Here is a 55,916-nt window from a genome sequence, read left to right as displayed (position 1 = left end):
TGGTGTTCTTGCCGAACAGCGTGCCTTGCGGGCCGCGCAGCAGTTCCAGCTGCTGCACGTCGAGCGCGTCGAAGGCGGCCATGCCGGGGCGGGCCAGGTAGACGTTGTCAAGGTAGATGCCGACGCTGCCTTCCAGGCCGTCGCTGGCCGGGTTGTTGCCCAGGCCGCGCACGGCAAAGCTGATCTGGCGGGCATGCACATAGTTGATGGTGGTGCTGGGCAGCAGCTGCTGCAAGTCCTGTACGCGGTAGGTGCGGCTGCCGTCCAGCGCGTCCTCGCCCAGCACGGTCATCGGTGTGGGCACGTTCTGCGAGCTTTCAACGCGGCGGCGCGTCGTCACCAGCACGCTTTGCACCGCGCCCACAATGACCGGATCGGCGCCGCCGGTGGCTGCGGCTGTGGTGGCTGCGGCTGCGCCTGCGGTGGCGGCATCGTCTTCCGCGTGGGCCGGCGAGGCCAGCGCCAGCACGGCCAGCGCAATGGCGCTCAGTTGCGGAGCCGGCAGCGATGGACTGCGCCGGGCCTGGGTGTTTGCTGCGAATTGCTGTGACACGAATTTCCCCTTGTTTGATTTTTTCAGGCGAGCGCCTCCCTGCCTTGCGGGCATGCGGTACGGGCGCTGCGGATTGAATGAATTATTTGGCGGCGAGCGCTTTTTCCGAGCGCGGCGTGCCCTGCGGCACCCAGTCGTAGGGCACCGGCTGCGCACGGTAGACCCAGTTGGTCTTCACCTGCTTGCCGGCCCCGCCCACCGGCGAGTCAGCGAAGTAAGGGCTGACGTATTCCCAGACGATGTCGCCCTGCGGCGTAATCTGGAAGAAGCGGCCATTCATGCCCTCGTCCACCAGCGTATTCCCGTTCGGGAGGCGGCGCGCGCTGCTGATGAAGGCGCTGTAGAAGCTCCATTGCGCCTGGTTGGAATCGGCGGCCGTGTACTGCCACACGATCTGCCTGGAGATTGGATCAATCTCCAGCACCCGCGAGTGCGGGAATATGCCGGGGCTCACGCGCGGATAGCCCGCCTCGCCCTGGTTGTCGAATACGAGAATATTGCCTGCGCCCGGCAGCCCCTTGGCGATCAGGTGCGCATCATGCAGGCCGATGATCTGGTCCACCGGGCGCGGCACCTTGCTGCCCGAGATGGCCGGATAGTCCGGCCCCAGATTCCACACCACCTTGCCGGTTTTCCTGTCGATGATGGCGATGAAGTTCGCCTCGCGCGAATCGATGATGATGTTATCGGGATGGAAGCGCTGGTCGCCCTGGTCATGCCATTTGTTCGCGCCCAGCACCGCCATGTTATTGACGTGCAGGTAGTCCACCGGGCCGGCGCCGTAGCGCGGCTGCGCGGCGCGCACCAGCTTCAGCGCCTCCGGCGAAAAGCCGAATTCCTCCAGGTGCTCGGAGGCGACCCACTTCCAGGCGATGGCGCCGGACGGCGTCACCTCATAGATCACATCGTCCAGCACCTGCGCGGCTTGGAAGCCCGGCACGCTGTGCACCAGGTTGGCCAGCACCAGCGTATTGCCGTTGGCAAGGCGGCGCCAGTCGTGATGCTGCTTGGCCGCGCCGCCCGGCGCGCCGCTGCTCTCCACCGAGGCCGAGCCGTAAGCGTCCTGCGCGCCGGCGCCCCACTGCCACAGCACCTTGCCGTTCCAGTCCAGCTCACCGATGCTCTTGTTGCCCAGGCCATTGCCCGCGGCCTGCGCACCGGGCACGCTGCCCAGCTGCAGCAGGATGTTGCCCTGTTTGCCGCCCGTCAGCGCCGGGTCCAGCAGCACCGGCGGGAAGCCTTCGTGCGGCCACTGGCGCACCTCGTTGCCGTTCATGTCGATCAGGTGGGTCTTCTTGTCCTGGCCGCTGAACAGCACATAGCTGTTGTAGGCGCGGGCCGCATCGTAGCGCGTGACGCCAGTGGGGAAGACACTGGGGGCAGCGGCTGCGCTGATGGCGACAACGGCGGACATCGCGGCCATGGCCATGCAGGCGCCCTTCATTGCCGCCCTTGCCTTCGCCACCGTATTCTCCGCCCGCACCGCCGCCGCTGCCGCCATCACAACCTCCTTGTAAGTCTCGCAATGTTGAAATTCGAGACTGCATCATAGGGAGGCGTGCGGCGCTGCACCACGAATCATTTCGCATAATATTATTTGGCGCGCGGGCATTAGCTCATAGCCGGAAGCGCAGGTATCAGTGCGGCACGACGGCGAACCTGAGCATGTCGGGCGGGTAGTACTGCTGGAAGTAGCGCCACAGCGTGCCCTTGGCCGAATCGGCCAGCAGGCCGCGCAGGACTTGCTGGTCGGCGGCGGGCAGCGAGCGCCGCGACACGTAAGCCCCGCTCTCGGTCATCGGCAAGCCATCCATAGGCTGGTAGTGCAGCTGCGGCAGCAGGTCGCGCGCGGCCGGGTCCTCGCTCAGGGTGGACATGAAGATGGACGGCGCCATCACGCTGAAGTCCGCGCGGCCGGCCTTGAGCAGGCGGCCCACGGCGGCCAGGTCGTCGGCATAGTCGATGCGGCGCTCCTGCTCGAGCTGGCGCAGCAGCGCGTTGTACTCGTCGCCGAACACATAGGAGCGCACCGCCACGCCGCGCAGCTTTTTCTGCGCCAGCAGCGCACGCACGCTGCGCGCCGTGATCTTGCGCGCCTTCAGCGTGATCAGCTCCACCTTCCACTTCATCATCGGCACAAAGGTGGCGCGCAGGTCGCGCTCGGCGCTGCGCGAAGCGGGCACCATCACGTCGGCCTGGCCGGACTCCAGGAACTGGAAAGCCATGCGCGCGCGCGGCATGACGGGGAACTCGAAAGTGCAGCCGGCCTTGGCGCCCAGCTCGCGCAGCGTGTCCGGAATCACGCCGGAGACCCTGGCCCCCTGCACGATCACGCTCTGGCCCGTGGGGGACGCAGGCACCTTGATAATGCGCGAACAGCCTGCGGCGGCCGGCTGAGGCAGCAGCACTGCAGCCAGCACCGCGACTATGGGCAGGGATTTAAGCATGCGCCCCATTCTACCTGCGGACGGCAAAGTCGGCATTTTCAGATGCCAAAATGTCATGCCAACAAGGGGCTTGGCAAAACCGATTTGGGTTTGTATAATTGCGGGCTCTTGGCCTGGTAGCTCAGTTGGTAGAGCAGAGGATTGAAAATCCTTGTGTCGGTGGTTCGATTCCGCCCCGGGCCACCAAGAACATACCTCGCGAAACGCCGATCCATGCAGATCGGCGTTTTGCATTTAAAGGAATTGATTCCTCTTACGTCGTTGACATTTCGTGACGATGCATGAATACTGAAGGTGCTTACCAGTCTACCTGACAGTAATATTTCCCCTACCCGCCGCGACTGCCATAGTCCTAGCGCGGGCATATGAAAATGACCGCACGCAACGTGTCGGTTTTCGGCAGAGCGTGCTACCGATTCGCTCAGTCATTGCCAATTTCTGAACCATGTTTGGCATTCTTCCACGTTCTGCGTAGGTGTTCACCACCCGCGCCCAGACTGTTATCAATCTTTCGTTTTGGAGAATATTATGGGTATTTTTGACTTTGTTGGCGATGTACTTAGCGGCGCCATTGATCTTGTTGAAGGTGTTGCAGGGGGCACCGCCAATGCTATCGGCAATGTTGCAAGTGGAGCTCTGGATATCGCGGGCAATGCTGTTGACTATGCCGCAGAAAATCCCGGCAAAACACTACTCGCAGTAGCAAGTACTGTCACCACCGGAGGCATAGCGTTATCCGCCGCTCCGGCAATTGCCAGTACGTTCGGCGCAGCCGGGGTGCTTGGGGCAGCTAGCACGAACACAGCAATCAGCACTTTGTCTGGCGCCGCCCTCACCAACGCATCTCTGGCTGCGGTAGGGGGTGGCGCCTTGTCGGCAGGTGGCGCGGGAATGGCTGGTGGCACTGCGGTTATCGCTGGCGCCGGCGGGGCTGGAGGTGCGGGGGCTTCAGCAGCCATCATCAAGGCTGCTAGTTAAGCTACTTCGCCCACGGCTGACACTAACCTGGCACGCGGCTTGCGGGTAGGCAAGCCGCTTGTTTCGGCCACACCTCACTTGCCCGGCACATCCAGGTGGAAGATGGCGTAGACCTTGGCGCCCCTGGTTTCGGTCGCCTTGTCGATCTGGATCTGTGCACACTCCTCGGCCACCAGGCTGCGCCAGTTGGCGACGCCGGCGTTGGCGAAGACGGAATTGACCTTGCACGCCAGGCTCATGTCGAGCGCCAGGCGGGCGTTGCGCGGTTCCTGCTTGGCGTAGTTGACGCCGCGCAGTTCGATGCCATAGGCGCTCAGCCACGGCTCCCACAGACCCAGTTCCACACCCTGCACGATGCGGCCCAGCATGGTCTCCAGCGACAAGCCTTTCTTGATGACGGCACGCAGCAATTGCAGCGATGGCGCCGTGCGCATGTCGGTGCTTTGCTTGCCGGCGCCGCTTTCGCTGATGGCTTTCAATTCCTTCGAGAAGGCGGCGTCGCGCTCGGTGTAGTCGCGCATGCGGTTGTAGAACCCGGCGTCCAGAAAGGGATTTTCAGCCCGCCCGGCGGGCGCCTCGGCTGGCTGGTGAGCGGGAGGCAGTTTTTTCTTGGTCATGGAAGTGGCAATCGAATGTAAGGGCGCAGTGTAGCACCGTCCCGCCGACCGCCCATGCTGGCGCCGCCATGCTCCTGGCCGGAGCATGGCGAACGCGCCGCGCGCTTACCAGAAGATGACGCGCTGCTCCGGCGGCAAGTACATCTTGTCGCCTTCCTTAACGTCGAACACGCGGTAGAAGTCCGGGTGGTTCTTCACGCTGCCGTTCACGCGGAATTCCGGCGGCGAGTGCGGGTCGGACTTGACCTGGGCGATGGCGTTGGCTTCGCGCGACTTGCCGCGGCGGGCCTGGGCCATGCCCATGAACAGGCGCTGCTCCGCCGTGTAGCCGTCGATCACCGGCCCCGGCGCGCCTTTCATGTAGATGCGGTAGGCGCGCGTGGCCATGACCAGGCCGGCGTTGTCGGCGATGTTTTCACCCAGCGTCAGTTCGCCGTTCAGGTGGTAGCCGGGAACCGGGCTGTAGGCACCGTACTGCGCCACCAGCATCTTGCCGCGCGCGGCGAACTTCTCGCCGTCTTCCTTGGTCCACCAGTTGCGCAGGTTGCCGTCGCCGTCGAACTGCGAGCCCTTGTCGTCGAAGGCATGGCTGATTTCGTGGCCGATGGAGATGCCGACCGCGCCGTAGTTGACCGCCGGTTCGGCGTTCGGGTCGTACAGCGGGAATTGCAGGCGCGCGGCCGGGAACACCACTTCGTTCAGCGAGGCGTTGTAGTAGGCGTTCACGGTTTGCGGCGTCATGCCCCACACCTTGCGGTCCACCGGCTTGCCGAGGCGGTTCATATTGATCTCGTTGCCGAACACGCGCGCGCGCATCACATTGCCCACCAGATCGTCGCGCTTGATGGCCAGGCTGCCATAGTCGCGCCACTGGTCGGGGTAGCCGACCTTCACGCTGATCTTGGACAGCTTGATCTGCGCCTGCTGCTTGGTTTCCTTGCTCATCCAGTCCAGCGACTCGATGCCTTCGCGGAAGGCGGCGATGAAGTTCTGCGCCATGTCTTCCACCTGCTTCTTGCGCTCGGGCGGGAAGTATTCCTTGACGTAGGCCTTGCCCACCATTTCGCCCAGCGAGCGGTTCACTTCCGCGATGGCGCGGCTTTGCAGCGGGCGCTGTTCCTTGGTGCCGGCCAGGATGGCGCCCCGGAAGGCGAAGCTCTCGGCGGCGAATTCCTGCGACAGGTAAGGCGCGTAGGCGCTCAGCAAGTGGAAGGTGAAGTAGGCTTTCCATACCGGCAGCGGCGTGGCGGCGATCAGCTTGTCCAGCCCTTCCAGGTAGCTAGGCTGGCCGACGATGACGCTGTCCGCCTTGCCGGCCACGCCGGCGCCCTTCATGTAGGCGTCCCAGTCGAAGTTGGGCATCAGCGCCTTGAGCTGGGCCAGCGTCAGCTTGTTGTAGCCCTTGACCGGGTCGCGGCGCTCGACGGCGGTCCAGTGCGCGCCGGCGATGCCGGTTTCCAGTGCGATGATCTGCTCCGCTTCGGCCGCCGCGTCGGCGTGGCCGGCCAGCGCCAGCAGCTTTTGCACGTGCTGCTGGTATTTGCTGCGGATGTCGCTCAGGCGCGCATCCTTATCGGACAGGAAGTAGTCGCGGTTGGGCAGGCCCAGGCCGGACTGCGAAATGCCCAGCACGTAGCGGGTGGAATCCTTGGCGTCCTGGCGCACACCCATGTCGATGGGGGCGGTGGCGTCGATGCGGTTGAAGTGCGCGGCCAGCGCGGCAATGCCGTCCTTGCCGGACAGCGCGGCGACCTTGGCCAGTTCGCCTTGCAGCGGCTTCAGGCCCTGGGCGTTGCGCAGGCTTTCGTTCATGAAGCTGGCGTAGTAGTCGCCTATCTTCTGCTCGTCCGAACCGTTCTTGCGGGCCTTGTCCTGCTCCGCTTTTTCTATGATGGAGCGCACCTGCCTTTCAACCTTTTCCTGCGCCTCGTTGAACGCGCCCCAGGTGGCGCGGTCGGCGGGAATGGCCACGTCGTTCAGCCATTTGCCTTGCGAGGCGCGGTAGAAGTCGTCCTGCGTCCTCACGGCTTTGTCGGCCGCCGCCGTATCGATGCCCGCCAGCGGCGCCGCCGCGTATGCATGGGAACCGGCCAGTGCCCATAGCAGTGCGGCCAAGGTGGTGCGTTTCATGTGCTGCCTCCATCAAAATTCAACAGATGAGCAGTATGCCCCAGCGTTTGCGGCGCGGGGGCAGCGGATACAAACACGTAACATTAACGGCGTTGATATTTGAAATTCAATCAATCAATTTGAATGATTCATGCAGCAGGCCTATCTTGTACTCATGCGCTGCGCCTTCCGCAGCAAACCAACCGAAAGGACATACCATGAGCACCTACGCCGCAGACCAAGCCGCCACCCAGTTCGCCACCATCAATGGCGACAGCATCGCCTACCGCAAGATCGGCAGCGGCAGCCCGCTGCTGCTGGCCAACCGCATGCGCGGCACGCTGGACACCTGGGACCCGCTGTTCCTCGAAGGCCTGGCCGCCGCGCACACCGTCATCACCTTCGACTACCCCGGCGTGGGCTATTCCAGCGGCAAGCTGCCGGCGGACATGAGCGACGTGGCCGCCATCGTCGTCGCCCTGGCCGCCGAGCTGGGACTGGACAAGTTCGCCATGGGCGGCTGGAGCTGGGGCGGCTTTGTGGCGCAGACCATGGTGGTGGAGCATCCGGAGCTGGTGACGCACGCCGTCATCATCGGCGCCAACCCGGTGGGCGAGAACGCGCTGCCCATCCAGCAGGCCTTCCTGGACCGCGCGCTGAAGCCCGTGAACGACCTGGCGGACGAGGAAGTGCTGTTCTTCGAACCGAAATCGGCGCGCAGCATGGCGGCGGCGAAAGCGTCCCACGAGCGCATCCATGCGCGCGGCGGCGTGACGGAGAAGATTCCCGCCACGATGGACGAGTTCATGGCCTTCCTGGGCGCGGCCCGCACCGCCCACGCGGACGCCAAGGGCCGCCGCGCGCAGCTCACGCAAAGCACTACGCCCATGCTGATCCTGGGCGGCAGCAACGACATCAGCACGCCGTCCGGCAACTGGTATCCGCTGCTGGGGCAGATCCCGCGCGCCCAGTTCATCATGCTGGCCGAATCGGGCCACGGCCCGCAGCACCAGTATCCCGAACTGTCGGCGCAGTACATCAAGGACTTCCTGCGGCTGGCCGCCAAATAAGTTCAGCTCTCCTGCGCTCCGGTGGCCACGCTGGCCACCAGTTCGCGGAACCAGGCGTGGCCGGCGTCGTTCTCGTGGCGCGCGTGCCACGCCAGCGACAGGTCCACGTCCGGCAAGGCAAACGGCAGCGGGCTGATGGCCAGCTGCAGCCGCGCCGCATAGGCCTGCGCCGCCCTGAGCGGCAAGGTGGCCAGCGAGGGGAAAGCTCCCAGCACAAAGGGCAGCGTGGTGAAGCGCGACGTGGCCAGCACCACGCGGCGCGCCAGCCCCTGCCGCGCCAGCACCTCGTCCACAAAGCCGGAAAAGCCGCCGCTGAAGGATGTCAGCAGGTGGGGATAGGCCAGGTAGTCTTCCAGCGAAATCGGCAGCGCCGCCGGCACCAGGGCCGGATCGAAGATGCAGGCGAACTGCTCGCTATAGAGAGGCATGCTGCGCAGCCAGCTCGGCACCGCCCCAAAATCCGCCAGCGCCAGGTCGATCGCGCCGCTCTCCAGCAGCTGGGCGCTGTTGTTGCGGTCGGCCGGCTTGAGCGCCAGCCGCATGCCCTGCCCGGCCTGCTCCATGCGCGCCAGCAGGGCCGGCGCCAGCGTTACTTCCCCGATATCGAACATGCCCAGCGTGAAGCAGCGCGTGCTGCTGGCCGGATCGAAGCCGGCCGGCGCGAACAGGGCCAGGCTCAGGTTCTCCAGCGCCGGCTTGACCGCTTCGGCCAGCGCCAGCGCGCGCGCGGTGGGCGCCATGCCGGACGGCGTGCGCACGAACAGCTCGTCGCCGGTGAAGGCGCGCAGCCGCGACAGCGCTGCGCTCACGGCAGGCTGGCCCAAATAAAGCCGCTGCGCCGCCCTGGTAACGCTGCGTTCACGCAACAAAGCGGTGAACACCAGCAGCAGATTCAGGTCCAGGCGGCGGAAATCCGCTTCATTGATGTCGATCATGCAATCATTTTACTCCAGTGGCATGCTGTTTATTCATGAGCCGAAAAGGCATTCCACATCATGGGATCCCGCACAAAAAAACGCAGCACGGCAGATTTCATTTTTCGAAAATTTATTTCATATAGCAAAATAGAGTAAATAAGTAATTGAAAAATAAGGAATTAATTTTACTTATATGTCTTATATAAGACCCTGTTGCGCCGCAATAAAAAGGCCTACTATTAATGCAAGCGGTTTCACTTTCTTGCCTTACCACCTAGGAGATTCTCATGTCCCAGTACCAAGACGACATCAACGCCATCGGCGCCCTGAAAGAACAGCAAGGCAGCGCCTGGAATGCGATCAACCCGGAGTCGGCCGCCCGCATGCGCGCCCAGAACAAGTTCAAGACCGGCCTGGACATCGCCAAGTACACCGCCAAGATCATGCGCGCCGACATGGACGCTTATGACAAGGACCCGTCCAAGTACACGCAATCGCTGGGCTGCTGGCACGGTTTCATCGGCCAGCAGAAGATGATCTCCATCAAAAAGCACTTCAACAGCACCGACCGCCGCTACCTCTACCTGTCCGGCTGGATGGTGGCCGCGCTGCGCTCCGAGTTCGGCCCGCTGCCGGACCAGTCCATGCACGAAAAAACCGCCGTCTCGGCGCTGATCAAGGAGCTGTACACCTTCCTGCGCCAGGCCGACGCCCGTGAATTGGGCGGCCTGTTCCGCGAACTGGACGCCGCCGACGGCGCCGCCAAGGCCGCCATCCAGGCCAAGATCGACGGCCACATCACCCACGTCGTGCCCATCATCGCCGACATCGACGCCGGCTTCGGCAACGCCGAGGCCACCTATCTGCTGGCCAAGCAGTTCATCGAAGCGGGCGCCTGCTGCATCCAGATCGAGAACCAGGTGTCGGACGAGAAGCAGTGCGGCCACCAGGACGGCAAGGTCACCGTGCCGCATGAGGACTTCCTGGCCAAGATCCGCGCCATCCGCTACGCCTTCCTGGAACTGGGCGTGGACGACGGCATCATCGTGGCCCGCACCGACTCGCTGGGCGCCGGCCTGACCAAGCAGATCGCCGTGACCGCCAAGCCGGGCGACCTGGGCGACCAGTACAACGCCTTCCTCGACTGCGACGAAGTGTCGGCCGACGCGCTGGGCAATGGCGACGTGGTCATCAAGCGCGGCAACCAGTTGCTGCGTCCGAAGCGCCTGCCGAGCAATCTGTTCCAGTTCCGCGCCGGCACCGGCGAGGCGCGCTGCGTGCTCGACTGCGTGACCGCGCTGCAGAACGGCGCCGACCTGCTGTGGATCGAAACCGAAAAACCGCACATCGCCCAGATCGGCGGCATGGTCAGCGAAATCCGCAAGGTCATCCCGAACGCCAAGCTGGTGTACAACAACAGCCCGTCGTTCAACTGGACCCTGAACTTCCGCCAGCAGGTGTACGACGCGATGAAGGAAGCCGGCAAGGACGTGTCGTCCTACGAGCGCAGCAAGCTGATGAGCGTGGAATACGACCAGACCGAACTGGCCATCACGGCCGACGAGAAGATCCGCACCTTCCAGGCCGACGCGGCGCGCGAAGCGGGCATCTTCCACCACCTGATCACGCTGCCGACCTACCACACCGCCGCGCTGTCGACCGACAACCTGGCCAAGGACTACTTCGGCGAGCAAGGCATGCTGGGCTACGTGGCCGGCGTGCAGCGCAAGGAAATCCGCCAGGGCATCGCCTGCGTCAAGCACCAGAACATGTCCGGTTCGGACATCGGCGACGACCACAAGGACTACTTCAGCGGCGAAGCGGCCCTGAAAGCCGCCGGTAAAGACAACACCATGAACCAGTTCTAAACAGTTTTAAGCAGCAGCCCGTTTTACCCTCGCCCACAAGGCAACCGGTCGCAAGCCCCCGCGCTGTATCCAGCGCGGGGGCTTGTTTTTTTGGGCGTCCATTATTTGGGGCGGAACTGTTTGCGGTAGGCGGCGGGCGAGAGCGAGAACGCGGCGCTGAACTGCTGCCGCAGCGATACGGTGGAGCCGAAGCCGGCCAGCTCGGCCACGCGGTCCATGGCCAGCTCGCCGGTCTCGAGCAGGCGCTGGGCGGCGGCCAGGCGGTGGTTCAGCAGCCACTGCGCCACGGTGGCGCCGGTGCGGGCCTTGAAGCGGCGCGTGAAATTGCGCCGGCTCATGGCGGCGCGCCCGGCCAGCTGGTCCAGGCAGAGCGGCTGGTCCAGGTGCGCCTGCGCCCACGCCAGCACGGCGTCCAGCGGGTCGCCGCTGCCGCCCTTGGGCAGCGGCTGTTCTATGTACTGGGCCTGGCCGCCGTCGCGGTGCGGCGCCACCACCATGCGCCGCGCCACGCGGTTGGCCACTTCCGCGCCGTGGTCGCAGCGCAGCAGGTGCAAACAGCAGTCGATGGCGGCGGCGGTGCCGGCCGAGGTGAGGATGTCGCCCTCGTCCACGTACAGCACTTTCTGGTCCAGCTTGACCTTGGGGTATTTGCGCGCAAAGTCCTCGCTCCAGACCCAGTGCGTGGAGGCGCTGCGGCCGTCCAGCAGGCCGGCTTCGGCCAGCACGAAGGCGCCCAGGCACAGGCCCACCACCCGCGCGCCCCGCGCGTGCGCGGCGCGCAGGGCTTGCAGCAGCGCTGGCGAGGGCGCTTGTTCGGGATCGCTCCAGGCGGGCACGATGACGGTGTCCGCCCGCTCCAGCGCGTCCAGGCCGTGCGGCACGGCGATGCTGAAGCCGGACATGGTGGCAACCAGCCCGGCCTGCTCGGCGCACACCAGCAGCGTGTAGCGCGGCCCGCCCAGGCGCGCCAGGTCGTCGCCGAACACCATGCAGGGCACGGACAAATGGAAGGGGCTGATGCCTTCGAAGGCGAGCACGACGATGGTGTGGGCTATGGCGTGAGGCATGGCCCAATCCTATCACATGTTGTCCTGCGGGCCGCTTTCGCGGACGGCGCGCTGGCCGGATACTGCTTCCTGTCGTCACTCAACATAAACCAGACAGGAGCACATCATGAACCATCCCACCATCCGCACCCTGGCCGGCGCCGCCGCGCCACAGAGCATCGCCGCAGGCAGCACCGCCCTGCTCGTGATCGATTTCCAGAACGAGTACTTCAGCGGCAAAATGCTAATACCGGACGGCATGAGCGCACTGCGCAACACGCAGCGCCTGATCGCGCATGCGGACCGGGCCGGCATGCCCGTGTTCCATATCCAGCACGTCATCCCGGCGGGCAGCCCCATCTTTGCGCAGGACGGCGACACGGTGCGCTTCCACAGCGAGCTGCAGCCCGGCGCCGGGCACGCGGTGGTGCAGAAGTCGCAGGTCAGCGCTTTCCAGGGCACGGACCTGGACCAGCGCCTGAAAGCGGCCGGCGTCAACACCCTGATCGTGACCGGCCTGATGACGCATATGTGCGTCACCGGCGCGGCGCGCGACGCGGTGCCGCTGGGCTATGGCGTGATCGTGCCGGAGGACGCCTGCGCCACGCGCAGCCTGGACACGCCGGGCGGCGAGCTGCCGCATGCGGCGCTGCACCGCGCGGCGCTGGCCGCCATTGCGGACGCCTTCGGCGCCGTCATGAGCACGAATCAGGTGCTGGAACTGCCGCTGGCATAAACAGGCTTGAGACCGCCTACCTGGCAATTGTCAACGCCACCGGCCCGGCGACAATGTCGTTGACCACCGCGTAGACCTGGTAGGCGGCCGGCGGCAGGGTTGCACGCAGCGCCGCCTCAAGCTGCACCTCGAACGCCAGCGGCACCACGTCGCCCGCCTTCAGCGCCGCGCTGCCGAAAACCGGCACCAGCACCTCGGTCTTACGCGGCTTGGGGTCGTCGATGGCGGCCACCAGCAAGGTGACGCGCAGCACCGCTTGCACCGCCCCTTTGCTGTCCGCCACGAGGTTGCCCGGCGCCAGCGCCACCTTGCCCGCGCCGCGCAGCAGGGAGCGCGGCGCGGCAAGTTCCAGCACCATGCCCGGGCCAGCCTGCGCATCCGCTTTCGCCTTCCACTCGGCCGGCGGCGCCGGTTTCTTTTCCAGGCCGGCCGCTTCGCCGTAAGGCCAGCGCAAGGATCTCAGCGCGGCGTCCGCCACGCCTTGGCCGCCTTGCAGCAGCTGGACCGTGGCAGTGTTGGACTTCCAGTCATGCATCAGCATGGTCACCGCGTAGCGCCCCGCCTGCCACGGAAGATTCACGATGCCGCGCACATCCAGCACTGTGGTGCTGGCGGAGGAACCGCGCGGCGCGTCCACGCTGGCGGCATCGCCCTCGGCGGACATGGGAATACCGTGCAGGCTTTGCTTCTTGGGACCGAAATACGCGTCCTGCACGCTGACCTTGCCGGTCAGCAGATCGGCCACCACCAGCGTGCTGTTGCGCTCGCCCACCACGCGCCACTGGCGTAGATTGCTGGCCACCACGGCCCACAGCAGCGGCAGGTTGTTCTGGCGCGCGGTATCGACCACGGCCGGCATGCCGAGCGCCGTGCCCTCGTAGCGCCCCAGCATGATCAGCTGATCCTGCAAGGCGCCCAGCCTGGCGCGGTCCAGGCGCGCGTAGTCGGCGTCCGGCAGATGCAGCAAGCTGGCCGCCATGTCCTTGTTTTGCTGCATAGTCGCTGCCCCTGAAGAAATTGATACGGCGGCGGCCAGGATCAGCGCCGCTACGCCACGGTTACGCAATCGCATACTGCTCCCGCCGCTCAAGGTTTGTGGAAATCTTCCGCCAGCACATAGGGCTGGCACTTGGGGCAGAATTTATGGATGCCCCATTTCATCGGCCCGGCATCGTACATCACGCACAGGTACTTGGTTTTCTTGCCTTCCTTGCCGTCATTCAGCTGGCAGTGATTGCCTTGCCCCCGGTCCTTCTGCTTGGGATGCTTGGGCAGGGAGTCCGGCTGCTTGCCGGGACGTGGCGTCTGGTTGAAAGAGTGGCCGAACTCATGGGTAATCGTATCGAAATAATCGTCGTTATCCGTGGGGTCGTACACCGCCAGCGTATGCCGGACGCTGAAGCTCTCGCCAAGAAAACCCTTGGCCGTGTTGCACCGTGCCACCACGTACACCGCGTCGTCGGGCGAGGGCGGCGGCACGATGGCAGGCAGCGTCACCTGGATGTGGCCGCGCTTTTTGCGTGGAATGGGCACCGTGGCCGCATTGGCGGCGAGCGGCTGCTGCGTCTTGTCGGAATCGCGGTACCAGTAGACCGAGACCGCCATGCTGCCGCCATTCTTCATTTCCGGCTCCACCACGTACAGGTTGCTGCCGACGTAAATATCGATCGCCTGGCCGCTCATGTCCGTCTCGATCGGCTCACTCTTGCCGGTGACGGGGTCCTTGGGGTCGCATTGGTAGGCGCAGACCATCAGATGCCGCTTGACCGGCTGGTCCGTCTGCGTCACCAGCAGGGCCGCCACGTCATCCTTGTTGTAGCTGCCGATATTGGCGACGCCGGCAGTCGAGCTGCTGCCCGGTTTGAGCATGTATTCCGGGTAATAGGTGCGGGCCGGCGCGCTGCCGGCGTCGAAATCAAAGGTATTGGCCAGTTCCAGCTCGGTGTACACCTCCTCGTAGGCCTTCTCGGTAGCGTCCGCCACGGGAGGAGTAAAGCCGGCGTCCTTGGTCAACTGGTACCAGACTTTGCGCCAGACGGTGATGCTGTCGTCCTTGGCCGTCACCGGTTTGCGCTTCGCCAGTTCCGCGTGGCCGTCCACGTACTTGGCCAGGTGCGGATCCTGGTCGATATAGGCCGCCGGGTGGAATTTGTCGCCGCCGAAGCGCGACAGTATCACCTCCACCTTGGCGTAGCCCGCGGCGTCGGTCTTGGCCGAAAGGTGCAGGTATTTCTTGTAGTCCTGCTTGTCCAGGTGCTTCAGGTCAGCGGATATTTTCTTCCAGTCCCAGCTCTTGGGCATGTCCACGTTCCAGTTGGCCTTCTTCCGGTTGTCCTTGTCCGGCGCCAGCATGAGGTGCAGATCCACGTCCGCCAGCGCCACGCTCAGCTTGGCGCCTATGGTGACTTTGCGGCCCTCCGTCCCCGCCAGCAGATTGATGTGGAAGCGTTTCTCGGTATCGTCCCAGGCGGCACCAGTGGCAGGCGCCTGGTAGTCCACCTTCACCTCGTCGATTTTCACCACCGTGAAGCCGGCCCAGTCGCCGTGGCGCTTGGGGGTCTTGGCCAGGCCGCCGTCGGCGCGGTCCATGCCCAGGTCCAGCTTTACGTCCAGCAAGGCGCTGGTGGCGCTGCCGCCCTCCACCCAGAACTCGTGCTCCTTGGCCTTTAAATCCGCCACCGTGATCTTGACGGGGTTTTTCGGATCGTCGTCCCATTCCTTGCCATGGATGGCCAGCGTACCGGTGGTGGCCGTTTGCGTCAGCACGATCTGGTAGTCGTCGGTGCCGTCCGGCCAGTGCTTCTTGGTGTATTTCTTAATGAGCAGCTTGGCGCGGGAAAAGTTGCCGTTGTCTTGCTCATGCAGCAGGCGGCCCATTTTCGTCACCTTGTCGGCGTCGGCCATGGCGGCCGGCTTGGGCAGCTTGAGTTTGTTGAGCGCGTCGGCGTCGTCCGGCTTGCCTTTCAGGTTCAGCAGCTTCGCGCGCTCATGCTGGTGCAGCACCATCTCCAGTTCCACCACGCCCATGCCCTCGACTGCCGCTTCGTCCACCCGCACGCCAGGCAAGGACGGGTCGGTCAGCTCCAGTTTGGCGCTGAACTTGCCTGCGGTCTTGCCGCGCAAATACAGCTTGAGTTTGGTGTCCGCCGCAAGCTGCTGCGCGGTCAGGTCGGCGGTCAGCTCCTGGGTGCAGGCGGCATCAAGGTAGACCTTCACATTGTCCGGCGTACAGCTGAATTTGCCGCCGCCGGGATAGGGATAGGTCTTGCTGCTTTCGGTGAAGGACAGCTCCACATAAGTCGGGTCCGGCAGCAGCTTGGGCTGGCTGGCGTCCTGCAGGTCGCCCAGGCCCCGGTCCAGCATCACCACCTTGTACTCCAGTTCCAGCTTGGGTTTGACGATGTTCTTCTTGTCGACCTTGAGCTCGACGGTCTTGCTGTCGCCCTGCGCCAGCGTGACCGTGCTGGTGGCGGCGGGCAGTATCACGTAATCCTTGTCGTCCGGCGCCAGGATGGCGGCCACGCTGACCGTGTAGGTGCCGGGCGATACCGCGCCGAAATCGGCGATGCCGGTCTTGGCCTTGCTGGCCTTTTGCCCCACTGCGTTGACGTTGGCGCAGATGGTCTTGGGGCCGTCCACGTCGCAGCTCACCTTCACCAGCAGCTTGGGCCGCTGGGCCTTGGGACAGGGCTGGACGGAGCCATCCACGGCGCCGTCGCCGCCCTTTTTCATGTCCTGGTCCAGGGTGGCAGCCTGGCTGCTGCTTTTTCCACTCATGCTGCGCGCTCCTGTTGCGGGGGGTGTACGGGCTCCTGGCCGGACAGCGACTGCGCCAGATGCGCCATCGCCGCCGCGTACAGCCGCCCGGTGCGCTCGGCTTCGCTGCCTATGCCCGCGTCGTTCAAAATGGCGGCGGCCCAGGGATGGAGGGGATCGTGGTCGAAGCCGCTGCCCAGCATGAACATCAGCTCCAGGAACACGAAGACGCCCGCCGGCGCGGCCAGGCCATATTGTTTGGCGCGGCGCCTGCCGGACCAGATCACGCGCCGCATCAGCGCGTCGCCCTGGTGGCGGTATTTTTCGGGATAGAAGTGCTGGAAGATGGCGGCCACGTCGCTGATCCAGGCCTCGCCGCTGCGGCGCGGCGCGTCTGCGAGGTCGAAGGCGCGCATGCGCAGCATGGCGCGCACCACGTGCTGGCCGTCGCTGCCTGCGGTGGCGGCGAGATAGTCCAGGGTGGCGGCGTACAGCTGTTGCAGCCGCATGGTGGGATCGGCGATGGCCTGCTCGTCCAGGTAGTCGGCCACCCAGGGCAGCTGGGGGTCGCTGGCGAAATCCACACCGAGGATGAAGCTCAACGCCACATAGATGCCGGCCTGGCGCTTGCTGGTGTAGCCCCTGGCGGCCGCCGCCTGCACGCCCTGCCGGGCCAGCAGCAGGATCTGGTCCGCGCCGCCGGCCTGCCGGCATTCGCGCGGATAGGAAGCCACCAGCCTGGCGGCAAGCTCGTGTTCAAAACGCTGGCGCAACAGCGGTCCGAACGCTTTCAGCTGGGTGTTTCGTATGACAAGCATGGGCCTCCCCGGCGACGCGCACTATCCTGAAAAATGCCATTCAGAATGTTGATGTTACTACAAGTGCGCATTGCCGGGGTGGGGCTTTACCACATCAGATCATCAGGAATCTTGAAGGCGGCGTAGGGATCGTCCTCGTCGACTTCGGCGCTGGCCTGTTTCACGCGCACCACGATGGATTCGTCGCGCTCGGCGATCTTGTCGGCGATCACGCGCGGCACCAGTTCCACGGCGCCGTTCAGGCACACGATCACCAGGCGGCCGGCAACCAGATGGGCCTGCACCTCGGGCGACACATAGATGCGCTCGATCTTGGTGCCGAAGGTGAAGTTGTAGGGCACGTCGCCCTTGCCCTTGTTCTGGCGGTTCTGCTGCACCATCTGCGCGATCTGCGCCTGGATGGCTTTCTGCGCGGCGGCCGCGTCGCGCTGGGCGTTCAGTTCGCGCGCGCGTTCGGCCTGCTTGCGCTGGATTTCCAGCGCAGCCAGGCGCGCCTCGTCCACGCTCTCGGTGCCGGTGCGGCGCTCTTCCTTCTTCTGTTTGCTCTTGTCCTGGTTGACGACCTTGACCTTCTTTTTGTCCACCAGGCCGGCTTTGAGCAGCTGATCTGCCAATGAAACCATAATCTAAACTCCGTGCGAAAGACGCTAGCATAGCAAACCTTGGCGCCGTCCTTGACTTCCGCCGGACCGGCACTAGGCTTAACAGATCGGCTCTCTGCGGCACGACCATCCGCGACTGCTGTCGGACTGCCGACCTATCAGGAGGTATGTCATGGGCATACAGGAAAACAAGCAGCTGGTCATGGAAGGCTATCGCCTGTTCCAGACCGGCGACATCCGCCAGCTGCTCGAGCGCTACCACGACGACGCCGAGTGGCTCGGTCCCGAATCCGAATTCGTTCCCTTCGCCGGCTGTTTCCACGGCAAGGCCGAAATCGCGCAGTTCTTCCACAAGCTGGATACGTCGGTGAAGGCGCTCAGCTTTGTACCGCAGCAGTTCATTGCCGAAGGGGATCAAGTAGTGGTGACGGGCACGGCCACCTGGATGGCCAGGAACACCGGCCGCAGCTACGACAGCCCCTGGGTCCACGTGTTCCACCTACGCGACGGCAAGGTGGCGCGCTTCCAGTCCTATTACGACACCGCCGGCGCCGAGCGCGCCCTGCACGTCGACCAGCCCGGCCAGACGGCCAGCGCGGCGCAGCTGCACCACTAGGCCTCAGCGCACCAGCAAATCTGGACATCGCTTACACAGCGGCGGGCAGGATTACCTGTGGCGACATCCCCAGTTTGGCGTGCCCAGCAGGTGAGCCGCCACCCGGCAGAAGGCAGCTGGCGGCAAACCATAGAATCCGCGCATGACCCATTCAAGTTCCAGTACCACAGTCAATGGCACAAAAAGGGATGGCGATTCCAGCATGACTTTGCGCGCGGCGGGGCTTTGTCTCGCCGCTTCTTTGTCATCCGGGTCGTCGCAGTAGAAGCGCGCGAGGATATTGGTATCGACCGCAATCATGGGTAGGGCTAGCTCTTGGCAAGCAACGATGCGGCGTCGAAATCTGAAAGTTTTCTTGCTTTGCCGCCAGAGGGAATTTTCACCATGCCGTAACCGGCGGCGGGGTCCGACTGTGTTACACGGCGGCGAACAAGCAGCCGTATCACACCACCCTCGTCGACAAACTCAAGCTGTGTCCCCGGCGTCAACTCGTAACGGGCACGGATTTCTGCCGGGATGACAATTTGTCCCTTCTCAGTAAGCGTAGCGACAGCCATGACGCACCTCCGTTCGATGTGTTTACCCAGTTTAGCACCAGCTTACCAGGTAAGGCACATCGAACAGAACTGCCTACATCAGTACTTGTAGGTCAGGCCCAGCACGAAGGTGCGGCCGGAGTGGACGTAGAGCAGCGTGTCGTTGCGCTGCAGGTCGCGGCCGTAGCGCAGCGCGGTGTCGGTCAGGTTCTGGCCTTCCAGGCTGACGCGCAGTTTCGGCGTGATGTTGTAGGACAGGCTGAAGTCGATATTGGTCGAACCGTCCACCACCGTGAAGTCATGCCCGGCCACATCGCCCAGCACGTTCAGCAGATAGGCCGAACGGTGCGCCGCCGAGACCCGCGCGCTGAACTTCGGATCTTCGTAGAACAGCGTGATGTTGTGCGCGTTCGGCGACAGGCCGGTGAAGTTGGCGGTCTTGCTCAGCAACTCGTTGGCCGGCGTGTTCGGGTTGTCCACCCGGGTCACGTAGGTGATCTTCGAATCGACGTGGGTGTAGTTGGCCAGCAGGCCGAAGTTGTTCCAGCCGGCTGGCAGGAAGCTGAACGGCGCCTGCAGGTTCACTTCGAAGCCGTTCAGCGGACCGCCCGGCGTGTTGACCTTGCGGCCCACCGTCACCACGGTGTCGGGCAGCGTCGGGCAGGCCGGCGTGCCGCCGGTGATGCTGCAGCCGCCGCCGATCAGCACCGAATCAGGCAGCCCCAGCGAGGAGAACACCGCGCGCTCGGAGACGCCCTGGATAAAGGTGTTGATCTCCTTGCGGAAGTAGCCCACCGACAGCAGCGCGTTCTTGGCGTAGTACCACTCGGCCTGCAGGTCATAGGTGCGGGCGCGGATCGGGTCCAGGTTGGGATTGCCGATGGTGACCGACTGGTTCTGCGTGGACAGCGTGGCCGACGGCGCCAGGTCGGTGTACTCCGGACGCGACAGCGTCTTGCCGGCCGAGAAGCGCAGCAGCACGTCCTGCGGCAGCGACGCGGTCACGTTCAGCGCCGGCAGCACGTCGCGGTATTTGTGCTCGACGGTGGCCGGCGTCATCACGCCGTTGGCGTTGATCATGGCGAACGAGGTGGCTTTGGTTTCCGCGCCGCGCACGCCCACATTGCCGCGCAGGCCGATCGGGCCGATGTCGTACTTGAAGTCGACCGAACCGAACAGCGCGTTGATGCCCTCTTCCACGCCACGGTCGGCCGCCGCCAGGTAGTTGTACTCGGAGCCCGGCACTTTCGAGCAGTGGCATTCGATATCGTAGATCGCGCGGAATTTGTCCAGGTCCACCGCCGTCCACGAGGTCGGCACGCCGCTGCCGCCCAGGCCGCGGCCGAAGCCGTCGATCTGGCGCGTGATGCTGGCCATGGTGGTGCCGGCCGGCAGCGTCAGTCCGTTGCCGCCCGAACCGATCTCGACGTTGGTCCAGGTGTTCTTGCGGTTCGACAGGCCGCCGCGCAGCGTGAGGTTGTCGTTCAGCTCGTAGCTGGCGTTGATGGCGTTGGTGCGCAGCTTGTTCTTGGTGTGCAGGTAGCGGCCCACGAACTGGCCGTGGAAGGTGCCGTCCGCTTCCTGCGGCGCGAAGCTGAACAGGCTGGGGTTGGCCACGTCCATGCCGAAGTTCAGCGTCGGCACGTTGCGGTTGTTGCGGAAGTCGAAGGAGAAGCCGTCCACATTGGGGCGGTCGAACTGCACCGTGGCGCGCATCGGTTCGTCCAGGTCGGAGTTCGAGATGCCGGTCAGGAAGTCCACTTTCAAGCGGTCGGTGATCTCGCGGCTGCCGGACAGCACGTTCTGGCGGAACAAGGTGGTGTATTTGTCCAGCAGGCCTTCGGTGCGGATGTCCACCGCGTTGAACTTGCCGTAGTCCCAGCTGCCGTTGGCGTCGAAGTGGGCGTCCAGGATGGAGGACTGCGGCTTGCCGTTGGACTGGCCCAGGGTGCGGCCGAAGGAGATGGCCGAGATGTAGTTGTCGTAGCGGTCGTTGACGAACTTGCCGCCCATGAAGTCCAGGTTCAGCTCGGTCTTGGTGTCCGGACGCCATTGCGCCGACGCGGTGATGCCGGTGCGCTCGTAGTTGGTGAGCGAACGGCGGTAGCGCGGAATGCGCGGCGCGAAGGCGCCCGAGCCGGCGGCCGGGCTGGCCACGGTGCCGCCGTAGTTGTCCAAGCGGCCCATCACGTCGTTGTAGGCGGCCAGGTTGGAGGTGCGCGGCACGCCGGTGCCGCAGGCGGTGGCGGTGATGCCCTTGGCCGGGGTGTTGACCGGGTTTTGCGGCGCATAGCCCAGCGGCGAGCAGAAGCCGCCGTCCTGGCTGGCGCTCAGCAGTTCAACCGCCTCGTAGCCCTCTTCCTGCACGGTGCGCTTGGAATAGGCCACCGAGGCCAGCGCGCCTATCTTGCCGATCGGGGTGTCCCAGCGGTCCGAGTACAGCGCGGTCACGCGCGGCTCGGCCTTGCGCGACAGGCCGTTCCACGATTCCTGGCCGCCCAGGCTGAAGGTCTGGCCCTTGAAGTCGAACGGGCGCGCGGTGCGCAGGTCGACGGTGGCGCCCAGCGAGCCCTCTTCCACGCTGGCTTCCGAGGTCTTGCGCACTTCCAGGCTGTTGAACAGCTCCGAAGCGAACACGCTGAAGTCGAAGCCGCGGCCGCGGTTGGTGCTGCCGTTGATGTCGGAGGCGCCGGTGGCGGTCACGCCTTCGATGCCGTTGATGCGCACGCGCGTAAAGCCCGCGTTCAGGCCGCGCACGGTGATCTGCTTGCCCTCGCCGCCGTCGCCGCGCGTGAGCGATACGCCCGGCACGCGCTGCAGCGACTCGGCCAGGTTGGCGTCCGGGAATTTGGCGATGTCTTCCGCCTTGATGACATCGACGATGCCGTCGCTGTTTTTCTTGGTGTTCAGCGCGCTGTTCAGGCTGGCGCGAAAGCCGGTCACGACCACCACGTTGTCGTCTGGCTTGTCCTTGCCGCTGTCCTGGGCCTGCGCTTGCAGCGAGGTGGCGAGCGTCAATACCGCCAGGGCGATCAAGGTGGGTTTCAAAGCGGGAAGATGAGGGGTGTTACCGTGCCGGCTAGTCATGTTGCTTCCTTGTGATTTATTTGTTTGGAAATGAAGCGCGCGTCCCAACGCGATTCCGATCATATGCGGATTCATTTCGCCCGGAACATGGCCGGTTCAAATAGTCACTGAGTTGAGCAACTGGCTGATCAGCTGACTGATCAGATGATTGATTGGCCACCCGTCAGGCGACCGTGGGCGACCCTTGGTGGGGGCGGGCATCGCGCGGAATGTCGATGACGAAGGTGGTGCCGTCCTGTTGGTTGCTTGCCACAATAATGCTGCCGCCATGCGCCTCGGCCACTTTGCGGGCGAACGGCAGGCCCACGCCCCAGCCCTGCGCCGCGTCCTTGGCGCGCGCGGCGCGGCGGTAGACCTGGAAGATGCTCTCGCAGTCCTCGGGCGCGATCGGCTCGCCGTCGTTGTGCACGGCAATCGCGACGCGCTCGAGCATGACGCTGACCGACAGCTGCACCGGCGCATCCGGGCGGCCGTACTTGATGGCGTTGCCGACCAGATTCTCCATGGCGCGCCGCAGCGAATCGCGGCACCAGTAGCCGAGCAGCGGCTGCGGCGGCAGCTCCAGCTCCACATGCCCGGCCGAAGCGATGGCGCCGGCCACGTCGCGCGCCAGCTCGGCCAGGTCGAATTCGCTGATGCGCAAGGCCAGCTTGCCGCAGCTGCCGAACACGATGCGGTCCAGCAGTTCGCGCGTCATGGTGTCGATCCGCTCCGCGCTGCGCAGAATGGTCTGGGCCAGCTGGCGCACGTCGCCGTCGCCGGCGTTGCGCTCAATCAGCTCGGCGGCCATGCGCGCGTTCGACAAGGGCGTGCGCAGGTCGTGCGTGATGGCGGCCACAAACTGTTCGCGCAGCGCCGCTTGCACGGCGGAAAATGCGTTGGCGCTGTCGCGCATCATATTGTCTATGCTGGACGAGATCAGCGCGCGCTGCTCCGTATCCAGCGGCGCCGCGGCCTGCTCCAGCCGGGCCAACAGCACGCGCTTGAACAGCTGCATTTCGTGGATCAGGGTGGTGATGTCGTAGGGCGTCAGGCGCGCGCGCTCGCCGCCGTGCTCGGTGGCCAGCGCCAGCAGGTCGCTGACCGCATGCTCGCGCTCGCTCTCGGTCAGCAGCAGGGCCAGCGTATCGACGATGGCGGGCAGGGTATTGCCCAGGATGGAGGTATGCAGCGCTCCCGCCTTGCTCACTTCGGACCGCACCACATCCATCCAGGCCGTCACCACCTCGCTGCGGCAAGCCAGCAGGGCCTGAGTCGCCGGCGCCAAACCCGGCTGGCCCGGATCGGTTGTGCCTGTCAGATTTGAAGTCATGAGCAAGTATAGCGCCGGGGTAAGCGGACCGACGCCCGCTTGAACATGCCGCCAGACGTGCTGCGGCGCAGCATGCCCAGGCGGGCGCCGGCCCGCGCCGGCGATCAAATTGCAACGCCGGCCAGAGCCCGATTGACCGCCGCCCGGCACAGGGGGATACTTGCTTATCGGATAGTGGTGATGGTCGAGGACATGACTGAACTGCATGCTTCACTCAAGTGCGCGCATAAATTCTCGCTGAACTGGGGCTACCTCAACGCGATCGCCAGCGGCGTGTCCGCCATCGACCTGGGCGCGCTGGCGCTGCGCAATCTGCACGACGCGCGCCAGTTCGTGCTTGAATACGGCTTCGACCTGGAACAGCCGGCAGCGCCCGCCGTGATCGCGCGCGCGCACCGCGAGGCGGTGGCCTTCATCGCCTGCACTTTCCTGGAGCCGGGACAGGAGGCGCTGATCCCGCATGACGTGCGCAGCCCGGACGACCCGCTGCAGCTGCTGGTGTACGCCTCGCGGCGCGGCATGCACGCGGACGCGCTGCGCATGTGGTCGTGCGCGGTGCTCAAGGTCATGCACGGCATCTTCTACATCGACAACAACCTCAAGCTGCGCCACTTCAACACCATCCGCGAGCAGGTGTTCGCCTCGCTGGACGAGGTGATACGCTGCGAGGACGGCCACTACTTCCTCACGCACGGCGACACCTGTTTGCCGCTGCTGCATTTCGACCGCAAGAACAACAAGGGCCGCAACAGCATTTTGCTCAAGCTGCTGCAAAAGGCGGCCTACCTGGCGGCGGACGTGTACGACCACCTGGGCGTGCGCATGATCTTCAACACCCGCTTCGAATGCCTGCTGGCGCTGCAAACCCTGCAGCGCGCGCATCTGCTGTCGGTGACCAATGTGGATTCGCAGCGGACCCGCAACACGCTGCTGGACATGGAGGCGGCCAAGGAGGTGTTCTGCAAATACCGGCCCATGCTGGAGCGCAGCGAGCAGTATCCGGCACAGCTGCTGCTGCGCATGGACGACGAGCTGCTGGCGCGCTCGGAACCGCAGAACCGGCGCGACAATCCGCACAGCGGCGAAGGCTTCAGCAGCATCCAGGTGACGGTGCGCAAAATGATACATCTGCACGCCGACGATGCGGGCGGCAGCAGCCTGCCCATCTTCGCCGCGCAGGACGCGGCCGGGCAGGAATCGGTGGAGCCGGACTACGACGTGGGCTTCTTCTTCGAGTACGAGATCCAGCTGATGGACAAGGCCAGCCATGACCTCAGCCTGAGCGGCCCCGCCAGCCACGAGGCCTACAAGCGGCGGCAAGTGGAGACGGCGCGCACGCGCGTGTTCGGCCGCGAACTGCTGCGCTGGATGGAGAGCCACGATGCCGCCGTCATGGCCTGACCGGGCGCGCCTGGCGGTCCTGTGCTGCGTCGCCCTGGCCTGCCCGGCCGGTCCGGCGCACGCCGGCCCGCTGGTGCTGCGCACGGCGGCGCAGGACAACAACACCCTCAAGTACGAGCTGCGCGCCAAGCACAAGGGCATCTGCGTGGACGTGATCAAGGCGCTCGAACACGCCGACCCGCAACTGCACTTCAGCGGCTGGACCCAGCCCATGTCGCTGCCGCGCATAGAGTCGGCGCTGGCGGAGGGCCAACTGGACGCGTTTTGCGCGCTGATACGCACCAGCGCGCGCGAAGCCAGATTCGGCTTCATCGACATTCCGGTCTACACCGTGCGCCACAAGATCGCCGTGCGCGCCGACGACAAGGTGGTGGTCAAGTCGCTGGACGACATCCGCAAGCTGGGCCCGGACAGCGTCATCATCGTCTCCAAGGGCACGGCGCACGAAGCCATGCTGCAGCACGAGCCGGGGCTGCACGTGGACGCCACCAGCCGCGACACCGACGTCAATCTGCGCAAGCTGCTGCACAAGCGCGGTCGCTTCTTCTACCACACGGAAAACGCGCTGCGGCGCTATATTGCGGACGAGCAGCTGAAAGGCATGATACGGCTGCTGCCCACCGTGTTCAAAGAGGACGCGTTGTATTTCGCGGTGTCGCCCTCGCTGCCGCCCGCCGCGGTGGAGCAGCTGCGGCAGGCGCTGCGCACGCTGGCCGAGCGCGGCGAGCTGCAGAAAATCTACTCCGGCTACAAGGAGGACTAGGCATGCGCGTCCCGCGTCCCGGCGCCGAGCCTGCCACACGCCTGGCCGCGCTGTTATCCGCTGCGATGCTGGCTCTCGCGCCGCAGGGCAGCGCAGCCGCAGGCACGGACCTCCCGCCGCTGGTCATGTGCTACGAGGATGTGGCGCAGCGCCCCTGGACCACGCCGGACAACAGCGGCCTCACCTTCGAGCTGCTGCGGCGGGTGGAAAAGCAACTGGGCGAACGCTTTGTGTACGCCGCCAAGCCCTGGCGGCGCTGCCTGGAAGAGCTGCGCCTGGGTACGGTCGATGCGGTGATCGCCGCAGCCGACAGCAAAACGCGCCGCAGCTTCGCCGCCTATCCGCTGCTGGCCGACGGCAAGGCCGACCCGGCGCGCGCCCTGTTCACGGACACCGTGAACGTATTCCTGCGCGTGGGCGGCAGCGGCAGCTGGGACGGCCAGACCCTGACGGCGCCCAAGCAGGAGGTGGCGGTGCAATCCGGCTACCTGGTGGGCTCGGTGCTGCGCGAGCGCGGCTACGTCACGCGCGAACTGGTCAAGTCGGCCGACGACGGCCTGCGCCTGCTGGCGAGCGGCATTTTCGACGTGGCGGTCCTGCAGGGCTTGGAGGCGAGCCGCCTGGCGCGCAGCGACGCGCGCTTCCGCGACCGGGTGGTGCAGGCCGGGCCGCCGTACCGGGTGGTGGAGTTCTACCTGGTGTTCAACCTGGCCGCCTACCGCAGCGCGCCGCAGCGCGCGGACGCCATCTGGCGCGCCATCGCCGCCGCGCGCAAGTCGGCCGACTACCGCCGCCAGGCCAGCGAGGCAGGCGTGGCGGAGCCGCCTTAGCGCGGGCGGAACGCCGCACGGTTTACTTTTTTTGCAACTCCGTGCTGTTTCTTGGATACAATAGCTCTCCATGACCGCACATCCACCACGGCCTTGATCGACGGCCGGCTCTCGCTCACCACGCCGGAAGGCACCCGCCTGCTGCTCACGCCGGCGGGACCGGCGCCGCGCGCCTGGGCCTGGGCGCTGGACGTCACGCTATGGCTGGGCTTTATGCTGGCGGCCAACTTGCTGCTGAGCGGCCCGCGCATGGCGCAGGGCGTGCTGGCCCTGCTGGCCTTCGTCAGCTACTGGGGCTATCCCGTCATCTGCGAAATCTATTTCCAGGGCCAGACCGTGGGCAAGCGCGCGCTCGGCCTGCAGGTCCGGCGCGACAACGGCCTGCCGGTGGGCTGGCGCGAATCGGCGCTGCGCAACCTGCTGCTGGTGGCCGACTTCCTGCCGCTGGCCTACGCCACCGGCCTGGCCTGCATGCTGTACGACCGCCAGTTCCGCCGCCTGGGCGACATCGTGGCCGGCACGCTGGTGGTGTACCGCGACAAGCCCCCTGCCCGCCCGGCCGCCCCCGCGCGCGAAGCGGTTCCGCTGCCGCTGCCCTTCCCGCTCACCTCCGCGCAGCAGCGCGCGCTGGCCGACCTGTTCGAGCGCGAACAGGGCTTGCCGCAGGCGCGGCTGGATGAACTGGGCGACGTCGCGCAGCCGCTCACCGGCGCCACCGGCGCGGCCTCCCTGGAACGCCTGCGCTCCTATGCGGCGGGGCTGAAGCAATGAGCGCGCGGCCATGAAACAGACCCAGTTCGAACAGCAGCACGCCGCCCTGTGGGAGGCGATCGACGCCATCCTGCAAAACCGCTCCGAAGAGCCGGCCGCCCTGCCCGCGCTGTACCGCCGGCTGTGCCAGTGCCTGGCGCTGGCCGGCCAGCGCGGCTACTCGCCGGCGCTGACCGACTACCTGCAGGCGCAGGCGGCGGCCTGCCATTTGCGCCTGTACGGCGCGGTGGCCGAGCGTCCGCGCGCGCTGCTGGAATGGCTGCTGGTGGACTTTCCGCGCCGCGTGCGCGCCGAGTGGCGCCTGCTGCTGTTGGCGGCGCTGGCCGTGTTCGGCGTGGCGCTGGCCCTGGGCCTGCTGGTCTGGCAGCACCCCTACTGGGCGCACAGCTTCATCGATCCCGAACAGCTCGACAAATACCGCCGCATGTACCGGCCCGGCCGCATCGACCTGGGGCGCGGCCAGGAGGGCGACCTGCAGATGTTCGGCCACTACATCTGGAACAATGTGTCGATCTGCTTCCGCACCTTCGCCGGCGGCATCTTCGGCGGCCTGCCTTCGCTGCTCAGCCTCGGTTTCAATGGCATGCACATGGGCGTGATCGCCAGCTGGCTCAGCATGGACCCGCTGACGCGCCTCAATTTCTGGTCCTTCGTGGTGACCCACTCCAGCTTTGAAATCACCGGCCTGGTGCTGGCCGGCCTGTCCGGCATGCGCCTCGGCCTGGCGCTGATCGCGCCCGGCCGCCTGAGCCGGCGCCACGCGCTGCACGCCAGCAGCCGCGCCATGTTCCCGGTGATTACCGGCGCGGCCATGCTGACCCTGCTGGCCGCCTTCGTGGAAGCCTTCTGGTCCGCCAGCGCCGCCGTGCCGCCGCCGGTGAAGTTCGCCGTGGGCGGCGTGTGCTGGACTGCAGTGATCGCCTTCTTCCTGCTGGCGGGCCGCCGCCGTGGAGCGCCGCATGCGGATTGACCAGCTGCGCATCGCGCTGCGCCCGCGCCCGGCGCCGCAGGCGCTGGACCTGGGCTTCGCGCTGCTGCGCGCGCACGCGGGGCCGGTGTACAAGACCTGGCTGGCGCTGTGGCTGCCGCTGTGCGCGCTGTCGGTGGCGCTGATCTTCCTGCTGCCGGACTACACCATGTTGTGGATGCTGCTGCCCTGGTGGCTGCGGCCGCTGCTGGAACGCGGCCCGCTGTATGTGCTGTCGCGCCAGGTGTTCGGCGAGGACGTGAGCTGGCGCCAGGCGCTGCGGGCCTGGCCGCAGCAGCTGGGCGGCGGCTGGCTGCGCCAATTGACCTGGTGGCGCCTGGTGATGCCGGGACGCGGCTTGTACCAGCCGGTGTGGCAGCTCGAACAGGCGCGCGGCGCGGCCGCCAGCGAGCGCCGCGCCGCCCTGGGCCGCAACGGCACCGGCGCCGCCGCCTACCGCTTCGGCCTGGCCTGCGCCCACTTCGAAGGGGTGCTGAACTTCGGCATGATGGCGCTGGTGGGCCTGTTCCTCAGCGACGTCACCATGAATCCGCTGGCCCTCCTGGCCAAGGGTACGCACAGCACGCTGGTGGACATGCTGGCCATGCTGTTCTACGGCGTGGCGGGCGGCGTGATGGGTCCCATCTACACGGCCTGCTGCTTCACGCTCTATCTGAACCGGCGCGCCACGCTGGAGGCCTGGGACCTTGAAATCACGCTGCGCCAGATCCAGGCGCCGGCGGCGCGCCACCAGCCGCAGGCGGGCCATGCGCGGCCGCTGCTGCTGGCCGTGCTGGCCTGCATGGCCGCTGTGCTGATGGCGGCGGCCCCTGCGCCGCGCGCCGCAGAGCTGCAGCCGGCCGCTCCCGCCCCCGCGCCGGGCGGCGTGCAATGCGCGCGGCCCAGGCAACTGCCGGACGTGGTGGGCAAGCACGCGCCGCCGCACAGCATGGAACAGGCGCTGCTGCGCAAGGAGCTGCGCCAGTTGTACAACAGCGACGACCTGCGCGGCTATAAATGCGAGGACAGCTGGCACTTGAAGGACTTCAAGTCGCCCAAGCCCAAGCAGCCGCCCAGGATGCCCGACCTGAGCGCGCTGGCCTTTGCCCTCAAGCTGGTACTGATCGCCAGCGCCGTGATAGTGGCGGCATGGCTGCTGCACCGCTATCGCGGCAAGTTCGCATGGCTGCTGCCTGCGCCCGAGGTGCTGGCGGCAACCGAAATCGCGGGGCTGGACATCCGCGCCGAGAGCCTGCCACCCGACGTGGCGGACGCCGTGCGCAGCCTGTGGACGCGCGGTGAACGGCGCGCGGCGCTGGCCCTGCTATACCGGGCCACCCTGTCGCGCCTGGTGCAGCAGGACGGCTTGCTGCTGGCGCAGGGCGCCACCGAAGGCGACTGCCTGCGGCTGGCGCAGCTAGCCGCCCTGCCGCCCGCGCGCTACGCCATCGCCGCCACCGCCACCACGCTGTGGCTGAACGGCGCCTACGGTGCGCGCTGGCCGGACAGCGCCGCGCTCCACGCCGCCTGCGATGCGTGGCGCGCGCAATTTGATGCGGCGGCCGTTGCGGCCTCCGCGCCGGCCGGGGAGCTGCCATGAGCGCGGGCCGGGGCACAAGACGCGCGCTGACCGCGCTGGCCTGCGCGGCCGCGCTCGGCGGCTGCGTGTGGCTGTGGTACGCCGTCATGGAACGCTCGCCCGCTGCGGTGAACTACGTCTCCCCGCTGGCCATCAGCAATCCCATGCTGGCGGCCGGCACGCTGCTCAAGCAGCACGGCTACACCGTCAGCGTGGAGCAGCGCCTGAGCGGCGCACGCCTGTCCGCCCTGCCCGGCGGCATGCTGGTCCTGGCGGACAACACCGGCCAGGTCGACCCGGTGCAGGCGGAGCAGCTGATGGACTGGGTCCGGCGCGGCAACACCCTGCTGATGCAGCCCAAGTGGGTGCCGGTGCGGCCCGGCGGCAGCGACAAGACCGACCGCCTCGACCCGCGCAAGCGCGTGGTGCCGCTGACCGAGCCCGACCCGCTGGGCAAGCGCTTCGGCGTGGGCCTGAGCTACCGCAGCAAGCTGCGCGCCGATTGCGACCATCCCGCTGCGCAGCTCCCGGCCACCAATCCGGACGATGACGACGAGGACCTGGACGAGGAAGAGGACGCGGAAGACAGCGAAGACAGCGGCGCGGAAGCAGCCCAGGCGCCCAAGAAGGAGCTGCGCCAGCTCACCTGCGTCACCCTGCCCGGCGGCGCCTATCCGCTCGCGCTCGATACCGGCACCGAAGTGCTGTACCCGCTGCACGCCAGCGCCACGCCGCTGTGGAGCGACGCCGACGGCGCCTCGGTGCGCGTGTATGGTGAGGGCAAAGGCCATGTGGTCATGGTGTCGGACAACTACTTCAACAACCAGCGCCTGCCGCGCTACGACCACGCCGAGCTGCTGCTTGGCCTGGCGGGCCTGAACCAGCAAGGCCGCAACGTGATGCTGGTGCTGCATGCCGACGCGTCGCCGTGGTACGCGCTGCTGTGGCAGGCCGCGTGGATGCCGCTCAGCGCGCTGGCGCTGCTGCTTGCGCTGCTGTTGTGGCGCGCGGCGCGCCGCTTCGGTCCCCTGCTGCCGGATCCGTCCACCGAACGCCGCGCCCTGCTCGAACACATCGAAGCGAGCGGCAACTGGCTATGGCGCGCCGCCGGCGGCCGCGACACGCTGCTGGCCGCCGCGCGCCAGGAAACCCTGGCCCTGCTGCGGCGCCGCGCGCCGGAACTGCAGCAGCTCGGCGCGGACGAGCAGGCGGCCCGCCTGGCGCGTCTGTGCAGCGCCCAGCTGGCCGACATGCGCGGCGCGCTGCACGGCCCCGCCGCGTCCCAACCGGCTGCGTTCACGCGCCAGATCCAGCTACTCCAACAAGTGAGAAACCTATATGAGCGAAAACAGTAGCGACAACCAATCCCAGACCTCCGGCGAGGACGGCGGCAGCGCCATCGGCGCCGAGCGCCTGCAGCAGGCGCTGGACATTGTGCGCCGCATGGGCGAGGAGATCCGCCGCGCCGTGGTGGGACAGCAGGAAGTGATAGACCAGGTGCTGGCCTGCATGCTGGCCGGCGGCCACGTGCTGGTGGAAGGCGTGCCCGGGCTGGGCAAGACGCTGCTGGTGCGCGCGCTGGCCAAGACCTTCGCCGGCCAGTTCTCGCGCATCCAGTTCACGCCCGACCTGATGCCGGCCGACGTGATGGGCCACGCCGTGTTCGACCTGAAGAACCAGACCTTCAGCGTGCGCAAAGGCCCGGTGTTCGCCAACCTGCTGCTGGCCGACGAGATCAACCGCGCGCCCGCCAAGACGCAGTCCGCGCTGCTGGAGGCGATGCAGGAAAGCCAGGTGACCATAGAAGGCGAAGCCCACGCGCTGGCGCCGCCCTTCATGGTGCTGGCGACGCAGAATCCGCTGGAGAACGAGGGCACGTATCCGCTACCGGAAGCGCAGCTGGACCGCTTCCTGATCAAGGTGCGCATCGGCTACCCGAGCGAGAACGAGGAGCAGGCCATGCTGCAGTCGGTCACGCGCAACCGCGTGGGCGACGGACTGGACGTGGCCGCCGTGGCCACGCTGGTCAAGCCGGAAACGGTGCTGGCGCTGCAGCAGCTGGTGGCGCGCATCCGGGTCGACGACAGCGTGGCCAACTACGCCGTGCGCCTGGTGCGCGCCACGCGCGACTGGCCCGGCATCGCCATCGGCGCCGGGCCGCGCGGCAGCATCGCGCTGGTGCGCATGGCGCGCGCGATGGCCCTGCTGGCCGGGCGCGACTATGTCACGCCGGACGACATCAAGCTGGCCAGCCTGCCGGTGCTGCGCCACCGCATCGCCATCTCGCCGGAAAGCGAACTCGATGGCCTGAACAGCGACCATCTGCTGGCTGCGCTGGTGCAGCAGATCGCCGCGCCGCGCGCATGACGCCAGCGCGCCGCCTGCTGCAACTGCTGCTGGCCTGGGCCGCGCTCGGCGCCGCCGCTTCCGTCCCCGCACTGGCCGGCCTGGCCCGGCCGCTGGCCGCGCTGTGGTGGCTGGCAGGCGCCGCCCTGCTGGCCGCCGCGCTGGCGGACGCCTGGCAGGCGCTGCGCCCGCCGCCGCTGCGGCTCGAGCGCCAGCTGCCCGGCGTGCTGCCGGTGGAGCTGTGGCACGCCGTCACGCTGACGGTGCACAACCTCGGCACGCGCCCGCTGCGCCTGGACCTGTTCGACGGCTACCCCGCCGCCTGGGCACTGGAAGGCATGCCGCACGCCTGCACCGTGGCCGGCGGCGGCTACACGTCCGTGGTCTACCGGGTCAAGCCGGACCAGCGCGGCAACGCGCGCTTCGGCCAGCCGCATGTGCGCGTCAGCTCGCCCTGGGGCCTGTGGCAGCGCACGCGCCGCATCGGCCCCGAGCAGACGGTGAAGGTGTTCCCCGATTATTCCCGCCTGCTGGGCCAGACCCTGCAAGCGACCGAACGCCGCGCGCCGGCGGCCGGCGCCATCCGCAAGCGGCGGCGCGGCGAAGGCACGGACTTCCGCCAGCTGCGCGAGTACCGCCAGGGCGACAGCCTGCGCTCGATAGACTGGAAGGCCACGGCGCGCCAGCGCAAGCCCATCGCCCGCGAGTACCAGGAGGAACGCGACCAGCAGGTGGTGTTCCTGCTCGACTGCGGCCGCCGCATGCTGGCGCGCGACCAGGACGGCGCGGACCGCAGCAGCCATTTCGACCACGCGCTGCAAGCCGTGCTGACGCTGGGCTTCGTGGCGCAGAAACAAGGCGATTCGGTGGGATTGATGACCTTTGGCGCGGCCTGCGTTGGCGGCGCCTCGGCGGGCGCCAGCGGGCGCTGGCTGGCGCCGGCCAAGGGCCGCGCCGGTTTCGACCGCCTGCTGGCGGGCGTGTATGATGTGCAGCCGGATGAAACCGCGCCCGACTACACGCAGGCGGCGGGCGCCCTGATGAACAAGTTGAGCAAGCGCGCCTTCGTGGTGCTGATCACCAATCTGCGCGACGAGGACGACCAGGCCATGCGCAGCGCCTGCGAGCTGCTCGGCACGCGCCACATGGTGCTGTGCGCGAGCCTGCGCGAACAGGCGCTGGACCGCGCCGTGGCGGCGCCGGTGGCCGGCTTCCAGGACGCGCTGCGCCAGCCCGCCGCCATGCTGTATCTGCAGCAGCGGCGCGAAGCCATACGGCGCCTGGGCTTGCGCGCCAGCGCCCTGGTGGACGTGGCGCCCGGCCAGCTCAGCGCCGCCTTGATCGGACGCTATCTGGACATCAAGGAAAGCGGGCAGCTATAAGCCGCGCACCGATGCGGCTTTCGCGCGCGTCGAGTAGTCCTGGTAGGCCGGGATTGCGATGGCGGCCAGGATGCCGATAATGGCGACGAGCACCGGCAGCCCAAGGCCGATCACCTTGATCGTGGTGCTGTTGGGCGACGGGGGGGCGCCGAAATCGTTGCTGCCCTCGTCGCCGGGCGCGAAGATCAGGTACAGGGAAACGATGAAGTTCAACAGCGGCACCCACAGCAGCAGCGACCACCAGCCGGAGCGGTTGACGTCGTTGAAGCGGCGCTTGGCCAGCACAAAGCTGAACACCAGCAGCGGCAGATAGAGCAAGGTGCTGATGCCGACGATGGCTTCCGGGTTGTTGGCCATTACGCCCGCCGCGCCCAGTATCCCCATCAGGATGGTGACCGGCAGCATATTGATGAGGGATATGAGGAACAGATAGGCCATATAGCGCAGGCGGCCGATCCGGCCGCGCCAGGCCCACAGCCGGGGCTCGTAAGTGTCCTTGCCGGACTCCAGGCCGGACAAGTCGGCGCTCGGCGCCGAATAGGGATTGGGCGTGTTCACGGTGTTTGCTCCCATGGTTTGTTATTAGTAATTACGCAATACTACTTGGTTTACAAGGAAAATCGGCAATGGACCCACAACAATTCGTTTATTTCTTCAGCGCCCTGCTGTCGCTGGGCGCCGCGCTGCTGATGGCGCTGGTGCTGTTCGACCGCCTGGCGCCGATGACGGCGGCGCGCGCCGGCATTGCGCTGGAGCGGCTGCGCTCCGGCCTGCGCCTGCGCCAGGCCGGCGTGGCCGGCTTCGCCATGCCCTACCTGGAAGGCGGCAAGGGCGAGCCGCTGGTGCTGCTGCACGGCTTCGCGGGCGACAAGGACAACTTTACCCGCATCGCGCGTTTTCTCACGCCGCATTACCGCGTGATCGCGCCGGACCTGCCCGGCTTTGGCGACGCGGGCCGCGACCCGCAGGCAGGCTACGGCATCGCCGAGCAGGCCGAACGCCTGCGCGCGCTGCTGGACCAGATTGCGCCGGGCCGTGTCCACCTGGGCGGCAATTCCATGGGCGGCTTTATCGCCGCGCAGTTTGCCGCCGCCTACCCGGAGCGCGTGGCCAGCCTGTGGCTGCTGGACGCGGCGGGAACGGAAGCGTCGCACAGTTCCGAAGTGCTGAAGCGCTACGAGGCCAGCGGCGACATGCCGCTGCTGGTGCGCGAGGAGCAGGAATACGGCGCGCTGGTGGACGCCTGCACGCGGGAGCGCCCCTTCCTGCCGCATTCCGTGCTCACCGCGCTGGGACGGCGCGCGGTGGCCGACTTCCCGCTGCACACGGCCATCATGCAGCAGGTGGCGGCCTCGCCATTGCTGCAGGCGCAGCCGCAGTACGCCGCGCTGCCGGCGCTGGTCGTCTGGGGCGAGCAGGACGGGATACTGCATCCGTCCGGCGCCGCCGCCTTCGGCCAGCTGTTCCCCCGCAGCCGCGTGGTGATGATGCCGGGCGTGGGCCATTTGCCTATGGTGGAAGAACCACGCCGCGCCGCGCAGGATTACCTCGAGTTCCGGCGCGGGCTGGCCTGAGCGGCGGGTTACGCGCTGCGCGCTAACCCGCCCTACCGGTCGGTCACCGTGAACTCGCCGAACTCCTTGAGCTGCTCGGCCACGGCGGCCTTGTCGCCCACCACCACGATGGATTGCGTCTCGGGCGTGAAGTACTTCTTGCCCATGTCGCGCACCTGCTCCGCGCTCACCTTCTGGATCTTCGGCACGAAGCTGCCCAGCGTTTCGGGCGGCAGGCCCACCAGCCAGTTGTTGGCCAGCGTGCCGGCCACCGCGCCCTGCAGCTGGTTCGTGATCAGGTAGGAACCCGCCACGTAGCGCTTGTTCATGCTCAGTTCCTCGTCGCCCACCAGCTCCGTGCCCAGCTTGCGGTATTCCTTGAAATACTCGCCCAGCGCGGCGCCGGTCACTTCGTTGCGCACGTCCGCGCCGCCGATGATGGCGCCGCCGTTGCGGCTCATGCGCGCGCCGGCCGAGGCGCCGTAGGTGTAGCCCTTCTCTTCGCGCAGGTTGAGGTTGACGCGGCTGCTGAAGCCGCCGCCCAGGATGGTGCTGGCCAGGCGCAGCGGCACGTAGTCCTCCACGCTGGCGGCGGCGCCGGGACGGCCCAGGCGCAGCGTGGACTGCACGCTGCCCGCGCGTTCGAGCAGCAGGCGCTGCGGCGGCATGGAGGCGGCTGCGGCCGGGGTGTCCGGCAGCGCCGGGCCGGTGGACTTCCAGCTGCCGAAGGCCGCTTCGGCCAGCTTCATGGCGTCCGCTTCTTTGATGCGGCCGGTGATCACCAGCAGGCTGCGCTCGGGACGGAAGCGCTTGGCGTGCTCGGCGCGCAGCAGCGCCGCGTCGACCGAGGTGATGGCTTCGGCGGTGGCGGTGGTACGGCCGTATGGATGGTCGCCATAGACCACGCGCGAAACGGCGCGCTCGGCGCGGAAGGACGGACGCGCTTCGGCCGCCTTCAGCGCCTGCAGCGCATTGGTCTTGGCCAGCTGCACTTCGGCGTCCGGGAAGGACGGCTCGCGCGCCACTTCGGCCAGCAGCGCGGCCATGGGTGCGGCGTTGGAAGCGAGCGCGTTGCCGTAGACGGTGATGCCGTCGTTGCTGGTGCCGGCGCCCACACTGCCGCCCATGCCTTGCGCCGCCTCGGCCACCGCGCGCGAACTGCGCTTGGCGGTGCCTTCGTTGAGCAGATTGGCCAGCAGGCTGGCGAAGGCCGGATGCTGGGCGTCGTCGGCCGCGTAGCCGGCGCCGCGCACGGCCAGCACGAAGTCCACGCGCGGCAGGCCGGTGCGCGGCACCACCCACACTTCCAGGCCGTTGGCCAGCGTCTTGCGGGCGATCTTGGGCACGGGCAGCGGCTTGTCCGCGCCATAGGCGGGCACCGGCGAGGCGGCAGCGGCGGGCGCCTTGGCGGCGGTCTGGGCGTGCAGCACGGGAGCGCACAGCGTGGAGATGGCCACGGCCAGTATCAGTTTCTTCATGGTGCGGTCCTTATTTGTTGGCGGCTGGGGCGGCGGCAGGGGCAGTTGCGGGCGCGGCGGCGGGCGGCGCTTTCGGCGCCGGCTTGCGGTCGATCACGGTGCGGTTGGCCTTGGTCAGATAGGTGGCCGCCACGCGCTGCACATCGGCCGATGTCACGCCTTCGATCCAGCCCGGAATCTTGTTCACCACCTTGGCGTCGCCCCACAGGGTTTGCAGCTTGGCCAGCGTGTCGGCGCGGTTGATGTAGCTTTCCAGCTTGTTGTACCACTGGGCCAGCATGGCGGTCTTCACGCGCTGCAGCGTAGCGGCGTCCACGCCTTCCCTGGCCACCTTGGCGATCTCCTCGTCCATGGCCGCCAGCACCGCGTCGGCGCTGCTGGTGGGCTTGTACATGCTGAACACGGTGAACAGGGTCGGGCCGTCGTATTCCCACGGGCCGGTCAGGCCGTACAGCGGCGACAGGTTGAGCGACAGCTCGCGCCCTTTCACCAGGCCCAGGTAGAGGCGCGAGGCGTCGCCGCCGGCCAGCAGCTCGCCCAGCACCGCCATCGGAGCCTGGTCCTTGCTGCCGCGCGCCGGCATCTTCCACGCCGCCGCCAGCGCCGGTACCTGGGCCAGCGCGTCGCTCTGCTCGACGCGCTTCTCGGCCGTGTTCAGGCCTTCGCTGAAATCGCCGAAGGCGGGCGTGGCGCGCTTGGGTATCGCGCCGAAGTACTTCTGCGCCAGCGCGTAGCCCTGCTGCGGCGTGACGTCGCCGGCGATGGCCAGCACCGCGTTGTTGGGGCCGTAATAGTCGCGGTGGAAGGCGCGCACGTCGTCCAGGCTGGCGCCCTCCAGGTCCTTGAAGCTGCCGTAGCCGTCGTGGTTGTTTTCCCACTTCTGGAAGGCGTGCTGGCCAATGTCTATCCACATGAAGCCGCCGTAGGGCTGGTTCTTCACGTTGACGCGGATTTCCTCCTTCACCACGTCCTGCTGGTTCTTCAGGGTTTTCTCGTTGAAGTCCAGGGTCTTCATGCGGTCCGCTTCCAGCCACAGGATGGCGTCCAGCGCGGAAGCGGGCGCGGTCTCGATGTAGTTGGTGAAGTCGGCGCGGGTGGAGCCGTTGTTGTTGCCGCCGCCGCCGGTGATGGTCTTGTCGAACACGCCCTTGGGCGCGTTCGGCGTGCCCTGGAACATCAGGTGCTCGAACAGGTGCGCGAAGCCGGTGCGGTTCTGCGGCTCCAGCCGCATGCCCACCTTGTACACCACGCTCACGCCCACGGTGGGCGAGCTGTGGTCTTCGGTGACGATGACGGTCAGGCCGTTGTCCAGTTTCTTGACGTGGACCGGCACGTCCCAGCGGTCGGCACTGGCCGCTTGCGCGGACAGCGACAGCATGGCGGCGGCCAGCAGGACGGGAATTTGGCGCATGCGCATAAGGTAAACCTTTCTAGTGAGGATGGAGCGTTCGGCTTTTTGCCGAACCTGCAATTTTGCCTGTTGCATAGCAAAAGATACTCACCAATTATTGCAAGCGCCATCTTTTTTTTTTCAGTTAAGATGGGCCCACATCCACAATGTTGGGAGGCGTGTCCATGAAACGACGGCTGATGCTACTGACTCTCGGTACCACCCTGCTACTGGCGCAACTGCCGGCCCGCGCCGCCGAACGCGGCACCGCCGAGGAGGCCATGGCCATGGCGAAGAAAGCCATCGCCTACCTGAAGGCGCACGGCAAGGACAAGGCCTTCGCCGAGATCAACGACCCGCGCGGCCAGTTCACCGACCGCGACCTGTACGTGGTGGTGTATGACCTGAACGGCAAAAACCTCGCGCACGGCCAGAACCCGCGCATGATAGGCAAGGACCTGATCGACATCCGCGACGGCGACGGCAAATACTATATGCGCGAGCGCATCGAGATCGCCAAGACCAAGGGCAAAGGCTGGCAGGACTACAAATTCCTCGACCCGCTGACCAAGAAGATCGAGCCGAAATCAATGTACGTCGAGAAGGTGGACGACGTCATCATCGGCTGCGGCATCTACAAGCCGCAATAAGGCCCCCGCCCGGCAAGCCGTGACAGCCTGCGGCTTTGCAGGTAACATGTCTGGTCAGCAACAACAACACCTCATACCTATGTTACTGGCCAAGAAGGGGGGCTGCGAGTGGCAGCGCTAAACGACGTCGCGCACTGGCGCGGCCAGATCTTTACGCGCATCCTGCAGTTCGTCCTGGGGCTGGGCGTGATCACGGCGGTGCCCAGCATGCTGCTCAGCATAGCCGAGAACCTGTGGTCGGTGGTGGTGCTGGACGTGGCGGCGCTGGTCTGGATCTTCGGCATCCTGCGCCTGACCAGCGTGAGCTTCCGCACCCGGGTGCTGAACTTCCTGGCCGTCACCTTCATCTTCGGCGTGGGCCTGCTGGTGAAAGTGGGGCCGGTCAGCCAGATCTACCTGATGGCCGTGCCGGTGCTGGCCGCGCTGCTGCTCGGCCTGCGCGCCGGCCTGTGGGCGCTGGCCATCGACAGCGCCGCGCTGCTGGTGATCGGCTTCTACACCAACACCATTCCCGACCTGCAGGGGCTGGAACTGGCGGCCTTCCTCAAGTGGTCCGTCATCACCTCCAACTACCTGTTCATTACGGCCGTGCTGACCTTGTCGTGCGGCGTGCTGCTGCAGCGGCTGGAAAAATCCATCGGCGACCTGCGCGCCACCGCCGCCTCGCTGGAACAGGGGCAGCAGGAGCTGACCGCGCTGAACGCCGAGCTGCGCCTGACCGCCGCCGCCGTGGCGCGCCTGAACGACATGGTCAGCATCGCCGAAGTGGCGGGCACCGAGCAGCGCATCATCTTCGTCAACCGCGCCTTCGAGCGGCGCAGCGGCTACAACCGCGACAGCATGCTGGGCGGCAGCCTGCGCCTGCTGCAAGGGCCGGACACGGCCACCGGCACGCTGGACCGCATCGCCCAGGCCATGGCGCGCAGCGAGGCGGTGCGCGCCGAGCTGCTCAACTACACGCGCTACGGCGAACCGTACTGGGTGGAGCGCGAGCTGGTGCCCATCTCCGACGAGGGCGGCAACAACACGCACTGGGTGGCGGTGGAGCGCGACATCACCGAGCGCAAGAAATCCGAGGACGACATCCACCGCCTGGCCTATTTCGACGTGCTGACCGGCCTGCCCAACCGGCGCCTGCTGATGGACCGCATCGACAAGCTGCTGGCCAGCTCGGAGCGCAACAGCCAGTACAGCGCGGTGATGTTCATCGACCTGGACAACTTCAAATACATCAACGACGCGCGCGGCCACGCCATCGGCGACGCGCTGCTGAAGAACGCGGCGGCGCGCCTGGCGCAGCTGATGCGCAAGGCCGACACGGTGGCGCGCATCGGCGGCGACGAGTTCGTGGTGCTGCTGGCCCACCTGAGCGGCGTGCACGCCACGGCGGCGCATTCGGCGCTGGTGGTGGCCGAGAAGATACGGCTGGCCATCGCGGACGATTTCGTGATCGAGGGCCAGACCTACAGCAGCTCGGCCAGCATCGGCGTGACGCTGCTGCCCAAGGGCGAGCAGAGCGCGCAGGACCTGCTGCGCGAGGCCGACATCGCCATGTACCGCGCCAAGGCGGACGGGCGCAACGGCATCGCCTTCTTCGAGGCCGCCATGCAGGCCGAGGTGGAGCAGCGCCTGAACATGGAGCGCGACCTGGCCGCCGCCATCGACAACCGCGAGCTGGCCATGCACTACCAGCCGCAGGTCGACCGCGACGGCCGCATCATCGGCGCCGAGCTGCTGATGCGCTGGCAGCGCGCAGACGGCAATTGGGTCTCGCCGGCGCAGTTCATTCCGCTGGCCGAGGAGTCGGGCCAGATCCTGGCGCTGGGCGCCTGGGCCATGCGCCAGGCCTGCGAGGGCGTGCTGCAATTGCTGGCGGCCGGCCACCGGCTGCCGCTGTCGGTCAACGTGAGCCCCAGCCAGTTCCGCCAGCCCCTGTTCGTCGAGGATGTGCGCGCGCTGCTGGCCGAAACCGGCGCGCCGGCCGAGCTGCTGATCTTTGAAGTGACCGAAGGCCTGCTGGTGGAAAAACTGGAAGACACGGTGCTGCGCATGCGCCAGCTGGCCGCGCTGGGCATCCGCTTCTCGATCGACGATTTCGGCACCGGCTATTCCAGCCTGGCCTACCTGAAGAAAATGCCGCTGTACGAACTGAAGATCGACCGCAGCTTCATCCAGGACACGCCGGCCGACGCCTCGGTGACGGCCATCGTGCAGACCATCCTGGCGATGGCGCACCACCTGGGGCTGAAAGTGGTGGCCGAGGGCGTGGAAACGCAGGCCCAGGCCGACTTCCTGGTCAACAACGACTGCCACGGCCTGCAAGGCTATCTGTACGCCCGCCCCGCCCCGCTGGACGCGCTGCTGGCGCGGCTGGGCGGCTAAGGAGACACGGAGATGGAATTACTGATCGTCGCGCTGGTGGTGCTGGCAGGCGCCCTGGCGTATTCGCTGCGCGCCGCCGGCACCAAGCCGGTCAAGGGCAGCGATTTCTACGTCGTTTCGCGCGACGGACGCGTGCTGCGCAACCGGGGGCCGCAAGTGAAGTGCCTGCGCGCGCTGGCCTTGCCGGAGGGGCTGCGCGTCACCCTGAGCAACGGCAGCCGCACCGGCCAGTTCTTCGTGCACGACCTGGTGGCCGAAGCGCACCTGCCCAATCCGAAAGGCCGCAGCCTCGTGCGCCACAAGGACGGCAACAAGCGCAACAACACGGTGGCCAACCTGGAGTGGTACTGAACTACGCGGTATTCCAGGAGGCGGATACGGCTTGGGAAAAACCGAAACAATAGAAGTCCAAGGTTAGGTGTGGAACGGCACCCAGAACATCTTCACCTCGACATTCAGCATGCCCGACTTCACGGTCGGGTCGTCGCTGCCGATGCGGATGGCTTCGGCCAGGTCCGCCGCCTTGAAGATGGTCATGCCGCCGTCCGCCAGCACGCCGTGCAGGCCGCCGGCCTTTTCCATGAAGGGGCCGCTGAGCACTGTGCGGCCCTGCTCCTGCAGCTTCATCATGTAGCCCACGTGCTCCATGAACTCGGGCTGCTCGTTGTATTTCACGCCCTGTACCCAGTTCGGGCCTGGCGACTGGAAGGCGACAAAGTAGTGCGGGCCGTTTTCGTCTATCATTTTTAACTCCGTTAGCTTGGTTGTTCCGAGAACGCCTCGGGTAGGTACAAGATAGCGCCGCGCAGCGCGCTCCGGTAGACGCGGCCGGGGCATACCTGCCATGCCTGGCCGGCATGCCCTGCTAGCGCAGGCCGAACGGCGTTTTCGCCAGCTGTTCCTCGACAAAGGCAATGAAGGCGCGCGCCCTGGGACCGGCGTGCCGTCCGCCCGGCAGCACGGCCCACAGGTCCAGGCGGGGCATGTCCCAGTCTTCCAGCACCGCGCATACCTGGCCGCTTGCCAGTTCGTCCGCGAAGATCCACTCCGCCGCCACCGCCACGCCCAGCCCGGACAGCACCGCCGCGCGCACGCCCTCCAGCGCGCTGACGCGCAGGCGCGGTTTCAGCATCACCCTGCGCGAGCCGCCGTCCTTGTGGAAGGAAAAAGCGTCGCCGCCTTCCGCGCGCGAAAACACGACGGCGGGATGGTCCGCAAGCTCCTCCGGCAGCAGGGGCGTGCCGCGCCGCCGCAGGTAGTCCGGCGCTGCCACCACCATCCTTCGGCACTGGCCGATGCGGCGCGCGGCCATACCGGAGCTGGGCAGCCTGCCCATCCTGAACGCCACTTCCACCCCCTCCTCGATCAGGCCCACGTTGCCGTCGTCCAGCAGCAGCTCGATTTCCAGGCCGGGATGGCGGTCCAGGAAACCGGGCAGCTGAGGAATGATGTACTGGCGCATAAACGTCACAGTCCCGCCAACGCGCAGCTTCCCCGACATGGCCTCGGGTTCGCCGTGCATCGCCTTCAGGGCGGCATCGGCCTCGTTCAGCGTCCTTACGGCGTGCAGGTAGAAGGTTTCGCCCGCGCCGGTCGGCGCCAGGCCGCGCGTCGAGCGCAGGAACAGCTTGGCCGCCAGCCGCTCCTCCAGCTGGGCAATCGACTTGGACAGCGTGGGCTGCCCCAGCCCCAGGCTCCTGGCGGCCATGCTGAAAGAGCCGGTCTCGTAGACGCGCACAAAAGCGCGCATGGCGCCGATCAGATCCATGGCCATTCCGATCCGGCATAAAAGTTATCGCCGCCTGCTCCGTACCCACACAAAAACCTTTCCACGATACTGGCCTCCCGCAAATCAAATGGAACGAACAATGAAACTCTATGGTGACCCTGGCTCCGGCAGCACCCGCCGCGTACTCGCCGCGCTGTACCACATCGGCGCCGAATTCGACTTCGAGCTGATAGACCTGTTCAAGGGCGACAACCGCACCCCGGAATTCCTGGCGTTGAACCCGAACGGCATGATTCCCGTGCTGGTCGATGGCGGCACGGTGCTGTTCGAAGCGTCCGCCATCAACCTTCACCTGGCGGAGAAATTCCGCTCCGGCCTGCTGCCTGCAGGCGCCGACCGCGCGCAGACGCTGCAATGGATGTTCTGGGCCGCAGAACACTGGCGCCAGGGTCCGCCCGCGCTGTTCACGGAACGCATCGTCAAGGTGGCCATGAGCGCGCCGCAGGACCCGCGCGTGATTGCCGACGCCGACGCGTCCATCCGCAAGTTCGCCACCGTCCTGGATGCGCACCTGCAGGAGCGCCGCTACGTGGTTGGCGACAGCGTCACCCTGGCCGACTTCGACCTGGCCGCCACCTTCAGCCACCTGACGCGCACCCATCCGCCCTACTCCGAGTTCCCCAATGTGATGGCCTGGCACCAGCGCCTGCTCGACGAAGTGCCGGCCTGGTCGCGCACCCGCGACGAGGTTGAAACCCGCATGGCCGCCCTGATGGCCGCGCTGGGAGGCAAGCAATGAGCGCCCTCCCCAAGCCGCTGGCCGGCAAGGTGGCCCTGGTGACCGGCGGCGCGCGCGGCTTGGGCGCGGCCACCGCCAAGGCCCTGGCCGCGCAGGGAGCGGACGTGGCGTTCACGTTCGTCTCGCCGGACTCGATTCCCAAGGCGGCCGCCGTGCAGGCGGAGATCGAACGGCTCGGCACACGCGGCCTGCCGCTGCAAGCCGACCAGGCCGACGCAGGCAAGGCGGCGCAGGTGATCCAGTCCGTGATGGAACGCTTCGGGCGGCTGGACATTGTGGTCAACAGCGCCTCCATCGACCGCTTCGGCAGCGCCGACGATGCGCAGCGCGACGAGGCCGTGTTTGAGCACTACTGGGCGGTGGCCAATACCGGCTTCCGCGCCATGGTGCGCGCCGCGTCGCGCGTGATGGGCGACGGCGGGCGCTTCGTCTTTGTCGGCTCCAACCTTGGCGTGCGTCCCGGCGCGCCGGGGATGTCCGACATGGCCTCGATCAAGGCCGCCATCGACGGCTACGCGCGCGGCGCGGCGCGCGACCTGGCCGAACGCGGCATCACGGTGAACGTGGTGCACGCGGGCTTTATGGAGACCGACATCAACGCCCACATGCGCGACGCCATCAAGCCGATGCTGCAAAACCTGTGCATCAAGCGCTTCGGCCGCCTGGAGGAAGTCATCGCGCCCATCCTGTTCCTGGCCAGCCCGGCGGCGTCCTACATCACCGGCGCCATCATCGACGCCGACGGCGGCTACAACGTCTGATCCTGGAGGTCGAGCAGCACCTTGCCGCCGCGCTGGGCATGCGCGACGGCGTCGGCGATGCGCGCCATCGGGTAGGTCGCGGCGATGGGCTGTTCCAGCTTGCCGGCGCGGATGAACTCCGCCGTCTCGCGCAGCAAGGTGTCCATCTGCGCGTCGTACTGCGGGCGCGCCTGGTAGAAGGCGTGCAGGCGCACGGCCTTGCGCAGCAGGGGCCGCAGGTCGGCCGGTATCGCCGGATCGCCGCCCGAGAAGGCATACGACACCAGCGAGCCGCCGTGCGACAGGCCGTCGAGCAGGCGCAGCGTGGATGCGCCGCTCACGCCGTCCAGCGCCAGCCGCACCCGCCCGCTGTCGCTCAGCGCGCGCACCGTGGCCACGCTGTCGGACGTGTCCAGCAGCACGATGTCGCCGCCGGCCGCCTGCACTTCCACGATGGCCGATACGCGGCGCACCAGATTGATGGTCTTGATGCCGCGCGCCCGCGCGAACGCAATCACCGAGCGGCCCACGCCGGAGCTGGCGGCGTTCTGTATCACCCAGTCGCCCGGTTTCAGTTCGCCGTGCTCGCTCAGCAGCAGCGCCGCCGTGGGCGGATTGATGCGCATCATGGCGGCCTGCTGCGGGCTGATCCCGTCCGGCAGCGCAAACAGGCCGGCGGCGGTTACCACCATGCGCTCGCGCCAGGTGTAGCTGTACAGCGGCGCCACCACACGGTCGCCCGGCGCCAGGTGGAGCACGCCCGCGCCCACGGCCAGCACTGTGGCCGAGCCTTCGTTGCCGACAGGGCTGGGCAGCTCCGGGCGGCGCGGGAAGGCGCCGCTGATCAGCAGCAGGTCGTTGAAATTCACAGGGGCGAACTCCATTCCCAGCAGGACTTCGCCCGCGCCAGGCGCTGGCGGTTCCGGCAAGTCGGCGAGGTGCAGATTGGTGAGGGGATTGCCGAAGGCAGTCAGCTGTATGGCGCGCATGGTGGTACTCCGTATGGTGGCTTGGACGGTTTGTCCATACGGAAGATAGGCGGCGGGGGCGATGCGGGGAAGACCGGCGGCGGGCATAGCTGCTATGCCCGCCAGGCATGCGCGCGCGGCTAGCGCACTTTCAGCAGCGGGGAGGCGGCAAACAGTTCCGCCAGATAGTCGACCAGCGCGCGGGTTTTGCCGGCCAGGCGGCGGCCGCCGGGCCAGACGGCGTGGATGGGAAACGGTTCCGGCGCGCAGTCCGCCAGCAGCGGCGCCAGGCGCCCGGCGGCCACGTCGCGCGCGTACAGCCAGGCCGCGTTGTGGCCTATTCCCAGGCCGGCCAGCACGGCGGCGCGCACGTATTCGGCGTCGTTGCTGCGCAGCGGCCCTTGCGGCACAAACTTCACGTCGCCGGTGGCGTCCCTGAACTCCCAGGGGCGCGGCGCGTCGTGCGCCATGAAGGCGACGCAGTGGTGCTGCTGCAGGTCGTCCACCACGGCGGGCGTGCCGGCCCGCGCCAGGTAGGACGGCGCGGCGACGGTGAGATAGCTCATGCTGCCGATGCGGCGCGCCATCATGCTGGAATCGCTGAGCGGCCCCACGCGGATCGCCAGGTCCATGCCCTCCTCGACCAGGTTGACGTAGCGCTGCGAGACATGGAAGTCGATGCTGACGCCGGGATAGCGCTCGAAGAAGGCCGGCAGGTGCGGCACGATCTCCATGCGGCCGAAGGCCGGCGACAGCGCCACCCGGACCACGCCGCTGGGCGCGGCGTCCCCTTGGCCGACGCTGCTCTCCAGCGCGTCCACCCGCTCGACGATGTCGATGGCGGATTCATAGAAATCCTGGCCGGCCCCGGTCAGGCTCAGGCCGCGCGACGTGCGGCGCAGCAGTTGCGCGCCCAGCTTCGCTTCCAGGCCCGCCACCACCTTGCTCACCGTGGGCTGCGTGACCCCGGTGGCGCGCGCCACCTTGGAAAAATTCCCGGATTCGGCCACCCGGATGAACAGCCTCATGACATCGATACGGTCCATACGGGTGCGCCTTTCAGGGCCTTACTGCTTGGTGTACTTGTTCAGCCAGTCCAGCACCGTATGGTGCCACAGCACGGAGTTGGCGGGCTTGAGTACCCAGTGGTTTTCGTCAGGGAAGACCAGCAGCTTGCTGTCTATGCCCTGGCGCTGCAGCGCGGTGAAAGTGCCCAGCGCTTGCGCGGTCGGGATGCGGAAGTCCAGGTCGCCCTGCACCACCAGCATCGGGGTCTTCCACTTGGCCACGTGGTGCACCGGGTTGAACTTCTCGTGCGACTCGGCCGCCTTGTAGTACGGGCCGCCGTATTCCCACTCGGTGAACCAGATTTCCTCGGTCGAATAGGCCATGCCGCGGATGTCGAACACGCCGTCGTGGTTGACGATGCACTTGAAGCCGTCGGCCCAGTTACCCTCGATCCAGTTCATCATGTAGCCGCCGTAGGATGCGCCCAGCGCGCAGCTGCGCTCGCGGTCCAGCCACGGGAACTTGGCCACGGCCGCGTCCATGCCCTTCTTCAGGTCTTCCAGCGGCTTGCCGCCCCAGTCGCCGCTGATGGAGTCGGTGAAGGCCTGGCCGTAGCCGGTGGAGCCGTGGAAGTCGATGAACACGGTGGCGTAGCCCGCGCCGGCGTACACCTGCGGGTTCCAGCGGTAGCTCCAGGAATTGCCGAAGCTGCCCTGCGGGCCGCCGTGCACCAGGAAGGCGATCGGGTATTTCTGGCCCGGCTGCGCGTTCCACGGCTTCATCACGTGGCCGTACACGGTCTCGCCGTTGGCGCCCTTGAAGGAGAACTGCTCGTACTCGCCGAAGCGCACGTCGGCCAGCGCGGCCTCATTCACGCTGGTCAGCTGTTCAGGCTTGGCGGCGGCGCCCAGCTTGAATTTGTACAGCTGCGCGCCGGAGGCCAGCGAGGCCTGCGCCATCACCACGGTGTCGCGCGCGACGCTGAAGGCGGACACATAGCCCGGGCCGGAGACGGCGCTGGCCTTGCCGCTGGCGGCGTCGATGCTGAACAGGCGGTGCTGGCCCACGTCGTCGGCGGTGGCCAGCAGGGTCTTGCCGTCCGGCGCCCAGCGGTAGTCGGCCACGGAACGGTCCCAGGCGTCGGTCAGCGCGCGCTTCTTGCCGCTGGCGACGTCCATCAGCACCAGGTGGAAGCGGTCGGCCTCGAAGGTCGGGCGCTTCATGGCGGTGTAGGCCAGGGTTTTGCCGTCCGGCGAGAACTGGGCGCGGGTGTCCCAGGCCGGGTTGTCGGCGGTCAGGTTGCGCGGTTCGCCGCCGGCGGCGGGCACGCTGAACAGGTCGAAGTTGGTGGACCAGGCTTCGGTCTTGCCGGCCACGCGGGCCGAGAACACCACGGTCTTGCCGTCCGGGCTGAACTGGTATTCGTCATGGTCGCCGAACGGCTTCGACGGCACGTCGCCGTCGATGCTGCCGCTCAGGCTCACCGGCGCGGCGCTGACCTTGCCGCTGCCGTCGATGGGGGCGGTGTACAGCACGTTGTTGCGGCCGTCGTTCCAGGTGTCCCAGTGGCGCACGAACAGGCGGTCGTAGACCTTGCCGGTGGCCTTGTTTTTCGCTTGCGCTTCCACGCGCGCCTTGCTGCAGGCCAGGTCCGCGCAGTCGCGGAACACGGCCAGGCTCATGGCCAGGCGGTCGCCCTGCGGCGACAGGCGGAAGTTCTCCACGTCCACCGGCAGGTCGGTCACGCGCGCCGCTTCGCCGCCGGCCAGCGGCAAGCGCCAGACCTGATTGCTGCCGCTGCGCGCGGACAGGAAGTAGACGGCGTCGCCGGAAGGCGACCATTCAGGGTCGGTGCTGCTGGCGTCGGCCTGGGTCAGGCGCACCGGCGCCGGCTTGGCCGCGCGCAGGTCCAGCATCCACAGCTGGGTATTGCCGCGGTTCTTGTCCATATTCGTGGCGCGCACCGTGTACACCACTTTCGACGCGTCCGGCGACAGCAGCGGGCTGCCGACGCGTTCCATTTTCACCAGGTCTTCCACGGTAAAGCCGCGCGGTGCGGCCTGTGCGTGCTGAACACCGGACGCGGCCAGCGCGGCCGCCAATACCAGCAGACGTAATTTCATGCGGTTTATCTCCGACATCGTTATAAAAAAGGCCAGCTTGTGGCTGGCGCAGTCGGACATCATACCAAGATTCGGGGATAAAAGAGGCCCGCCGGCCGCGCCAGGGAGGACGAAGCCGGCGGAAAGGGAGACACCACGGGCGGCGGACTCGCCCGTGGCTTGCTACACGAATCGGCGCCGCCTAGCGCAGCGACACCAGCAGGTACTGCACCGGCTCGCCGGCCACGCGCGGGGTCCGGGCGATCAGCAGATCGCCGCCCAGATCGCCGTCCGCCTTGCGTTCAAAACGCATCTGCAGGCTGCGGTCCAGCGCGACAAAGCTTTGCAGCCCGGTGCCGACAATTTCGGTGCGTTCGCCATCGTCGAGCTGGGCGTACATGCGGCGGCCTTGCGAGGTCAGTTGCAGCAGGCCGCCGTTGCTCAAGTCGTAGGCGCCCTTGTAGGCGCCGAAGTCCACCGCATTCAGGCCCAGCCTGTGCTCCGGCACGACGATGGCCAGGCCGGTGGCGGGCACGCGCACCGGATCAACTATTTGCGGGTCCTGCGCCGTTTGCCCCATGGCGGCAATGCTAACCATGGCCAGCAGCGACGCCAGCAGCAGTTTTTTCATGACGCTCTCCTTGCGGTTGGAAGCGGGCGCTCTTTTACCCCGCCATGATTCAATATAGCCAGCTTTCACGGCGGCGGGATAGTATTTTTCTCGCGCCGGCAGGGCGTGCATAGCGGCCCTGCATGCCCCTCGCCGGGCTTGCGCTACAATGCAGGCACACCTGTTTTTCGCCTCCATCACGACCATGAATATCGCTTTCGAAACGCCGGACCAGCCCGAAGTCATCGCCCTGATTGCCGACCTGGATGCCTACCAGTTGACGCTGTATCCGCCGGAGAGCGTGTATGCGCTGGACCTGGCCTCGCTGAAGCAGCCCAATGTGCTGTTCACGGTGGCGCGCAACGCGGACGGCGCGGCGGTCGGCTGCGGCGCCATGGTGGTGACGCCCGAATTCGCCGAGGTCAAACGCATGTATGTGCGGCCGGAGGCGCGCGGCCAGGGCCTGGCGCGGCGCATGCTCACCACACTGGAGCAGGCGGCGGCGCAGCGCGGCAGCAGCGTGTACGCGCTGGAGACCGGGCCGGCGCAGCCGGAGGCGATTGCGCTGTACGAGCGCCTGGGCTACCAGCGCTGCGGCCCGTATGGCGATTACCGCGACGATCCGCTCAGCGTCTTCATGCGCAAGCAGGTGGCGTGATGGAAAAGGACAGCCTGATTGAACTGCGCGACCTGGCGCGCGCCTTCGCGGCCGAACGCGACTGGGGGCAGTTCCACACGCCGAAGAATCTGGCGATGGCGCTGACGGTGGAGGCGGCTGAACTGGCCGAGCATTTCCAGTGGCTGCCCACCGGCGCCGCGCACGAACTCGACGAGCGCAAGCGCGTCGGCATCCGGCACGAGCTGGCGGACGTGATGCTGTACCTCATCCAGCTGGCCGACAAGACCGGCGTGGACCTGCGCAGCGCGGTGCTGGAGAAGATGGAACTGAACCGCGCGAAATACCCCGCCGAGCAGGTGCGCGGGGATATGCGCAAGTACAACGAGTATTAAAGCGGCGGATTAACGCGGCGGATTAAGGCAGCGCCAGGGCCTTGCGGATCTCGGCGTACACCAGCTGCCACGCCGGCGAGCTGGCGGCCACTTCGTCGTAATGGCTGGCGTTGGGCAGCACCACCACCTCGGCAGCGTCCCCCGCTGCCTTTGCGCGGCGCGCGTAGTCCTGCGCCACGCGCACCGGCGAGACCGTATCCAGCTCCCCCGTCACCAGCACCGTGCGCACGCCGGCCGGCAGCAGCTCGGCGGGCGAGGTGTCCGAAAACACGTCCGGGCGCGCCGCGCTGGGCAAGCCCGCCAGCTGCACCATGTCGCGCTCGCAGCTGGTCTTGATCAGGGCTTCCTCGTTGCGCAGGTCCGCCAGCCCGCCCAGGCTGATCACCTGGGGAATGGCCAGCGGCGCGGCGCGGTAGGCGGGGCTGGACTGCGGCAGCTTGTGGCGCGAGGCGGCCCATTGCGCCAGATGCCCGCCCGCCGAATGGCCCATAGCCACCAGGCGCGCGAGGTCCAGCTGGTGCGCGGCGGCTTCCTGCTTCAGCCGGTCCACGGCCGTGGCCACGTCCTGGTACATGCCGGGGTAGCCGCCGCCCTCCTCGTCCACGCGGCGGTACTCCACGTTCCACACGGCGATGCCGTTTTTAACCAGCGCGCCGGCCATGTTGCGCATCTGCGTGATGCCGCCGAAATGCACGGTCCAGCAGCCGCCGTGGATCAGTATCACCACCGGGAACGGCCCCGGCCCGGCGGGCTTGTATAGTTCGGCGAATTGCGACGGCGCGCTGCCGTAGGCGATGTGCAGCTGCGGCACGGGGCCGCTCAGGGCCAGGTAGTCCTGCAGCGTCATGGGCGCGGCGGCCTGCGCGCTGCCGCCGGCGGCGCCGGCAATGGCGGCGGCGCAAAGCGTCTTGCGTAGTGTGGTCAGCATGGGTTGTCCATAAAAGCGGGGCAAGGCGCAGCATACCGCGCCCTATTCCGCTTGTCACCCGCGGCTGATCGGCCGCCCGCTACCCCGCCAGCGCGGCCACCATGCGTTCGAAGCTGGCGTACTGCCCCGGCGGCGGCACGTGCTGGCGGGCCGGCGCCTCGCTGGCGCGCAGCCGCAGCACTTCCGCCGACGATAAGCGACGGTGCGCCACGCTGCGTTCGGCGATGTGGCAGGCGTGGAAGTGCATCGGCGCCTGCGGGTCGAGCAGGTAAATGGTGTCCAGGCTGGACGTATCGCAGGCCACCTTCACATGCCACTGGCCGCGCTGGGCGGCGCGCTCGAACCAGCGCCCCTCCACGGCGCGCGCGCAGCTGTAGTAGGTGCCGTGCAGGCAGATGCCTTCGGCGGTGACCACCGCGTCCTGCACCGGCAGCAGGCTGCAATGCACTAGCTCCTCGGCATACTGGCGCAAGGCCGTGCCGCGCTGCGCCACGCCCCAGTCCCACAGCTGCTGCGGCGTGCGCTCGTCCTGCTGCGGCGCGTGGTTGTAGGCCAGCACGCCGCTGATGACAATGCGCGTGAACTGCTCCAGGTCCAATACGGCGTCCAGGCGGCCGCACGGGACGGCGGCATCGGCTGCGGGGGCGGCGCTGCCGGCTGCGGAGGCGGAGGCGGCGGTGGCCGCCTGCGTGCGCAGCGCAAAGCGCTTGCCCAGTTCCGCGCTCCACGGCGACGGCCCTTCCTGCGGCGCGACCAGGCAGCGCACGTTGAAGTTGTTCAGCAAGGAGCCGTCGTCCGCGTCGCCCAGCAGCGCGGCGTCGGCGAACAGCAGTTCCGGCAGGTGGCGCGACGGCCATGCGCCGGACGGGATATCGAGGCCGTGGCGCAGGCAGTAGCGGCGCTTGTCGGCGGCGCTGTTGGCCAGCGCCATCAGCGCGTGGCGCCAGCTGGGCTGCTCCATGCTCACATACACGCCGGCCACCACGCCGCTGAAGATGTCCGTCACCGCGTACAGCCAGGGCTTGCCGGTGACCTGGCTACGGTCGGCGCGCGACACCAGCTGCACCTGGGCCTGCATGGCCTCGACGCGGAAGGCGGCGCCGGGGCGGCCCGGATGGGCGACGGCGCTGTCGTCCGGCAGCGCAGGCGCGATGCGCTGCGGCGCCATCAGCTGGTCCTGCTCCAGCCAGTAGCTGAACTGGCCGAAGGTCGGCAAAGCCTGCAGCGCCTCGCCGCGCTGCACGCGCTGCGTGCCGGCGGCGATGCTGCGCTCGCAGAAAAAGTCGCGCAGCATCTGGTCGAAGATGGCGCGGCGCGACGGCGCCGGATGCGTGGCGGCGTGGCGCGCAACGGCCACGCGGAACACCGCGCGCATCTGCTCGTCCACGTTCACGCCGGGTGCGGCGCCTTCCTTGCGCGGGCGGCCGCGCTTGATGCCTTCCGAGGCCGCGCGCGTCTTGCCGCGCCCGCCGGAGTTGGCGTAGTCGGGCAGCAGCGCATTCGGCGTCTGGCCACGCTGCCAGTAGCGGCGCAGATAGCGGTATATGGTGGGGTGCGACACGCCATGCCGCTGCGTGTAGTCGGCCACCAGCTGGCCGCGCCGGCGCGGCTCGTAGATGGCGGGCTCCATGGCGGTCAGCTCGCGCACGATTTCCCAGGCGCGGGCCCGCAGCTCCAGGTGCTTGGGCGGCAGCAGGTCCTGGTTGACCACCACCATATACGGGTCATCCGGCAGCAGCCGCGCGCGGCCGGACGCCAGGTCGGCCTGCAGCACCGCCATGCGCGCCAGTTCCGCTTCGGCGCTGTGCGCTTTTACGTTATAAACATAGGCGGCGGTGTGCGCCGCATCTATCCACAGCACGCGGATCGTTTTGCGATCCGGTCCTGCATACTCAAGAAGGTCATTTCGGGATATCACGTCACCCTCGCTGGACAGGAAAATAATGCAACAGACGCAATTTCCGGGCCAGGTGCCAAAAAGTAGTGTTTACGGGGCCGGGCGCAGGTAGCGCTCGCATTTCGCGCCTTACCGGTCCGCCCGGACCGGCGTCCCTTTTGGTGCGCCGCAGCAGGCAAACGCACCGCCGATGTGCAGCAGGGCAGTTCCGCGTGGCCGCCCCCAAAAAAAAGGGCCTTGCGGCCCTTTGGTGTTTATTTGAACTTGTTGAACTTGCCCGGCTTGCGCAGCGGCTTGTCCGTGCCCGGCACCTTTTTCGGTGCGCCGGGTTTCGCGACGGCCGGCTTGGGGGGCGTGTGCTTGCCCGACTCCGGCGGCATGGCGGCGGCGTGGCTGATGCGCAGCTGCTGGCCGCCCACCCACACTTTGCCCAGGTGCTGGAAGACGTCGTCCGGCATGCCGTCCGGCAGTTCCAGCACGCTGTGGTCGTCGAAGATCTCGATGCGGCCGATGTACTTGGCCTCGATGCCCGCTTCATTGGCGATGGCGCCCACGATGTTGGACGGCGTGGCCGCATGCTTGCTGCCCACTTCGATGCGGAAGGCGCTCATCGGCAGCGTGACCTTGTGCTTGTCCTTCTTTTTCTTCTTGGGCGCTTCGTCGTCAAAGGCAGGTTCGCCGTCGTCGGCTTTCGCGGCCAGTTCCGGCTCGGGCGCGGCGGCGCGCTTGGGCGCGGGCGCACGTTCAACCGGCGCTGCGCGCTCGGCCGGCGCCGGACGCGGCGCCGCAGGGGCGCGCGCCGGTGCGGCGGCAGCGGCAGGGGCCTGCTCGCCGTCGCGGCTCAGGCGGATGATCTGGCCGGCGATCTTCACGCCCTGCAGGTGGCTGATGGTGTCCGAAGCCAGGTCGCTCGGCATGTCGAGCACGCTGTAGTCGTCGTAGATCTCGATGCGGCCGATGAACTTGGAGTCGATGCCGCCTTCGTTGGCGATGGCGCCCACGATGTTGCCCGGCTTGACGCCGTGCTGGTAGCCCACTTCAATGCGGTAGGTCTGCATGCCCGGTTCCGGTTCGCGGATCACGCGTTCCTTTTTCGGGAAGGCGCGCTCGCCGCGGTCCGGACGCTCGCTACGCTCGAAACGGTCGCCGCGGTCGAAACGCTCGCGCTCGGGACGGTCGCCGCGCGCCGCCTGGGCCGCAGCGGCGGCCTGCGGCGTGTCGTGCCAGCCGGTTTCCTTCTTCTTGTCGAGCAGCAGCGACTTGCCGCCGCGCGCCATGCTGGCCAGCGCCGCCGCGATTTCAATCGCCGGCACATTGTGCTCGCGCTCGTAGTCCTCGATCAGGCCCTGGAAGTGTTCCAGGCCGCCCTTGGCCAGCACTTCGGTGATCTCGTCCTTGAACTTGGCCACGCGCACGTCGTTCACCGCCTGCAGCGACGGCAGTTCCATCACGCTCACCGGCTGGCGCGTGGCGCGCTCGATGGCTTTCAGCAGCGGCCGCTCGCGCGGGGTGATGAACAGGATCGCCTCGCCGCTGCGGCCGGCGCGGCCGGTGCGGCCGATGCGGTGGGTGTAGCTTTCCGGATCGTGCGGCACGTCGTAGTTCACCACGTGGCTGATGCGCTCAACGTCCAGGCCGCGCGCGGCCACGTCGGTGGCCACCAGGATGTCGATCTTGCCGTCCTTGAGCATGGAAATGGTGCGTTCGCGCGCCGCCTGCTGCATGTCGCCGTTGATGGCGGCAGCCGAGAAGCCTCTCGCGTTCAGGCGCTCGGCCAGCTCCTCGGTGCCCATCTTGGTGCGCGAGAAGATGATCATGCCGTCGAACGGCTCCGCTTCCAGGATGCGGGTCAGCGCGTCCAGCTTGTGCATGCCGCTCACCAGCCAGTAGCGCTGGCGGATGTTTTCGGCGGTGCCGGTCTTGGCGGCCATGGTCACTTCGGCCGGCTTGTTCAGGTAGGTGGTGGCGATGCGCTTGATCACCGACGGCATGGTGGCCGAGAACAGCGCGGTCTGGCGCGTGGCCGGGGTCTCTTTCAGGATGCGCTCGACGTCGTCGATAAAGCCCATGCGCAGCATTTCGTCGGCCTCGTCCAGCACCAGGGTCTTCAGCTTGGAGATGTCCAGCGAGCCCTTGTCCAGGTGGTCGATCACGCGGCCCGGGGTGCCCACCACCACGTGCACGCCGCGGCGCAGCGCCGACAGTTGCGGGCCGTAGCTCTGGCCGCCGTAGATAGGCAGCACGTGGAAACCGGGGATGTGGGCGGCGTAGCGCTGGAAGGCCTCGGCCACCTGGATCGCCAGTTCGCGGGTCGGCGCCAGCACCAGCGCCTGCGGCGCGGTCAGCTTGGTGTCGATCTGCGACAGGATGGGCAGCGCGAACGCGGCGGTCTTGCCGGTGCCGGTCTGGGCCTGGCCCAGCACGTCGCGCCCGTCCAGCAGGTAGGGGATGGTCGCGGCCTGGATAGGCGACGGCGACTCGTAGCCGACTTCCTTCAGCGACTTGATCAGCGCGGGTATCAGGTTAAGGTCGGAAAATAGGGTTACTTCAGTATTCGGTGTTCCAGACATGGCGTCACTCACAAGTATGTTCGAATCGCCCAATGCGAAACAAAAGCGCTAGTTTACTCCCTCCGGGCCGCCTGCGCCCAATTGTTCATAATTCCTGAACCCGTCAGCGGCCGCGCGGCAGGGGAAAACTGCTCGACATTTCGGCCGGCGTGAAGAATTTCCGGGTCCGGTTCAGCAGCTCGCCGTCGCGGCTCAGCTGCTCCAGCAGGGCCGCCAGCTGCGCCGCGTCGTCCGGCGCGGTCTTGCGGGAGATGTAGACCCCGCTGGTGGAGGGCGGAATGCCGGCCAGCCGCGTGTAATGCACGCGCGCGCCCAGCGATTCGCGCAGGCCCAGCTCCTCCAGCGTGCCGGCGAAGGTGTTGGACGGCATGAAGGCGTAGTTGGCGCGCCCTATGCCCATCTTGCGCGCAATGGTCTGCGGGTCCTTCACGTATTCCAGCTTGCCCTGCTTGTCCAGCCGCGCCAGCAGCGCCAGATAGGCCGGCCCGTAGTTATAGCTGCGCACCACGTTCAGGCGGATGCCGGGCCGCTCCAGCATCTCATCGGTGGAGCGCGGCGGGTCGGGGTCGGTCGAGATCAGCATCCATTCCGTCCCTATCATGGGGATGTAGCGGCCCCACTGGTCGCGCTCGGGCACCTGCACCGCGCCCACCATCAGGTCGGCGTCGCCCTGGCGCAGCATGGCCTCGGCGCGCGCGCGCGGCACCACCGGGAACACGAACTCGCAGCCGGCGCGGCGGCCGCGCTCGCGCAGCAGCTCGGGATAGACGCCGCCCACCTCGCCGCTGGCCTCGTTCACCGTCATCATTTTGCCCAGCGAGGACGCCGGCACCACGATGGGGCGCGAGCAGGCGGCGCCGGCGCACAACGGCAGCGGGAGGGTGGCGGCGAGGGAGAGCAGGACGGCGAGACGTTTCATTAGCGAAATGCTAGCACGGCTGGCGCAATGCGTGCTGGCGCATACCCGGTATAGCCACAGGCCGCGCTTCGGCAC

The 55,916-nt window shown here is 67.1% G+C and carries 50 protein-coding genes and 1 tRNA gene (1 of these 51 cut by a window edge); 23 read left to right on the top strand and 28 right to left on the bottom strand.

Annotated features, from left to right (window positions below; translation table 11 throughout):
• From AC07S4_RS22980 to AC07S4_RS22970, 3 genes are all read right to left on the bottom strand, one after another.
• Positions 1–553, bottom strand: the 5' portion of a protein-coding gene (locus tag AC07S4_RS22980; protein ID WP_494988829.1) for a TonB-dependent receptor. Its footprint begins 1,811 nt before the window's first position; 553 of the gene's 2,364 nt are visible here — the first part of the coding sequence; its start codon is at positions 551–553; its stop codon lies off the left edge, out of view.
• Between the two features lie 82 nt (positions 554–635).
• Positions 636–2,054, bottom strand: a complete 1,419-nt coding sequence (locus AC07S4_RS22975; RefSeq protein ID WP_494988828.1) for an aryl-sulfate sulfotransferase — start codon at positions 2,052–2,054, stop codon at positions 636–638.
• A 136-nt stretch (positions 2,055–2,190) separates the two neighbouring features.
• Positions 2,191–3,000: a substrate-binding periplasmic protein gene (locus tag AC07S4_RS22970; protein WP_494988827.1), complete on the bottom strand. Its 810-nt coding sequence runs from the start codon at positions 2,998–3,000 to the stop codon at positions 2,191–2,193.
• Positions 3,001–3,110: 110 nt separating this feature from the next.
• Here AC07S4_RS22970 and AC07S4_RS22965 point away from each other — a divergent pair.
• Both AC07S4_RS22965 and AC07S4_RS22960 read left to right on the top strand, forming a co-directional pair.
• Positions 3,111–3,186 (top strand) — tRNA-Phe (locus AC07S4_RS22965).
• A gap of 342 nt (positions 3,187–3,528) precedes the next feature.
• Positions 3,529–3,978: a hypothetical protein gene (locus AC07S4_RS22960; protein ID WP_494988826.1), complete on the top strand. Its 450-nt coding sequence runs from the start codon at positions 3,529–3,531 to the stop codon at positions 3,976–3,978.
• A 74-nt stretch (positions 3,979–4,052) separates the two neighbouring features.
• On the opposite strand, the gene AC07S4_RS22955 is transcribed toward AC07S4_RS22960, so the two are convergent.
• Positions 4,053–4,595 (bottom strand): hypothetical protein, encoded by a 543-nt coding sequence (locus AC07S4_RS22955; RefSeq protein ID WP_494988825.1) that lies wholly within the window; start codon positions 4,593–4,595, stop codon positions 4,053–4,055.
• 105 nt (positions 4,596–4,700) lie between these two features.
• The gene (locus AC07S4_RS22950; RefSeq protein ID WP_494988824.1) at positions 4,701–6,725 is read right to left on the bottom strand and encodes a M13 family metallopeptidase; all 2,025 of its coding nucleotides are present in this window, start codon (positions 6,723–6,725) and stop codon (positions 4,701–4,703) included.
• Positions 6,726–6,922: 197 nt separating this feature from the next.
• Between AC07S4_RS22950 and AC07S4_RS22945 the strand changes: the two genes are divergently transcribed.
• Positions 6,923–7,774 (top strand): alpha/beta fold hydrolase, encoded by an 852-nt coding sequence (locus AC07S4_RS22945; RefSeq protein ID WP_494988823.1) that lies wholly within the window; start codon positions 6,923–6,925, stop codon positions 7,772–7,774.
• Positions 7,775–7,776: 2 nt separating this feature from the next.
• On the opposite strand, the gene AC07S4_RS22940 is transcribed toward AC07S4_RS22945, so the two are convergent.
• A complete protein-coding gene (locus AC07S4_RS22940) occupies positions 7,777–8,709 on the bottom strand; it encodes a LysR family transcriptional regulator (RefSeq protein ID WP_494988822.1) in 933 nt (310 codons plus the stop codon).
• A 269-nt stretch (positions 8,710–8,978) separates the two neighbouring features.
• On the opposite strand from AC07S4_RS22940, the gene AC07S4_RS22935 reads away from it, so the two are divergent.
• Positions 8,979–10,559 (top strand): isocitrate lyase, encoded by a 1,581-nt coding sequence (locus AC07S4_RS22935; RefSeq protein ID WP_494988821.1) that lies wholly within the window; start codon positions 8,979–8,981, stop codon positions 10,557–10,559.
• Positions 10,560–10,660: 101 nt separating this feature from the next.
• Here AC07S4_RS22935 and AC07S4_RS22930 read toward each other — a convergent pair whose 3' ends face one another.
• Entirely contained in the window at positions 10,661–11,626 is a 966-nt protein-coding gene (locus AC07S4_RS22930; protein ID WP_494988820.1) for a GlxA family transcriptional regulator, read from the bottom strand.
• 106 nt (positions 11,627–11,732) lie between these two features.
• Here AC07S4_RS22930 and AC07S4_RS22925 point away from each other — a divergent pair, with 106 nt between their 5' ends.
• Positions 11,733–12,341, top strand: coding sequence for a cysteine hydrolase family protein (locus AC07S4_RS22925; RefSeq protein ID WP_494988819.1), 609 nt, complete (start codon positions 11,733–11,735; stop codon positions 12,339–12,341).
• Positions 12,342–12,357: 16 nt separating this feature from the next.
• On the opposite strand, the gene AC07S4_RS22920 is transcribed toward AC07S4_RS22925, so the two are convergent.
• From AC07S4_RS22920 to AC07S4_RS22905, 4 genes are all read right to left on the bottom strand, one after another.
• Positions 12,358–13,338, bottom strand: a complete 981-nt coding sequence (locus AC07S4_RS22920) for a hypothetical protein (RefSeq protein ID WP_494988818.1) — start codon at positions 13,336–13,338, stop codon at positions 12,358–12,360.
• Positions 13,339–13,427: 89 nt separating this feature from the next.
• Complete coding sequence (locus AC07S4_RS22915; protein ID WP_494988817.1) at positions 13,428–16,118, bottom strand: hypothetical protein; 2,691 nt, start codon at positions 16,116–16,118, stop codon at positions 13,428–13,430.
• Complete coding sequence (locus tag AC07S4_RS22910) at positions 16,115–16,915, bottom strand: hypothetical protein (RefSeq protein WP_494988816.1); 801 nt, start codon at positions 16,913–16,915, stop codon at positions 16,115–16,117. The genes AC07S4_RS22915 and AC07S4_RS22910 overlap by 4 nt, the downstream gene beginning before the upstream one ends.
• A gap of 86 nt (positions 16,916–17,001) precedes the next feature.
• Entirely contained in the window at positions 17,002–17,538 is a 537-nt protein-coding gene (locus AC07S4_RS22905; protein WP_494988815.1) for a DUF2058 domain-containing protein, read from the bottom strand.
• Positions 17,539–17,689: 151 nt separating this feature from the next.
• Between AC07S4_RS22905 and AC07S4_RS22900 the strand changes: the two genes are divergently transcribed.
• Positions 17,690–18,133: a nuclear transport factor 2 family protein gene (locus tag AC07S4_RS22900; protein WP_494988814.1), complete on the top strand. Its 444-nt coding sequence runs from the start codon at positions 17,690–17,692 to the stop codon at positions 18,131–18,133.
• A gap of 51 nt (positions 18,134–18,184) precedes the next feature.
• Here AC07S4_RS22900 and AC07S4_RS22895 read toward each other — a convergent pair whose 3' ends face one another.
• From AC07S4_RS22895 to AC07S4_RS22880, 4 genes are all read right to left on the bottom strand, one after another.
• Positions 18,185–18,433 (bottom strand): PIN domain-containing protein, encoded by a 249-nt coding sequence (locus AC07S4_RS22895; RefSeq protein WP_494988813.1) that lies wholly within the window; start codon positions 18,431–18,433, stop codon positions 18,185–18,187.
• 8 nt (positions 18,434–18,441) lie between these two features.
• Entirely contained in the window at positions 18,442–18,690 is a 249-nt protein-coding gene (locus AC07S4_RS22890) for an AbrB/MazE/SpoVT family DNA-binding domain-containing protein (protein ID WP_494988812.1), read from the bottom strand.
• 78 nt (positions 18,691–18,768) lie between these two features.
• Positions 18,769–21,756 carry a TonB-dependent receptor gene (locus AC07S4_RS22885; RefSeq protein ID WP_494988811.1) on the bottom strand — a complete coding sequence of 996 codons (2,988 nt, stop codon included), beginning with the start codon at positions 21,754–21,756 and terminating at the stop codon, positions 18,769–18,771.
• Between the two features lie 163 nt (positions 21,757–21,919).
• The gene (locus AC07S4_RS22880; protein WP_494988810.1) at positions 21,920–23,023 is read right to left on the bottom strand and encodes a sensor histidine kinase; all 1,104 of its coding nucleotides are present in this window, start codon (positions 23,021–23,023) and stop codon (positions 21,920–21,922) included.
• A gap of 237 nt (positions 23,024–23,260) precedes the next feature.
• On the opposite strand from AC07S4_RS22880, the gene AC07S4_RS22875 reads away from it, so the two are divergent.
• The 9 genes from AC07S4_RS22875 to AC07S4_RS22835 are packed head-to-tail and all read left to right on the top strand — an operon-like array spanning position 23,261 to position 33,107.
• On the top strand, positions 23,261–24,469 hold the full coding sequence (locus AC07S4_RS22875) for a TIGR04552 family protein (RefSeq protein ID WP_494988809.1): 1,209 nt from the start codon (positions 23,261–23,263) through the stop codon (positions 24,467–24,469).
• Positions 24,450–25,232 carry a substrate-binding periplasmic protein gene (locus AC07S4_RS22870; protein WP_494988808.1) on the top strand — a complete coding sequence of 261 codons (783 nt, stop codon included), beginning with the start codon at positions 24,450–24,452 and terminating at the stop codon, positions 25,230–25,232. Before AC07S4_RS22875 ends, AC07S4_RS22870 begins: the two co-directional genes overlap by 20 nt.
• 2 nt (positions 25,233–25,234) lie before the next feature.
• Positions 25,235–26,062 carry a type 2 periplasmic-binding domain-containing protein gene (locus AC07S4_RS22865; RefSeq protein WP_494988807.1) on the top strand — a complete coding sequence of 276 codons (828 nt, stop codon included), beginning with the start codon at positions 25,235–25,237 and terminating at the stop codon, positions 26,060–26,062.
• Positions 26,063–26,113: 51 nt separating this feature from the next.
• Positions 26,114–26,833, top strand: a complete 720-nt coding sequence (locus tag AC07S4_RS22860; protein WP_494988806.1) for an RDD family protein — start codon at positions 26,114–26,116, stop codon at positions 26,831–26,833.
• 10 nt (positions 26,834–26,843) lie between these two features.
• Positions 26,844–27,803 carry a stage II sporulation protein M gene (locus AC07S4_RS22855; RefSeq protein WP_494988805.1) on the top strand — a complete coding sequence of 320 codons (960 nt, stop codon included), beginning with the start codon at positions 26,844–26,846 and terminating at the stop codon, positions 27,801–27,803.
• On the top strand, positions 27,793–29,400 hold the full coding sequence (locus AC07S4_RS22850) for a hypothetical protein (protein WP_494988804.1): 1,608 nt from the start codon (positions 27,793–27,795) through the stop codon (positions 29,398–29,400). Before AC07S4_RS22855 ends, AC07S4_RS22850 begins: the two co-directional genes overlap by 11 nt.
• Positions 29,397–30,734, top strand: coding sequence for a DUF4350 domain-containing protein (locus AC07S4_RS22845; protein ID WP_494988803.1), 1,338 nt, complete (start codon positions 29,397–29,399; stop codon positions 30,732–30,734). The genes AC07S4_RS22850 and AC07S4_RS22845 overlap by 4 nt, the downstream gene beginning before the upstream one ends.
• A complete protein-coding gene (locus tag AC07S4_RS22840; protein ID WP_494988802.1) occupies positions 30,718–31,746 on the top strand; it encodes an AAA family ATPase in 1,029 nt (342 codons plus the stop codon). Before AC07S4_RS22845 ends, AC07S4_RS22840 begins: the two co-directional genes overlap by 17 nt.
• Positions 31,743–33,107, top strand: coding sequence for a DUF58 domain-containing protein (locus AC07S4_RS22835; protein ID WP_494988801.1), 1,365 nt, complete (start codon positions 31,743–31,745; stop codon positions 33,105–33,107). The genes AC07S4_RS22840 and AC07S4_RS22835 overlap by 4 nt, the downstream gene beginning before the upstream one ends.
• On the opposite strand, the gene AC07S4_RS22830 is transcribed toward AC07S4_RS22835, so the two are convergent.
• Entirely contained in the window at positions 33,102–33,680 is a 579-nt protein-coding gene (locus AC07S4_RS22830; RefSeq protein WP_494988800.1) for a DUF805 domain-containing protein, read from the bottom strand. The genes AC07S4_RS22835 and AC07S4_RS22830 overlap by 6 nt on opposite strands.
• 53 nt (positions 33,681–33,733) lie before the next feature.
• Here AC07S4_RS22830 and AC07S4_RS22825 point away from each other — a divergent pair, with 53 nt between their 5' ends.
• Positions 33,734–34,681: an alpha/beta fold hydrolase gene (locus AC07S4_RS22825; protein WP_494988799.1), complete on the top strand. Its 948-nt coding sequence runs from the start codon at positions 33,734–33,736 to the stop codon at positions 34,679–34,681.
• Positions 34,682–34,713: 32 nt separating this feature from the next.
• Here AC07S4_RS22825 and AC07S4_RS22820 read toward each other — a convergent pair whose 3' ends face one another.
• A complete protein-coding gene (locus tag AC07S4_RS22820) occupies positions 34,714–36,138 on the bottom strand; it encodes a M16 family metallopeptidase (protein ID WP_494988798.1) in 1,425 nt (474 codons plus the stop codon).
• A 10-nt stretch (positions 36,139–36,148) separates the two neighbouring features.
• Positions 36,149–37,555, bottom strand: coding sequence for a M16 family metallopeptidase (locus AC07S4_RS22815; protein ID WP_494988797.1), 1,407 nt, complete (start codon positions 37,553–37,555; stop codon positions 36,149–36,151).
• A gap of 158 nt (positions 37,556–37,713) precedes the next feature.
• Here AC07S4_RS22815 and AC07S4_RS22810 point away from each other — a divergent pair, with 158 nt between their 5' ends.
• From AC07S4_RS22810 to AC07S4_RS22800, 3 genes are all read left to right on the top strand, one after another.
• Positions 37,714–38,178: a cache domain-containing protein gene (locus AC07S4_RS22810; RefSeq protein WP_494988796.1), complete on the top strand. Its 465-nt coding sequence runs from the start codon at positions 37,714–37,716 to the stop codon at positions 38,176–38,178.
• Between the two features lie 108 nt (positions 38,179–38,286).
• The gene (locus tag AC07S4_RS22805) at positions 38,287–40,560 is read left to right on the top strand and encodes a putative bifunctional diguanylate cyclase/phosphodiesterase (protein WP_494988795.1); all 2,274 of its coding nucleotides are present in this window, start codon (positions 38,287–38,289) and stop codon (positions 40,558–40,560) included.
• Positions 40,561–40,572: 12 nt separating this feature from the next.
• Positions 40,573–40,911 carry an HNH endonuclease gene (locus AC07S4_RS22800; RefSeq protein ID WP_494988794.1) on the top strand — a complete coding sequence of 113 codons (339 nt, stop codon included), beginning with the start codon at positions 40,573–40,575 and terminating at the stop codon, positions 40,909–40,911.
• A gap of 63 nt (positions 40,912–40,974) precedes the next feature.
• On the opposite strand, the gene AC07S4_RS22795 is transcribed toward AC07S4_RS22800, so the two are convergent.
• Both AC07S4_RS22795 and AC07S4_RS22790 read right to left on the bottom strand, forming a co-directional pair.
• On the bottom strand, positions 40,975–41,304 hold the full coding sequence (locus tag AC07S4_RS22795) for a YciI family protein (protein ID WP_494988793.1): 330 nt from the start codon (positions 41,302–41,304) through the stop codon (positions 40,975–40,977).
• A 121-nt stretch (positions 41,305–41,425) separates the two neighbouring features.
• Entirely contained in the window at positions 41,426–42,328 is a 903-nt protein-coding gene (locus AC07S4_RS22790; protein ID WP_494988792.1) for a LysR family transcriptional regulator, read from the bottom strand.
• Between the two features lie 100 nt (positions 42,329–42,428).
• Between AC07S4_RS22790 and AC07S4_RS22785 the strand changes: the two genes are divergently transcribed.
• Complete coding sequence (locus AC07S4_RS22785) at positions 42,429–43,088, top strand: glutathione S-transferase family protein (protein ID WP_494988791.1); 660 nt, start codon at positions 42,429–42,431, stop codon at positions 43,086–43,088.
• Positions 43,085–43,849 (top strand): SDR family NAD(P)-dependent oxidoreductase, encoded by a 765-nt coding sequence (locus tag AC07S4_RS22780; RefSeq protein ID WP_494988790.1) that lies wholly within the window; start codon positions 43,085–43,087, stop codon positions 43,847–43,849. The genes AC07S4_RS22785 and AC07S4_RS22780 overlap by 4 nt, the downstream gene beginning before the upstream one ends.
• Here AC07S4_RS22780 and AC07S4_RS22775 read toward each other — a convergent pair.
• From AC07S4_RS22775 to AC07S4_RS22760, 4 genes are all read right to left on the bottom strand, one after another.
• Positions 43,837–44,817: a zinc-dependent alcohol dehydrogenase family protein gene (locus AC07S4_RS22775; RefSeq protein WP_494988789.1), complete on the bottom strand. Its 981-nt coding sequence runs from the start codon at positions 44,815–44,817 to the stop codon at positions 43,837–43,839. The two genes, AC07S4_RS22780 and AC07S4_RS22775, sit on opposite strands and share 13 nt — an antisense overlap.
• Before the next feature lie 119 nt (positions 44,818–44,936).
• Positions 44,937–45,842, bottom strand: a complete 906-nt coding sequence (locus AC07S4_RS22770) for a LysR family transcriptional regulator (RefSeq protein ID WP_494988788.1) — start codon at positions 45,840–45,842, stop codon at positions 44,937–44,939.
• Between the two features lie 21 nt (positions 45,843–45,863).
• Positions 45,864–47,927 (bottom strand): prolyl oligopeptidase family serine peptidase, encoded by a 2,064-nt coding sequence (locus AC07S4_RS22765; RefSeq protein ID WP_494988787.1) that lies wholly within the window; start codon positions 47,925–47,927, stop codon positions 45,864–45,866.
• Between the two features lie 181 nt (positions 47,928–48,108).
• A complete protein-coding gene (locus AC07S4_RS22760; RefSeq protein ID WP_494988786.1) occupies positions 48,109–48,537 on the bottom strand; it encodes a hypothetical protein in 429 nt (142 codons plus the stop codon).
• A 148-nt stretch (positions 48,538–48,685) separates the two neighbouring features.
• On the opposite strand from AC07S4_RS22760, the gene AC07S4_RS22755 reads away from it, so the two are divergent.
• The gene (locus AC07S4_RS22755; protein WP_494988785.1) at positions 48,686–49,174 is read left to right on the top strand and encodes a GNAT family N-acetyltransferase; all 489 of its coding nucleotides are present in this window, start codon (positions 48,686–48,688) and stop codon (positions 49,172–49,174) included.
• Positions 49,174–49,527 carry a nucleotide pyrophosphohydrolase gene (locus tag AC07S4_RS22750; protein WP_494988784.1) on the top strand — a complete coding sequence of 118 codons (354 nt, stop codon included), beginning with the start codon at positions 49,174–49,176 and terminating at the stop codon, positions 49,525–49,527. Before AC07S4_RS22755 ends, AC07S4_RS22750 begins: the two co-directional genes overlap by 1 nt.
• 22 nt (positions 49,528–49,549) lie before the next feature.
• Here the strand turns inward: AC07S4_RS22750 and AC07S4_RS22745 are convergent, their stop codons facing one another.
• From AC07S4_RS22745 to AC07S4_RS22730, 4 genes are all read right to left on the bottom strand, one after another.
• The gene (locus AC07S4_RS22745; protein WP_494988783.1) at positions 49,550–50,455 is read right to left on the bottom strand and encodes an alpha/beta hydrolase; all 906 of its coding nucleotides are present in this window, start codon (positions 50,453–50,455) and stop codon (positions 49,550–49,552) included.
• 79 nt (positions 50,456–50,534) lie between these two features.
• The gene (locus tag AC07S4_RS22740; protein WP_494988782.1) at positions 50,535–52,316 is read right to left on the bottom strand and encodes a TnsB C-terminal domain-containing protein; all 1,782 of its coding nucleotides are present in this window, start codon (positions 52,314–52,316) and stop codon (positions 50,535–50,537) included.
• A 290-nt stretch (positions 52,317–52,606) separates the two neighbouring features.
• Positions 52,607–54,922 (bottom strand): DEAD/DEAH box helicase, encoded by a 2,316-nt coding sequence (locus AC07S4_RS22735; protein ID WP_494988781.1) that lies wholly within the window; start codon positions 54,920–54,922, stop codon positions 52,607–52,609.
• 103 nt (positions 54,923–55,025) lie between these two features.
• Positions 55,026–55,841, bottom strand: a complete 816-nt coding sequence (locus AC07S4_RS22730; RefSeq protein ID WP_494988780.1) for a substrate-binding periplasmic protein — start codon at positions 55,839–55,841, stop codon at positions 55,026–55,028.
• Positions 55,842–55,916: the final 75 nt, after the last annotated feature.

Source organism: Pseudoduganella sp. GW821-FHT05F09, from assembly GCF_059419605.1.
The sequence above is the reverse complement of the archived record's forward strand: the minus strand, read 5'-3'. Positions and strand labels throughout refer to the sequence as shown.

Excerpts from the sequence above, each read along its gene's own strand:
- AC07S4_RS22820 (WP_494988798.1), bottom strand. The coding sequence starts at position 36,138 with ATGAAGAAACTGATACTGGCCGTGGCCATCTCCACGCTGTGCGCTCCC.
- AC07S4_RS22755 (WP_494988785.1), top strand. The coding sequence starts at position 48,686 with ATGCAGGCACACCTGTTTTTCGCCTCCATCACGACCATGAATATCGCT.
- AC07S4_RS22795 (WP_494988793.1), bottom strand. The coding sequence starts at position 41,304 with ATGATAGACGAAAACGGCCCGCACTACTTTGTCGCCTTCCAGTCGCCA.
- AC07S4_RS22730 (WP_494988780.1), bottom strand. The coding sequence starts at position 55,841 with ATGAAACGTCTCGCCGTCCTGCTCTCCCTCGCCGCCACCCTCCCGCTG.
- AC07S4_RS22825 (WP_494988799.1), top strand. The coding sequence starts at position 33,734 with ATGGACCCACAACAATTCGTTTATTTCTTCAGCGCCCTGCTGTCGCTG.
- AC07S4_RS22925 (WP_494988819.1), top strand. The coding sequence starts at position 11,733 with ATGAACCATCCCACCATCCGCACCCTGGCCGGCGCCGCCGCGCCACAG.
- AC07S4_RS22910 (WP_494988816.1), bottom strand. The coding sequence starts at position 16,915 with ATGCTTGTCATACGAAACACCCAGCTGAAAGCGTTCGGACCGCTGTTG.
- AC07S4_RS22855 (WP_494988805.1), top strand. The coding sequence starts at position 26,844 with ATGAAACAGACCCAGTTCGAACAGCAGCACGCCGCCCTGTGGGAGGCG.
- AC07S4_RS22760 (WP_494988786.1), bottom strand. The coding sequence starts at position 48,537 with ATGAAAAAACTGCTGCTGGCGTCGCTGCTGGCCATGGTTAGCATTGCC.
- AC07S4_RS22920 (WP_494988818.1), bottom strand. The coding sequence starts at position 13,338 with ATGCAGCAAAACAAGGACATGGCGGCCAGCTTGCTGCATCTGCCGGAC.
- AC07S4_RS22735 (WP_494988781.1), bottom strand. The coding sequence starts at position 54,922 with ATGTCTGGAACACCGAATACTGAAGTAACCCTATTTTCCGACCTTAAC.
- AC07S4_RS22745 (WP_494988783.1), bottom strand. The coding sequence starts at position 50,455 with ATGCTGACCACACTACGCAAGACGCTTTGCGCCGCCGCCATTGCCGGC.
- AC07S4_RS22935 (WP_494988821.1), top strand. The coding sequence starts at position 8,979 with ATGTCCCAGTACCAAGACGACATCAACGCCATCGGCGCCCTGAAAGAA.
- AC07S4_RS22915 (WP_494988817.1), bottom strand. The coding sequence starts at position 16,118 with ATGAGTGGAAAAAGCAGCAGCCAGGCTGCCACCCTGGACCAGGACATG.
- AC07S4_RS22895 (WP_494988813.1), bottom strand. The coding sequence starts at position 18,433 with ATGATTGCGGTCGATACCAATATCCTCGCGCGCTTCTACTGCGACGAC.
- AC07S4_RS22780 (WP_494988790.1), top strand. The coding sequence starts at position 43,085 with ATGAGCGCCCTCCCCAAGCCGCTGGCCGGCAAGGTGGCCCTGGTGACC.
- AC07S4_RS22975 (WP_494988828.1), bottom strand. The coding sequence starts at position 2,054 with ATGGCGGCAGCGGCGGCGGTGCGGGCGGAGAATACGGTGGCGAAGGCA.
- AC07S4_RS22905 (WP_494988815.1), bottom strand. The coding sequence starts at position 17,538 with ATGGTTTCATTGGCAGATCAGCTGCTCAAAGCCGGCCTGGTGGACAAA.
- AC07S4_RS22750 (WP_494988784.1), top strand. The coding sequence starts at position 49,174 with ATGGAAAAGGACAGCCTGATTGAACTGCGCGACCTGGCGCGCGCCTTC.
- AC07S4_RS22960 (WP_494988826.1), top strand. The coding sequence starts at position 3,529 with ATGGGTATTTTTGACTTTGTTGGCGATGTACTTAGCGGCGCCATTGAT.
- AC07S4_RS22885 (WP_494988811.1), bottom strand. The coding sequence starts at position 21,756 with ATGACTAGCCGGCACGGTAACACCCCTCATCTTCCCGCTTTGAAACCC.
- AC07S4_RS22940 (WP_494988822.1), bottom strand. The coding sequence starts at position 8,709 with ATGATCGACATCAATGAAGCGGATTTCCGCCGCCTGGACCTGAATCTG.
- AC07S4_RS22875 (WP_494988809.1), top strand. The coding sequence starts at position 23,261 with ATGACTGAACTGCATGCTTCACTCAAGTGCGCGCATAAATTCTCGCTG.
- AC07S4_RS22865 (WP_494988807.1), top strand. The coding sequence starts at position 25,235 with ATGCGCGTCCCGCGTCCCGGCGCCGAGCCTGCCACACGCCTGGCCGCG.
- AC07S4_RS22850 (WP_494988804.1), top strand. The coding sequence starts at position 27,793 with ATGCGGATTGACCAGCTGCGCATCGCGCTGCGCCCGCGCCCGGCGCCG.
- AC07S4_RS22815 (WP_494988797.1), bottom strand. The coding sequence starts at position 37,555 with ATGCGCATGCGCCAAATTCCCGTCCTGCTGGCCGCCGCCATGCTGTCG.
- AC07S4_RS22840 (WP_494988802.1), top strand. The coding sequence starts at position 30,718 with ATGAGCGAAAACAGTAGCGACAACCAATCCCAGACCTCCGGCGAGGAC.
- AC07S4_RS22890 (WP_494988812.1), bottom strand. The coding sequence starts at position 18,690 with ATGGCTGTCGCTACGCTTACTGAGAAGGGACAAATTGTCATCCCGGCA.
- AC07S4_RS22930 (WP_494988820.1), bottom strand. The coding sequence starts at position 11,626 with ATGCCTCACGCCATAGCCCACACCATCGTCGTGCTCGCCTTCGAAGGC.
- AC07S4_RS22765 (WP_494988787.1), bottom strand. The coding sequence starts at position 47,927 with ATGAAATTACGTCTGCTGGTATTGGCGGCCGCGCTGGCCGCGTCCGGT.
- AC07S4_RS22775 (WP_494988789.1), bottom strand. The coding sequence starts at position 44,817 with ATGCGCGCCATACAGCTGACTGCCTTCGGCAATCCCCTCACCAATCTG.
- AC07S4_RS22830 (WP_494988800.1), bottom strand. The coding sequence starts at position 33,680 with ATGGGAGCAAACACCGTGAACACGCCCAATCCCTATTCGGCGCCGAGC.
- AC07S4_RS22945 (WP_494988823.1), top strand. The coding sequence starts at position 6,923 with ATGAGCACCTACGCCGCAGACCAAGCCGCCACCCAGTTCGCCACCATC.
- AC07S4_RS22800 (WP_494988794.1), top strand. The coding sequence starts at position 40,573 with ATGGAATTACTGATCGTCGCGCTGGTGGTGCTGGCAGGCGCCCTGGCG.
- AC07S4_RS22770 (WP_494988788.1), bottom strand. The coding sequence starts at position 45,842 with ATGGACCGTATCGATGTCATGAGGCTGTTCATCCGGGTGGCCGAATCC.
- AC07S4_RS22790 (WP_494988792.1), bottom strand. The coding sequence starts at position 42,328 with ATGGATCTGATCGGCGCCATGCGCGCTTTTGTGCGCGTCTACGAGACC.
- AC07S4_RS22785 (WP_494988791.1), top strand. The coding sequence starts at position 42,429 with ATGAAACTCTATGGTGACCCTGGCTCCGGCAGCACCCGCCGCGTACTC.
- AC07S4_RS22955 (WP_494988825.1), bottom strand. The coding sequence starts at position 4,595 with ATGACCAAGAAAAAACTGCCTCCCGCTCACCAGCCAGCCGAGGCGCCC.
- AC07S4_RS22835 (WP_494988801.1), top strand. The coding sequence starts at position 31,743 with ATGACGCCAGCGCGCCGCCTGCTGCAACTGCTGCTGGCCTGGGCCGCG.
- AC07S4_RS22845 (WP_494988803.1), top strand. The coding sequence starts at position 29,397 with ATGAGCGCGGGCCGGGGCACAAGACGCGCGCTGACCGCGCTGGCCTGC.
- AC07S4_RS22900 (WP_494988814.1), top strand. The coding sequence starts at position 17,690 with ATGGGCATACAGGAAAACAAGCAGCTGGTCATGGAAGGCTATCGCCTG.
- AC07S4_RS22870 (WP_494988808.1), top strand. The coding sequence starts at position 24,450 with ATGCCGCCGTCATGGCCTGACCGGGCGCGCCTGGCGGTCCTGTGCTGC.
- AC07S4_RS22810 (WP_494988796.1), top strand. The coding sequence starts at position 37,714 with ATGAAACGACGGCTGATGCTACTGACTCTCGGTACCACCCTGCTACTG.
- AC07S4_RS22970 (WP_494988827.1), bottom strand. The coding sequence starts at position 3,000 with ATGCTTAAATCCCTGCCCATAGTCGCGGTGCTGGCTGCAGTGCTGCTG.
- AC07S4_RS22950 (WP_494988824.1), bottom strand. The coding sequence starts at position 6,725 with ATGAAACGCACCACCTTGGCCGCACTGCTATGGGCACTGGCCGGTTCC.